Raw genomic sequence first — 57,671 nt, 5'->3', positions numbered from 1 at the left:
CGCAGAGAGTAATACCTTTGCTTTTAACTGGCTGCATGAGCGCAAAGAGACAATTGAAAACGCGTTTGGCCATGCGCTTAAGTGGGAACCTCTGCCAGGTAAAAAATCGTGTCGGATTTCCTGTGCCAGCCCTGCGATTAGCCTTGATGAAGCTAACTGGCCCGAGATGATCGACTGGCTGCTGGTCAACCTGACGGCGTTTGAAAAAGCGCTCGATCCCTTTATCGCCCCACTGAATATGGCGCTCAAAGAGATTTCCAACGCGCCGGATGAGACAGAAGAACCTGAGACAGAGGAAGCCTGATGCTGAGCGAAGACGATTTAGAACAGCAATGCCTGAAATGGTTTGCTGAACAGGGCTGGGAAGTGATGCACGGGCCCGACATTGCGCCGGATGGCGATAATCCGCTACGTGCTTCATTTCATGATGTGTTTCTGCGCCCGGTCATGCTGGAACAGCTACAAAGCATCAACCCCCATCTTCCTGTTGCCGTGCTGGAAGAGGTGATACTGCGTGTCGCCCATGCGCAAAGCCCGGATCTGGTCGTCAGCAACAAAGCATTTCATCATTTGCTGCTCGATGGCGTGCCGGTTGAGTACAAGCGTGAGGATAAAGTCGTTCATGATAAAGCGCTGCTGATGGATTTTAACCACCCAGCCAGTAACCGCTTTATGGTGGTCAACCAGGTTGCCATTCAGGGGACAAAACAGGTACGGCGCCCGGATGTGATTGGCTATATCAACGGCCTGCCCGTGGCGGTAATCGAGCTGAAAAGCCCCATTGATGCCAATGCTGATATCTGGGCCGCATTTAACCAGTTGCAGACCTATAAAAACGAACTCAGCGATCTGTTTATCTGCAACGAAGCGCTGGTGATAAGCGACGGGCAGAATGCACGCATTGGTTCCCTGACCGCAGATGAAGAACGTTTCCTGCCATGGAAAACCATTTCCAATGAAGACGATAAGCCACAATTTGACTGGCAGTTAAAAACCGTCGTTCAGGGCTTTTTTAATCGCGAGTTATTGCTCGACTATATTCGCTACTTTGTTCTGTTTGAAAATGATGGCAAACGACTCATCAAGAAAATAGCCGCTTATCATCAGTTCCACGCCGTGCGTGAAGCCGTCGCAGCTACGATTGTGGCGTCTACTGGCAAACATCTGCCGCTGCGCAGTAACATTACCCCCGGTAGCAAAAAAGCGGGGGTGGTGTGGCACACCCAGGGCTCCGGCAAAAGCATCTCCATGTGTTGCTATGCCGGGAAGCTGCTGCAACAGGCGGAGATGAACAACCCGACCATTGTGGTGGTAACCGACCGGAACGACCTCGACGGGCAGCTCTATGCCACTTTTTGTCAGGCGCAGGACTTACTCAAGCAGACGCCATTACAGGCCAATGACCGCGAGGAATTGCGCGAGTTGCTGAATGCCCGCGAATCTGGCGGCATCATTTTTACCACCGTGCAGAAGTTTGCTCCGCTGGACAGTGAGCAGAGCCATCCAGCGCTCAATCAACGCAGCAATATCGTGGTAATTTCTGATGAAGCACATCGCAGCCAGTACGGCCTGAGCGCCACGCTGGACCGTGAAACCGGCCTTTATAAATATGGCTACGCAAAACATATGCGCGATGCGCTGCCGAATGCCTCGTTTATGGGGTTTACCGGAACGCCAATTGCCTCGGAAGATAAAGATACCCGCGCTGTATTTGGTGATTATGTCTCTATCTACGACATTCAGGATGCCGTGGATGATGGCGCTACGGTGCCTATCTACTATGAATCACGCCTGGCAAAACTCGATCTGAATCATGAGGAGCTTGAAGCGCTTTCGGAGCAGGTCGATGAGTTGGTAGAGGATGAAGAGACAGGTCAGCAAGAGAAAACGAAAGGCGACTGGAGCCGTCTGGAAAAGCTGGTAGGTTCAGCGCCGCGGATTCAGCAGGTCGCTGCTGACCTGGTTCAACATTTTGAAATGCGCAATGCAGCTATGACCGGCAAAGCGATGATTGTCGCCATGAGTCGCGATATTTGCGTCAAGCTTTATGATGCTATCGTGGCAATCCGCCCGGACTGGCACAGCGAGCATGTTGAAAAGGGCGCGATAAAAGTCATTATGACCGGCTCTGCATCGGATAATAATGTTCTCCAGCCGCATATCTATAACAAACAGACCAAAAAGCGCCTTGAATCTCGCTTTAAAGATTTGAACGATCCGCTAAAGCTGGTGATTGTGCGTGATATGTGGTTGACCGGGTTTGATGCCCCTTGTTGTCACACCATGTATATCGACAAACCGATGCGTGGACATAATTTAATGCAGGCGATTGCTCGTGTTAACCGCGTATTTAGGGATAAGCCTGGTGGACTGGTGGTGGACTATATCGGCATTGCGAATGAGCTTAAGCAGGCGCTGAAAACTTATACTGATTCAAAAGGCAAAGGCCAGACGACAGTGGATGCCAGAGAAGCGTTTGCGGTATTGCTGGAAAAAATCGATATCATCCATGGCATGTTTTCCCCCTCAGCAGGAAAACCAGGTTTTAAATACGAGGGCTTCTCTCGCGATCCTTTGGCCTTCTTGCGTGACGCTGTGAACTATATTTTGGGACTGGATGAAGGTAAAAAACGCTACCTTGATGTCTCGCTGGCAATGACTAAAGCATGGTCGCTTTGTAATACACTGGATGAGGCGAAACCACTGCAAGAAGAGTTTGCCTTTCTTTCTGCAATCCGAGTGGCGCTTCTGAAACTGAATCCGGCAGCAAAGTTTAGCCAGTCGGAGAAAAACTCCCTGTTAAGTAAAATTCTTGATAACGCCGTTGTCGCAACCGGTGTAGAGGATTTGTTTGCCTTGATCGGGTTAGATAAACCTAATATTGGCTTGTTGTCCGATGAGTTTCTGGAAGAGGTGCGGGAAATGCCGCAGCGAAACCTGGCGGTAGAACTTCTGGAAAAGCTGCTTAATGACGGAATTCATGCCCGTTCCGGCAATAACGTCGTGCAGCAGAAGAAGTATTCCGACCGTCTGAAAGCAGTGTTGCTCAAATATAATAACCGCGCGATTGAAACGGCACAGGTGATTGAAGAGCTGATTGCGATGGCAAAGTCCTTTCAGGAGGCGATGGCGCGGGATGAGGCGCTGGGGCTCAATCCTGACGAAATTGCGTTTTATGATGCTCTGGCTGAAAACGAAAGTGCTGTACGGGAGCTTGGGGATGATGTCCTTAAGAAACTGGCCGTAGAAGTTACATTGAAATTACGCCAGTCAACAACGGTGGACTGGCAAGTGCGTGAAAGCGTACGAGCCAGACTGCGTATCCTCGTTCGGCAAACGTTGCGTAAGTATAAGTATCCACCAGATAAAACACCTCATGCTGTAGAGTTGATTCTCAAACAAGCTGAGGTCGTCTCTAACAGCTGGACGATTTAGATTTACTTACAAAAGGGGATCCTCGTCCCCTTTTGTATAAGGTGCCTAAAAGGTTCGGATTTAATTAGTTCTCTTCGGACTTCGCGGGACAAATTGAGGGCACAAAAAAGCCCGCAGGGCTTGCGCCGTGCGGGCTCTCAGGACTTCATCGGATGACTCTGGTGATCACCGATGGAGAATTTTGGTGGGCTGGCGTCTCTGTTATTTATTTTTCATCATTATGATTTTAAATATTATTCTTTTCGTTTCCTTTGTTGTGGGTTCAATAAAGGGACCTAAAAGTGACATAAGCACAGATTTTTTTGGAGCTAAACTCTTCGATACTGCAACGCTGAGGAGTTGAACTCGCGAACACATAGCCTTGCTAATCCAGAGTCTGTTTACCATATGTAAGATGGTAAACATTTTACCTCTGTCGAAATCATTTCTAATTCTTTTATAAGGTTTAACAAGGCTTATAAAGTGGAGCAGTATAGAATTTAACAAGGAATAGTTTAACTTACTGATAAATATGGGTTTATTGAAAATCTTGGATAGGGTGGAAAATATAGCACTTTTTGCAAAAATCGTTCTAAGCCTGTGTTGGCTTGTTTTCACAACTATCTTTAACAAGACTGTATGAAAAAAACACCACTCCTTGATCAATTCGTGCTTTTTGAGAGTTGATCGTCATAAGCGATCTGAAGATACTACATCCATCAAAACAACAATGGAGAAATGTATGACAGAAAGAAAAAGATTTATCCGTTTACCCGAAGTACTGGAAAGAACCGGATTTAGTAAAGCTTGGATTTATAGATTGATCAGTCGTGGTCAATTCCCCGCCCCCATAAAAACTGGTGATCGTGCAATCAGGTTCGTAGAAAGTGAGGTTGATGAGTGGATTGACCAAATGATTTATTTATCCAGAAATAAAGTTGCGTGATTTGATATAAATAAAAATAAAATAGGAGTGTTATATGAAAACTCAGATAGAACAGTGTCAGAAAAAGGTTGATATACTTGATTAGTAGCATTTTGATATAATCGTGGAATATTACATTCAGTAAGTGATTGATTGCTTAATATGAAAATAAAAATGAATTTTTTTATAAAGTTATAGATATATTCAGAAATGGTGATAATGAAACACAATGAGCATTAAAATGTTGTGCTATGTTTAGTAAGTATAAGTTGGTTGTTGAAGCTTAAGGTTGATTATCTAACATTTTTGAATATTGGTATGGGAAATGCTTATAATGAAAGAAAACATAAGCTAAAAGCGGCTTATGTTTTTTGAAAAGATAAATATCTCCTGTAATATGCAACAGCGCTATTTTCAGTTGTATTCATTTTTTCTGCTACCTCTTTCCATTTCAAGCCTGATGATCTTAAATTAAACGCGGTGAGACGTTTTTCCTCTGCTTGACTTTCATAATCCTCTCGAGTAATACCATAGTATTTAATAACCGTTGAACGAGATACTCCTGCGGTTTTCGCTAAATCTTTTGCTTTTATCTTTTTTCCATTGATTATCATAATAATATCTCCAATGCTTTTGCTAATCTTATCTTTTCCTTTGTTTTCTTTGATTTCTTACCACGTATTGATTGAATAACAGAAAACTGTTCTTTCGAAAAGTTTTTCCAAGTCCACTTGCATATGCTAGAGCAAATCTGCCTTATTTCATTGTTTAATAAAGGATTGTCTGTGTTGGTATGTTTGTTTAACAGGATGGCTGTTGAGAACATTGCATTATAAAAATCATAATATTCTTTATTCGCTTTATATTTTAGAACATCTCTATATGCTACTACTCTCAAGTCTTCAAATAGATTGACATTACGTCCTAAACCATAAGCCGGGCTTTGCTTTTTATTTTTAGGTGTTATAGTATCGGGGACAAACTCAGCCAAATAATCCAAGTCATATGCCTCGGTCCCCGTCCAAATAGTACGCCACTCCGCTTCGTTTAATGGATTTTTCATTAAAATATCTGCATAGGCTCTGTCAGCATCCAATCTTTCGGTAAATCCACATTGAACAATAGATGCTAATCTTAGTGGCCTCATTCTTGCAGAGTCTATTTTTAATACCGGATTTTTTAAAGCATAGAGCAAATGTGCATGACCATTTCTTGTGTTCTGTATGATTGTATTTGGTCGGGGCAAATCAGCAAAGTCCCACGCGATCGCACCTTTCTCATTATCTATATCGAAAACCAAGCCATTTACAAAAAACCTATTATTAAACCCTATATACTTTTTCAATAATGCTTTTTCTTTCGGAACTCGGTACACTCCATCATTAAAATCATCTGTGCTTAAAGCATACTTCTGTATTTGACTTTTGAATTTATCTATATTATATACATTTTGTTTTAAATACATTTATTTGCCCTTATAGTAAACATTCGTTTTTATTAGTTGTTCGGCTGGATAAAACGGGAGCTTTATTTTTTTCTATTCAAAGAGTATTGGTCTTTATTACTCCACTATGTAATAAATAATGCATTTGTATTTTTTGTCAAGTGACTAAATAACCATATCAGATATTATGGTATATTTGGTTATAAATATCTATCAGGTAGTCATATGACATATGAGTCACCAGTGCTTTACGTTCTGTTTCACTAATAAAAACAACGAAGAAAAATATTTACATATAAGTTCATTAGGGCGAAGACTTATAAAGTAAGCAGAAAAATCCTCTCAACAATATATTAGAGTATTCGTTTTGCCAGATAGCCCGCCATAGAATATTTCCTTCTGTATTGAATATCAGGCTCCAGCTTTCACTAATTGATCGATATTGCAGATCGATAATATATATTTGATAGGTTTTAGCGATTAAAAGGCTTTTATCGATCGTTTTTAATTGTTTATATCGATCGATAGGTTATTTATGATTGGTATTGGCTATCAACATGTATTTTTTCGATCGGTACAAACGATATGACGTAGAGACAAATAAATTGAATTCTATCAACCGATTAATGTTTTTTTTACAGCCCTGAGATACCAACCTATGGGTAGGGCTTTCTTTGACAAAAGGTTTCAACTCATTGGGTAAGTATATGAAATTTCAGATATTGATGTCATTTCTAATGTCTTCTTTTGCTCTGACAGGATGCCAGCAGCTCAACGACAGCGTGAATAAAGTTAATGGCGCAATAAGTTCTTCATTATCATCAGTAGGCAAAGCACTCGGTGAAACAAACACCACTCCAACCATTGGCCCTGCATTATCAGTGTCTGGTCTCGGTGCTATCTGCAAAGACTATGAAGAAAATGCAATGTCAGCAGAAAAAAAATGGACGGGTAAACGGCTCTCGATTACTAACGCGGCTGTTCTTGAAGTTACGAAGGGCAGAAGTGCAAGCGATATGATGACGGGCATGCCCAAAGAGGTACCAAACTATTACCTGCTATTCAAAACAGCAGATACAAACTACTGCGGCGGTATGGTCTGGTTGGATTACTACTCTGGTCTTGATGATGCTGTTCTTACCTATAAGAAAGGTCAGAAAGTCAGCGTCAGCGGGACCATAAACAACTTCGAAGTCCGTGGGTTCGCTACAGTTAACAACGCGGATATGCCGGTTCGTCTTATTGTTCTTCGCAACGGCACTATTAGCCATTAATAAGGGAAAAACACTATGCGGAAAATATTAGTCGCGGCTGGTCTTGCTGCACTGTTATCTGGATGTGGGAACGACGGTATCTATGGCAAATACGTTAACGCCCAATATGGCGTCAGACTTGAGATTCAGAAAGACGTGATCAAGTTTCGAGATGGCGTTTTTACAGTTAAAAGCTGGGATGAAACCCAGAAACCCGTTTATATTGCACGGACTCAAAACAAAGACCTCGGTTCTTGGACTTTTAAAATAGAAAAAGTCAAAGGCGGTGTGGTTTACCAAGGTGCAGTTTTTAAGAAAGATTAGAGGATTAGGAAATGGAAAATAATACCATTCAATGCCCATACTGCCTAAAAGAAAGTCAGAAAGGTGTTCAAGTATGCACTGGATGTCAAGCAACTATACTATACGGTGCTCCTCCGGGATGGTGTGTCTCTTTAATAATATTTGGCACTTTAATAGTGTCGATTTTGATCGGGCTGAGTGCCGGGATAGTTGCATTTAATATAAGTTTGTTTTTCATTGGTATTTTTGGATTTATTATTAGCAAGTTAGCTTTCTCTGAACGAATTTCTTTTAGACGAAGAATGTAAAACTGCCCTGTCTTTCAAGGTGATGGCTCGCAGTGCGAACCATCACCTATATAAAGTTTATTTCCTTCATTGCGTCATCAAGTAATAAATCGGAACCCACTGACATAAAATCCGTCAGCGGGACCCCGCGATCTATTACTTGACGATTTGACCCTGCTGCAAATTTTACGCACAGCTATCAGAAAGACAATATATTATTTATACTATCTTTTATTGCATTTTATTTGTTGTGCAGTGTATTTTTTATGTAGCCGCTATATTGACAAACTTTTTATATCGGTTATTTATTTAAATATAGGTGTAGTTCAGCTTTGTTTTTTCATTTCTCGGAAACTGAGGCAAGGTGTAATAGCGTATCCGCTATTTTACCCCAATCTTCGATTGGCCCCCTCTCACTTCGTTCGGAGGGTTGAAAAGATCTACCCTTCCGCCTATTCCCCTTATCAAAGGGGAGGCGGTAAAATCCGGTAGTTTTACATTGGATATTATAAATATAGGAGAAATAAATATGATGTTTATGTCTGTAGTAATGGTAATACTTTGTATTGTTCTTGGCGGTTTTATGATTAGGAGCTGTATGGGGAAAAAAGACTCTTCAAGCGAAATGAAACAATCAATATCAGATGTTAGAAAAATAATAGATAAAAAAGCACTGATTAAATACAAGAGGAATCATAGGATATGATTGATGATGACATAGAGAAAAAAATTAGTTCAGAAATGAAGTTGGACTTATTAGCACGAGTTTTTTATTTCATAGAGAAAGATAAAGATATACCGTTCCTTGAAATAAATATTGATGAGCAGAATTTATGTTATTTTGTGGCTCGTAGATATATACAAGAAAATAAAGGTGATGATCTTCTGAAAGCGTTGATTGATGAAAATGATGAAGACTATATAAAAGCAATAAGGGATTATATGTTTATGTTTACAGGTGTTTAATATATGGATACAGATAGAAAAAGAGGACGTATAGAATTAAATCACGAAGAACGCAGAGATATATCTATACAGTTTAGAGTAAACAAAGCAGAGTTTGACTATTTAAAAGAACTCGTTGAGGCATCCGGTCTTGAAAGAGGACATTACATTAGAAAAGAGATTTTAAACTCTGAACCAGTGATAAAAAGAAAAATGCCTGAAGTAAATCAGAAAACTTATATACAACTTTCGGCTATAGGAAACAATATAAATCAGGCTGTTAAAAAGTTAAATAGCAATGAGTGTTTTGATAAAAATGAAGTTGATAAGCTTAATTTTAATATAAAGCAAACCAGTAGAAGGATAATAGAGATAAATAAGGATCTTGGATATATATGAAAGGAAACGTAGCTAAGACTGGAAAGTCATTTAAAAATAGAGTTGATTACATATTAAAAGATGATCACAGTTTTATTTGTAGCAATATGTCAGCAGATAAAAATAACGTTAGTGATCTAACTGATGAGTTTAAAACTGTAAGCAGCTTTAGACAAGATATAAAAAAACCAGTGTTTCACGCTTTTTTATCTCTTCCGAAAGGTGATCATTTAACGGATGAAAAATGGCAAGAGATAGCAAAAGACTACTTGAAAAAAATGAATATCGATATAGACAAACATCAATATATTTGTGTGCGTCATAAAGATACAGATCAAGACCATATCCATATAGTAGCCAACCGCATAGGTTTAGACGGTTCTGTATGGTACGGTCAGCACTCAGCATTTAATACAATAGCAGCTTGTGAACGTTTAGAAGTAAAGCACGGCTTAACCATCACACAGGGTCTAAAAGGTCAAAAATCAGACGTATCAGTACCAACAAAGAACGAGATCGAGCAAGCCCTACGCAAAGGTGAGAAACCAGCTCGTATAGTGCTACAGAACGCATTGCATGCAGCTATGACAGACAAGCCAGACTTGCCGACGTTCATAGATAGACTGCAGGCTGTAGGCATCGATCCGGCCTTCAACGTTGCAAGCACTGGCAACATTGCCGGGGTGTCGTTTGGTATCAAAAATGATGAAAAAAATATTTTCTTCAAGGGATCATCTCTTGGTAAAAAATTTAGTTGGAACACTATTAAAGGCAGGGTGAAATATGACAAAAATAGAGATGATGAACTCATTAGAAGATTCGCAGCAAGAAAAACAGATGACGAAAATAGTATTGGACGATCACTTGTTGAACCAAGTGTCAATGACAGTAGAGCCGTTGACGGAATCTATGATGATATTATCGGAATCAGTCAGCACAGCATTAAACCAGACACAACAGACACTAACAAGAGTGAACAACTCATTAGAAGCAACCACAACAGCTTTAAATTCAGCGAAAAATATAATAGACCAACAAGCACTAAAGTTAGAAGAACAACACAAAAAGCTACACAAATACTCGACAGAGTTAAAAAACAATACAATAAAAAATCAATCAAAACTTATACTAAAAGTAGCTTTGATCGTGGGAGCAATACATTTAGCGGCAGTTCTATCCGTAGGATACTTTATCATGCAGAAACAGCCAACGCAGCCACAAATAAATTTAGACTCAAAATCCGTGGCGAAATCAATAGTAGAGCAACTAAGATCGAAGAAATAAGAGATCGTTTAGGTATTAAAAAATCAGTTATTCAGACAAAGAATAAAGAGAAAACTATTTATGAGGAAATAAAGAAAAATCCAGCTTATTTAGCTGAAAATGAAATTAGATTTAAATCGAAGTTGAAATCAAGAATGAATGTTGAGATATTAAAATCATCACAACAAGAAGATGAGCAGATTATTGAACGCAAAATTTTCAAACCAAGATAAAAGAGATATTATTTGATTTTTATGAGTATTAAAGTAGGGAAATGGATTTTAAGTGGCCTATGTCAGACAGCCACTTAATCTGAAATCTAAACATTGGTAGATAATTAAAATCTATACTTCTCAAGAAGAGTTTTATGACGTTCGACTTCTTTTGAATACCATTTGAGACTCCATAGCCAACTGTCCTCTCTGGGTTTACAATCCGTGCATTTATCACAATTTGATTGTTTGAAGCTATTACCAAAATCATAACTGCCAGTATTGTCATATAATTGACTTAATAAATTTCCTGTTCCTTGTGCATGTCCGTGTTTTAAGCAGATTAAGAGATGCATCCCACCGAGAGAGTGCATTCTCAATGATTGGGCAAATATTCCTCCGGGACGGTAGTGGACAAATAAATGCTCACAGTTTTTCATTATATTTGTGGGGTCATAATTGGCAAATCCAATTTTAATAAATTCATAGTGTTCCCCTTGTGGATCATCTGGGTCTATTCCGAGGTTTTTTGCCATACTTAAGAAATATGCTTTTTGTTCTTCAATCGTTAGATCGTAAAAATCTTTATGATCGTCAGCGTTGGCAACGTGTTGTTCTATTTTTGTTAAAACTTCATCGAAATCAGGAAAAGTTGAAAGAATTATCTCTCGATGAGATTGAGTCGCTTTAGGATTTTCTTTAAGTAAAGTGGCAGTAAGAAGATATAATTTTTCGATTTTTTCTAAATCTTGCGATATTACACAGTATGTCATTACTAACAATGCCATTTTTTCATACCAATCATCCAGAAAATCAATCGTTTCCTTAGAACCGCGTGCTTTATGGACTCCCTTGAATATTAATATTGACGCGTAGATCTCTACAAAAAGTTCTGAGAGTATATGATACTGCTCATCCCTCGTCATACGATTACATAAATAAATTATTTTCTGTAATGATAAGCAACAATCCCTATATAATACTTGAGTCTGATTATTGAAAATATAATGCTCTAAAGAGTTTCCTTCAAAATTATTTACTGAGTGATGTATCGCATGAAGTTGGTCAAGTTGAGCCTTGAATTTTGCTCGTCGAGCTTTTCCTAACGCAATTAATCTATGAGTTCGATTTTTTTCCTCACGTGCAAAATTTATTAAATAATAGCATATCTTGAAGTTTTCTTCATATATTTCTCTCCTTACTTTTGTGAATGGAGATATTTGAAATGCTTTCCAGTAATACAACATAGAAATAAACCTGTCTTTAACAGGGACTATAGCTGAAGTGCAAATCTCTGAAGAACGTCTAAAAACAGCATCGTACTCTTTATCTATTAAGAGATTATTTAATTGTTGATGATATGCTTTGTATAATGCTTCACCTATATCTTCTATTTTTTTATTAAGTGATGAAGGGCTAATAACGGGGTATCTGTTAACTGAATCTTTTAATCCTTTAATGTTTAAATATTCCCAACAATCAGTCACTGCATCTAACATCTTCTCTGATAAGGCAATTTTCTTTCTGCTTATAGTATTTTCAATAGGGATGTGAATTTGAATTGTTTCATTTTCATTAGAGGCTGCTACTTTGATTTGTAAATCTTCATTATTTGTTATGGGAAGCCAAAGTATTTTTTCAGATGAAATTTCGACAACAACTAAAATAACGGGTACTTTAAATTCAAAATAGTATCTCAGACGCTCAATCTTGATCGTGAAGGATAGTTTGGTATTGTCATTAATGTATGTAGAATTCTCTTCACCTTTTATCTGGACTTTGAAAACACTCTCTTTCCCAAGAGCTCTGCCATTACCATCTTTGAGTTCAATTTCTCCGTCAATACCAAAATCATTTTGATCTTCTTGACTTCGGAAAATCCAATGGCTTGGTAAGTTGTATTCAAAAATACGTCCGGCTTCAGTTCCAATCTCTCCAGCGTTCATCGGGCACCTCAATCTTGCTCTTCGTATAATTTCCTCTTGTTATATAAGACCATATTCAAGCAATAACATAGCTATGGACCTAAAAGCATTGCTTGAATTTTGAGCCATAACAACGTTGCAAGAGGAAAGCAGAAAACACTTTCTATTGTAAAATTATGTACTGCATAAAAATAAAGCGCAATTGTTGTTGCCATCATCAATCTACTCTCATGCCGCCATAGCTCTACGCTTCTGCGCTTGAACGTAATCACCCCACCACTGCATCAGCTCTGTTCTTTCAGAAAGATACTCGGAACGATTGTAGGCAGCTATGATTTCGTTGTTCTTAGTATGAGCTAAGGCTGATTCAAGCACCTCTGTCCTAAATTTACCACTTTCTTCTGCAGCCGTTCTTGCTATAGAACGCATCCCGTGAGCTACCAGTTCGCCACCGAAGCCCATACGGATAATCGCTGCGTTAGCTGTTTGCTCATGCATATGGTTAAGCGGGGCTTTGATACTTGGGAAAATCCACTCTCTATGACCACTGATTGGTTTGATTAACTCAAGGATGCGCATAGCTTCTTTGCTCAGTGGAATCTTGTGAGGGCGCTTCATCTTCATAAACTCACCGGGGATGTTCCAGAATCGATTATCTTCGCCTATATCACTCCACCGAGCACGGACAGCTTCTCCCGGACGAACCCACGTAAGGAGTTGCCACTCAATTAGAAGACGTGTTTCGAGCCGTATAGAAGCGTTAGATAGAGCAATTAAGAATCGGGGTAAATCATCTGGTGGTAAAGCTGGCATATTTTGCTTCTTGGGTTTGCTGAATCTCTGGCCGAGATTGTCAGCAGGATTAAACTCAATAAGTTCTTCTGTCGCAGCCCAACGGAAAATTTCATTTAGACGTGAAATGATACGGCGTAGGGTTTCCAATACGCCTCGTTGTTCTATGGGGTCAAGGTGCTGTTTTAAGAGCTTGGGACGGATCTCTTTGATAGGAACGTTGCCTAAACCGGGGAAAATATTTCGTTCAAGGCTTCGCCAGATGTCTTCTGCGTGGTCTGGAGAGATACCAGAGGTCTTAACCTTTTCATCTAACCATTTCCTAGCAACCGCTTGTAGCGTGTGTTCAGTGGCATCCTTAAGGGCATTGGCTTTATCGTTGTTGTGAATCTGCGGATCAATACCGTTTGCAAGCAATGACAGGTATTCATCACGTAAAGCCCGTGCCTTGGCAAGTGTGAGATGAGGGTAGGTTCCTAAGCTCATCTTGGTTCGCTTTTTGGTTACTGGCACAGCATACCTGAAATACCAGTTTTTCTTGCCTCCTACAGAGAGAGGGGCGATTCGTAGCATCAGGCCGTCACCATCAAAAAGGTTGATCTCCTTTTCTGCTGGCTTGGTATTTTTGATTTCAGTGTCAGTAAGTTTCTTAGCGATCTTTGCCATTTTAGGACCCTCGATTTTGGGACCCTTTGCGTTGGGTCCCAAAAAGGGTGCCATAACGAGTAGCTTCTAGCAAATCTCAGTAGACTTCTGTAGACGTAAAAAAGCCCGCAAGGCTGGTTCCATGCGGGCTTAGTAGACTTCAGTATACTTCAAACAACTAAAAAGTGGTGGAGCTGGCGGGAGTTGAACCCGCGTCCGAAATTCCTACATCCTCGGTACTACATGCTTAGTCCGGTCTTTACATTCGCCTGGCAGCTGCGGACGGACACGCCACTACCAGACTAGCCTGATTAGTTTTAACGTTTCAACCCCAGGCAGGGCATCCACGCGATCTCTTTTGGGTTTGACCTCTCTTGATCCCCGTCCTAAGAGCGGAGGCTAGGGAGAGAGGGCTCTAAGCAGGTTATTAAGCTGCTAAAGCGTAGTTTTCGTCGTTTGCGACTATTTTTTTGCGGCTTTTTACGAGGCCAACCGCCCCTCGGCATGCACCTTGGGTTTCGCGAATCCCGTCGAATCCAGAATCAGCCCCAAAAGTGTAACGCTAAGTATAACAGAGTTTACCCGTGCGTGACCAGTCCATATCGTTTCGCCTTCTGACTGCTGCATTTTTGGCCTTATCGCTGAGGTCTCCGGTAGTTGCAAAAAGCGAGAAGCCGCTACACAAAGAGTCGTTATGTATAAGCGCATCATGTTAAATACCCCCTGGATTTCCAAGCAAATAAAGAAAATAGAAAACACGATATATTTTTACGTTTATTTAAGAACGGAATGATTAATTCATTTTGGATGATTTTATTTTGCACTAATAACGGGTGTGGACTTTTTTTAAAATTCCAATACTTAGCAATTAATTAAGCGAGGTAGACCACATTTTTTATTCTGCAAGCCCTCTTTTTTTTATCATTTCTTTGCCAAACCGCACCGCGTTGCTTATACATTTTGATAAGGTTTTGTACACATAAACCGCTTCGTTTTGCGTTAAGTCGCTGTTTTTAGTCTTTTTTAAAGGTATTTCATAACGTTTCTGTAAATTAACCCTCCCCGCTGCCGCCCTGTCTGGTAAGGGGTAACCCATAAGTGTCCATTAATGAACACTTGTGCAGGGCTGTGTGCTTCCCCAGTCAGAGGAAATGAAGAATGGCCGTTCAAAATAGTCTTTCGCCTACCGTAGATATACTTAATCAGGATACGGGAAAAGTGATAACCCATTATTCAGAGAACGCAGATCGGGTGGTCAATTTATCCCAGACCAGCATTGTGCGAATAAATGCCTCTCCTGAAACGGTTAATTTTTATGAGCGGCAAGGAAATGACCTGATTGTCCATATGAAAGACGGGACAACGGTACGCTACCAGAACTTTTTCCATCTCGACGCGGAAGGTCAGCACAGCGAACTGATTTTTGAGGATGACAAAGGCGTACACCACGCGTTGTTCCCGTTCGCCTCTGAAGCGGGTCCGGCGGTTGCAGAAGCGATTACACCCACAATGGCTGATACGACGCTTGGCGCGCTCACCGGCGCTGAGGGGCTGACCACGCTGCAGGCGCTGGGCGGCATTGCGGCGATTGGCGGTATCGCCGGTGTGGCGATCGCCGCCAGCAACAGCGGCGGTGGCGGCGGCGGCAACGATGATAACAACAACGGCGGCGGCGATAACGGCGGTGGCGACAATGGTGGCGGTGATAACGGCGGCGGTGACAACGGCGGCGGAGAAACCCCGGACCCGGCAGAAATCGCGCTCGATCCGCTTACCGATGACAACATCTTAAACGGCAGCGAAGTTCTGCAAAATCAGGTGATTAGCGGCACGGTAGATGCCGCTAACGCGGGCCGCACGATTACCGTCACGCTTAACGGTAACACTTACACCGGCGTTGTCGGGGCGGATGGCAGCTGGAGCGTGACGCTGCCCGCCAGCGCGCTGCAGGCGTTGCCGCAGGGGCTCAACACCATCACCGTGACGCTCGTTGACGTCAACGGCAACACGGTAACCCAGACGGCTGATATCAACGTCGATACTGTCGCGCCCACCCTTCAACTCACCCCGTTTACCGACGGCGTGCTCGGCGGTGAACAGGCCGCGACCACCCAGATCCTGCGCGGCTCGACTGGCGTCGCGGAAGAGGGGCAGACGGTCACCATCACGCTGAACGGCAAAACGTACACCGCCACGGTTGGCGCAGACGGCAGCTGGCAGGCCGCCATTCCGTCTGCGGATCTCCTGGCGTTGCAGAACGGGCAGCAGTATGTGCTCAGTGTGAGCATCACCGATCTGGCGGGCAACACCACCACCAACGAAACGCGCTTTACCGTCAACTTTGACCGGCCTGTACTGGCGGTGGATGATTTTACGGGCGATAACGTGCTAAACGGGGCAGAGCTTGCCACCGATCAAATCCTCAGCGGCACCACGCAAAACATCGCGGCGGGCACTGTGGTGACGGTGACGCTGAATGGCCAGAACTATTACGCGACTGTCGGCGGCGATGGCTCCTGGCAGGTGACTATCCCGAGCGGCGATCTCCAGGCGCTGGCCAACGGCAGCGCGACGCTCACTGTTAGCGTGCCCAACGGCACCGGCGCGCCGCTCACCGTTACCGACACGCTGACGGTGGATCGCACCGTTCCGTCCGTCTCTATCGCCATTCTCTCGACCGATGACTATCTCAACGCGGCGGAGGCTACCCAGCCGCTGGAAATCCGCGGTTTTACAACTGTGACCGGCCCTGGTGCGCAGGTGACCGTCACGTTTAACGATAAAACCTACACCGCCGTGCTGGACAGCGCCGGTAACTGGAGCGTGCTGATCCCGCCAGCCGATCTGGCCACGCTGCCGGATGGTCCGCGTACCGTGACGGCGACAGTCACCTCCGGGAGTACTACCGCCACAACAGACCGTGTCATCAACGTTGAAATCAACGATCTGCCCGCGCCCACTATCGTCACGCCGTTTGGTGATGGCGCGCTGAGCGCGGCGGATTTGCAGCAGAACCAGACGCTCAGCGGCAATACGGGCGTGAGCGGCAGCGGCCAGACGGTCACCGTTCAGATTGGCAACCAGACCTACACCACCACCGCAGGCACCGACGGCGGCTGGAGCGTGACTATCCCGGCCTCACAGCTTCAGGCGCTGCCGCCGGGACAGACGCCTATCGTGGTGACCGCAACGGACGGCGCGGGCAACAGCGCCAGCGCCACATCAAGTGTGAACATCGACACCACGCCGCCGGCGCTCTCGCTCTATGCGGTGACCGATGACGGCAAGCTGAACGCGCAGGAACTGACGACCAGTCAGGTGCTTTCCGGCAACAGCTCGGAAGCGGGGCAGACGGTTACCGTCACGCTCAATGGCAAAACGTACACCACCACCACCGGCAGCGACGGCAACTGGCAGGTAACGCTGCCTGCCGCCGATCTCGGTAATCTTTCGCCTGGCGCTAACCCGATTGTGGTCACGACCACCGACGCGGCGGGCAACACCGCCCAGATTACCGATTCGCTGAACGTGAAAACCGCGCTGCCCTCCGTTACCGTCACGCCATTTACCGGCGATAACGCGCTGGATGCGGCGGAGATCAAAACCGCGCAACCGTTACAGGGCAGCGTCACCAACGCCGAGCCGGGCAGCGTGGTTACCGTTGCGATTGGCGCATGGAACACCACGGCGACGGTAGACGCGGCGGGCAACTGGCGCGTGGATGTGCCGGCTGTCGTGCTGCAAGGGCTGGCGAATGGCGATAACAACATTCAGGTGAGCGTCACCGATACCTGGAATCAGACGACGACGATACAAGCACCGATCACGGTCGATACCGCAGCGTCCGGCGTCGCTATCAGCATCATCGCCGATGACGATTTTATTAACCGCACAGAAGCGGATTCACCGCTGACGATTCGCGGCACCAGCGCCGGGCTTCCTGCCAATACCGAAATCACCGTCACGCTCAACGGTATCACCTACACCGCGACGGTCGACGCTAACGGCAACTGGCAGACCACCGTACCGGCGGCCGATTTGCAGGGGCTGGCAGACGGCACTTATGAAGTGACCGCCACCGCGCAGCAGGGCGGCGTCAGCGACAGCCATACGCTGACGGTGATTATCAACAACCTGCCGGATACCACGATCGATCCGCTGTTTACCGATGGCACCTTAAGCCAGGCCGAAGCGGGCGTGGATCAGGTACTGACCGGCTCTACCGGCGTTGCGGGCGCGGGCCAGTCGGTGACGGTCACGCTTAACGGTCAGGCGTATCAGGGGACGGTGGATGCTAACGGTAACTGGTCGGTCACGCTGCCGTCCGGCGCGCTGGATTCCCTTACCGGTAATGATTCGCCGGTACCGCTGCAAATCGTTGTTCGCGACGCCGCTGGCAACAGCCAGACCACGACGACCGATTTTATCGTCGACGTTGATGCGCCGACGCTAACGATCAACCCATTCGCGCAGGATGACGCGCTGAATATCAGCGAAGCGGGCCAGGCGCAGGCGTTCTCCGGCGTCGCCACGGGCGCAGCGCAGGGCGATGCTATCGTCGTCACGCTGAACGGCAAAACGTACAACACCACGGTGACCGGCGCGAACGGCGAATGGTCGGTGAATATTCCGGCGGCGGATCTGCAGGCGCTGCCGAACGGCCAGGCGCAGTTTAGCGTCACGGTGACCGATGCCGCAGGCAACACTTCAACCGCCACGAAGCCGATTACCGTCGCGGTGGATCCGGCGCGCGCGCCGCTGCTGACCATCGATCCGGTGGGCGGTGACGGCGTGATTGACGCTGGCGAACGCGCAAGCGGCGTGACGCTGAGCGGCACCGCCACTAACGTCACCGCGGGGCAGACCGTCACCATCACGCTCGGCAATGACACTTTCACCGGCGTGGTGGATTCCGCCGGGCGCTGGGAAGTTAACCTGCCCGCTGACGCCCTGGCAGGCCTTGCCAACGGCGCTTACACCGTAACAGCAGTCGTGAGCGACGCTGCAGGCAACAGCGCAAGCCTCGATCGCGGCTTTAGCGTCAACACCGATATCAGCGCGCTGACGGTGTCGCCAGTGACCGGCGATAACCGCGTCTCGCTTGATGATATCGCAGGCGGGCTGGTGCTGAGCGGCAGCAGCGTGAACTTCGCGCCGCAAACGACGCTCACTATTACGCTTAACGGCAAGCAATACACGGCCACCACGGGCGCTGACGGCAGCTGGAGCGTTACCGTACCGCGCGCCGACGCGCTGGATATCAGCGACGGTAAAGCGACGCTGACCGTCTCCGGTACAGATGAAAACGGTGCCGTCATCTCCGGTAGCCAGAGCTTTACGATAATCACCACCGACCTGCCGGAAGTCACGCTGAACACGCCGTTTACCGACGGCATTATCAGCGCGGCTGAAGTCAGCGCGGGCGGCGCGCTCAGCGGCACCACTGGCGTGACGGGCGCGGGGCAGAGCGTTACGGTACAGCTTGGCGGTAACATCTATAACGCCGTGGTGGACAGCAGCGGCAACTGGTCGGTCACGCTGCCGCCGTCTGCCCTGCAGGGTCTTACGGAAGGCACCACACCGCTGGTCGTGACCGCGACCGACGCGGTGGGCAACCAGAATACCTCGCAAAGCACGGTGACTGTCGATCTCACCGCACCAGTGCTGACCGTGAACGACATCACGGCCGATAACATCGTTAACGCCACTGAGGCGGCGCAGCCGCTCACCATCAGCGGCAGCGCAACGCCATACGATCCGCAAAATCCGCAAACGGTCGTGGTACAGATCGGCGGCCAGAGCTACAGCGCGCTGGTACAGAGCGATGGCACCTGGAGCGTGACGCTGCCTGCGGGCGCGCTCACCACGCTGCCGGATGGCCCGGTCAGCGTGACGGCGACGGTCAGCGATGCGGCGGGCAATACCTCAAGCGAAAAAGTCTCGCTGACGCTGGATGCGTCGCAGGCCAACGCGCCGCTGGTGGCGGTGAATACCGTCGCGGCCGATAACTTTATCAACGCCACGGAGGCGCAGTCGCCGCTGCAAATTACCGGCACCACGACGCGCGTGGAGCCGGGCCAGACGGTGACCGTTACCCTCAACGGGCAGACCTACACGGGCGAGGTGCAGCCGAACGGCACCTGGAGCGTGACCGTGCCCGCCACGGCGCTGGCGCAAGTGGCTGACGGACAGCAGACCATCGGTGTGACGGTCACCGACGCCTCGGGCAACCAGGCGTTTGTTCAGTACCCGGTGACCTTCGCAGCCCAGCCGGGCTCGCAGCCGCAAGTGACGCTGAACGCCATCGCAGGCGATGACATCATCAACAGCCAGGAGAGCGGGCAGCCGCTCGATATTACCGGTACCTCTACCAACCTTGCGCCGGGCACCATCGTCAGCGTCGTGTTTAACAATGTGACTTATACCGGCACCACCGGTGCCAACGGCCAGTGGAGCGTGACGGTGCCCGCGTCGGCGCTGGCAGGCCTCCAGAATGGCGATTACACCGTGACGGCAACCGCGCGCGACGCGGCGCAGAACACGGCGACCGACAGCAGTTCCGTCACGGTTGATACCACCGCGCCTGCGACGGATATCAACGGGGGCAGCTTCCTGGACGACGCCATTCTGAACGTCAGTGAATCGCTCACCGATCAGACGCTCGGCGGCACCACGACGGCGGGAGCCACCGTTCAACTGGTGGTCGGCACCCAGACCCTGACCACCGTAGCGGGCACTGACGGCACCTGGAGCATCACCATTCCGGCGGCGCAGTTACAGGCGCTGGATAACGGCCCACAGGATCTGACGCTGACCGTCACCACGCCGACCGGCAACACCAGCACGGTGCCGCTGCCGGTCACGGTCGGCAACGATACCGTACCAACGCTCGCGATCGGCACCGTGTTCACCGACGGCCTGATTAACCTGAGCGAAATCCAGAACGGCGGCGTCATCAGCGGCACCTCGACCGGGCTTGCGGAAGGCACGCCGATTGTGGTCACCCTTGGCGATGTCAGGCTGGACGGCACCATTGGCGCAGGCGGCGCATGGCAGATTACCGCGGACGCCGACGAGCTGGACGCGCTGCAAAACGGCCAGTATACGTTGACCGTTACCGCGCAGGATCAATACGGCAACCCGGCGACGGCAGGCGTGGCGGTGGATGTGTTGCGCACGCCGCCGACCGCGGCCGTGCCGGATCTGCTTTTTGGCGACGGAACAGTCAACCAGAGTGAAGCGGCGCTCGGGCAGCAGCTGACCGGTAATACCGGACTGACGGGCGCAGGCCAGACGGTGCAGATAAGCATTGACGGCGGCCAGCCGATTACCGGCACTGTCGATAACAACGGTAACTGGACGGTGTCGCTGACGCCTGCGCAGTTAAGCGCGCTGGCGGATGGCAGTCACACGATTTCTGTCACGGTGTCTGACCGTGCGGGCAACACCGCCACCAGCCCGGAAGCCACCTTTACCGTCTACGCCGATCCGCTCCCGACGCCGTTGGTCACGGAGCCGTTTACCGATGGCATTCTTAATGCTAGTGAAGCGGCGGCTGGCGCTACGCTCAACGGAACGACCGGCCTGCCGGCCGATCGTATTGGCACCGTGATGGTGAGCCTCAATAACGGCGCGATGGTGCAGGCCACCGTCGATGCTGACGGTAACTGGTCGCTGCCGCTGACGCCTGCACAACTCCAGGTACTGCCGGACGGCACCATCCCGATTACCGTGATCGTCACCGATACGGCAGGCAATACCAATACCGGCACCACCAGTTTTGACGCGCGCATTAACGCGGTGCCGGACGCCACCCTCAACACACCGTTTATCGACGGCGCGCTCAATAACGCCGAGGCAGGCGCTGCCCAGACGATCACCGGTAGCACCGGCGTCAGCGGCGCTGGCCAGACGGTAGAGATTGTACTGAACGGCACCACCTACACCGGGACGGTGCTTGAAAATGGCGACTGGTCGGTCCCGCTGCCGCCTTCCGCGTTTACCGGCCTTACCCCTGGCAGCACGCAAAACTTCCAGGTTAACGTGAGCGACGCTTACGGCAATACCGACAGCGCGCCCGGTTCGTTCCAGGTCGAGACCCAGCTGCCGACGCCTGCCGCGACCACGCTGTTTGGCGATAACGCCATTCTGAATATCAGCGAGGCCAACGGGCCGCTGACGCTTACCGGCACCACCGGCGTTACGGGCGATAACCAGTATGTGACGGTCACTATCGACGTTAACGGCACTACCTACGTGGCGAATGTGGACAGCGCAGGCAACTGGTCGTTGCCGCTGCCGGCGGGTGCGCTCTCCGGGCTGACGCCGGGCCAGCATACGCTGACCATCGTGGCGCAGGATAACTTCGGCAACAGCCAGGAGATCGAGGTGCCGTTCCAGGCCGCGCTGACCCCGCCGCAGGTGGCGCTGACCCAGCCGCTGTTCGGTGATGGTTATGTGAATATCGCCGAGGCGGGCGCTGCCAGTACCATTAGCGGCACGCTGACAAGCGATCTCCCGGCGGGCAGCCAGATCTCCGTGACCATCGGCAATCAGACGTTCGGGCCTGACCGCGTCGCCGTCACCGGCAACACCTGGACGCTGAGCCTGACAGCCGCCGACTGGGCAAGCGTGCCAAACGGCCTGCAATCGGTGAGCGTGAGCCTGACGGACGGCGCGGGCAATACCGCGACCACCACCGCGCCGCTCTATGTATCGCTTGCTGCGCCGACGCTCACCATCGACGCGCCGTTTGGCGGCGACGGCCTGAGCGGGGCGGAGAGCCAGCAGACGCAGACCATCACCGGTACGGTCACGAATGTTGAACCGGGGCAGACCATTACCGTTACCCTGGGTGGAAAAACTTTCACCACTACCGTGCAGAACGGCAATACCTGGTCGCTTCAGCTCTCACCAGCACAGCTGGCGACGCTGGCTAACGGCCCCGAGCAGATCACCGCCACCGTCACCGATAAAGCGGGCAACGTGGCGAGCGCTCCTGCGGTAAACGTGGATATCGACACCACGCCGCCTGCGGTGGCCGTCGCCATTAATCCGGTGGCGGGCGATAACATCATCAACGCGGGCGAGCTGGGCGATGCGGTGACAATTTCCGGCACCACGCTGGGCGGCGTCTCGCAGGTGACCGTGCAGATCAACGGCACCGCCGTCGGCACGGCGACCGTTCAGCCGGATGGCAGCTGGTCGCTGGATGTGCCCGCCACACAGTTCCCGAACCAGGGCAATTACACCATCGTTGCGACGACCGATGGCGGCACGCCTGCCACGACCAACGTTACCGTCACGCTCGATACCGTACCGCCGGTGGTGACCGTGGGTACTATTGCGGGTGATAACGTGATTGACGCCTCCGAAGCCAGCCAGCCGCTGGTGCTCAATGGCACCGCCAGCACCTCCGAGGCGGGCCGGCAGGTCACGGTCACCTTTAACGGCGAAACCTACTATGCCGTGGTTGGCGCGGATGGCGCATGGAGCGTCACCGTACCGCAAAGCGCGCTTAACGGGCTTTCCGATGGCACTTACCCGGTGACGGCGACGCTTACCGACGCCGCGGGCAACGTGGATACCGACACCCGCAACATTACGCTGGATACCACCGGGCCGCTGCTGACGGTGGACGCCGCGGGCGTGCCTGCGGTGCTCAACACCGTGAACGCGGCGGGCGGGCTGCTTTTGCAGGGCACCGGCGAGCCGGGCCAGACGGTGACGCTCCGTCTCGGGCCGTTGACCGAAACCGCCACCGTGGATCAGAACGGCAACTGGAAATACACCTTCCCGCAGCTCGATCTCACTACGCTCACCGACGGTGCGCAAGTGATCAACATCTCCTCCACCGACGCGCAGGGCAACACGTCCACCAATAACGTGGCGCTGAACGTGGCGTTGAATAAAGGGTTTGGCGTGCTGGTGGACGATCTGTTCGGCGGCGACGGCATCCTGAACGTGGCGGAATCGCTGGTCACCCAGACGCTGACGGGGCAACTAAGCGGTGACTATCGCGGCGCGACGGTGACGGCGACGCTGGTCGGCACCGATGTCAACATTCCGCTAAACGCGCTGGTGGGCGGCGACGGGCGCATTTCGGTCGACTTCCCGCCAAGCCTCTGGCAGGGCATTGTCGATAACACGCTGCAGGTGCAGCTCAACGTCACCGACGCCTTCGGCAACGTCACGAATAAGATTATCGATATCAACCTGGCGCTGACCGACGTACCGGTGGTAAGCCAGGTGCTGGTGGGCACCGATAACCTGATTAACTTTGCTGAAAGTACGGTTAACCAGACCATCAGCGGCGTCGTCAGCAACGCGGAAAATGTCTCGTCGATTATCGTTAACTTCGCAGGCCAGCGCCTGACGGCGGTAGTGGATGACACCGGACGCTGGACAGCGACGCTGCCCTCAACACTGCTCGGCGCGCTGCCGGATGGCCAGGCCGCGTTGCAGGTGGTGGTCACCGATAACGCGGGTAACGTCAACACCACCGGCGCGACCTTTAACGTCGCCATTAATAACCTGCCGACGATTAATATCGGCTCGCTGTTCGGCGACGGTACGCTGAGTATTCCTGAGCTGTTGCAGGGCACGCTGAGCGGCACCACCACCGGCCTCGCCGGGCAGACGCTGACCATTCAGATTGGCAGTACGCCAGCCTTTACGGCGACGGTCGGCCCGAACGGCGTCTGGAGCGTCAACCTGCCGGAGGCCGTGCAGAGCGCGTTAACAGGAATAGCGACCGGAAACCAGACGGTAACCGTGACCGCCTCTGACGTTAACGGCAACTCGGCCTCGGCGACGGGCTCGCTGACGCTGGATCTGCTGGCACCGGCGCTCTCGTCGCTCTCGGTCTTTGGCGACGGGCTGCTGAATGCCGCCGACGCGCTGGTCAGCCAGACCATTTCAGGCGTCGTCACCAACGCGACGGCAGGCTCCAGCGTCTCCGTAGCGCTGGGCGCGCGCACCTTTACCGGCACGGTGGGCACAGGCGGGCGCTTTACTATCCAGCTTAACCCGACCGATCTCGCCTCGCTGGCGGAGGGCTCGCTGACGCCGCGCGTCACCATCACCACGCCGGACGGCAATACCACGACGATCAACGGAACGCCGGTGGTCGTGGGCATCACCACGCTGCCGACGGTCGCCATCAATACGCTGTTTGGCGGTGACGGCTGGCTGAACGCGGCAGAGGCGAACGCCGGGCAGGTTATCAGCGGCACCAGCAACCTCGCGAGCGGTACGGTCACGCTTAATGTGGGGGGCAGCACCTTCACGGCGGCGATTAGTAACGGTGCCTGGTCGGTGAATGTACCGGCGGCAACGCTGAAAGGCCTCCAGGACGGCACGCTGACGGTCAGCGCCAGCGTTACTGACCCGGTCGGCAACGTGGCGACCGGCTCGCAGATAGTGAATGCGATTGTTCAGGCGCTGCCGCAGGTGGCGGTCAACCCCATCTTTGGGGATGGCATCCTGAGCCTCAGCGATCTGTTAAGCCCGCAGCTTATCAGCGGCACCGCCACTAACCTGGCGGCGGGTAGCGCACTGACGGTCAAACTGGGCGCGCTGACGTTTAACACCACGGTGCGCGCCGACGGCACCTGGCAGGTGTCGGTGCCAACCACCTCTCTGCAGGGGCTGACCGACGGCCCGCTTAACGTCACCGTGACGGCGCGCGACGCGGCAGGTAATACCGCCAGCGGTAGTAACGGGCTGACGGTGAATATCGGCGCGCTGCCGACGCTCGCTATTACCTCGCTGTTTGGCGATAACGGCCTTAACGCCACCGATATCCTGAGCGCCCAGACCATTTCCGGCACCAGCACCAACGCTGTCGGCTCGCAGGTCACGGTGTCGCTTGGCGGTAAAAATTACGTCACCACCGTCGGTAATGACGGTACCTGGCAGCTGTCGGTGCCGAAAACCGACCTCAGCGGGCTGCTCGACGGCACGCTGACGGTGAACGCGAGCGTCACCAACCCGGCGGGCAACAGTGCTAACACCAGCGGCGTGCTGAATGTCATTACCCATTCGCTGCCGACGGTGTCACTGACCTCGCTGTTTGGTAACGATGGCTATCTGAACGTTAGCGAGGCGGGCAGCGGCCAGACGATCAGCGGGAAAATCACCGGCGCGGCGGATGGCGCGACGGTGAAAGTGACGCTTGGCACAAACACCTATAACGCGACGGTGGCGAGCGACGGCACCTGGTCGCTGCCGGTCAGCAGCTCGATTCTGGATGGGCTGTCCAACGGCGCGCTGAAAGTGGGTGTCTCGGTGACGGATAAAGTGGGCAACGTCAACAGCACCAGCAGCGACGTGACGGTGAAACTCACCACGCCGACGCTGACGTTCAACCCGCTGACCAGCCTTAACCCGCTGGCGCTGCTCTCAACAGGCCTGACGCTGCGCGGCGGCTCCGCTAACCTGGCGCCGGGCTCGGTGGTGCATCTGTCACTGCTGAACGGGACGGTCAATACCACGGCCATTACCGACAGCAATGGCAACTGGTCAGCAAACCTCGGCCTGGGGCTGAATATTCTGCAACTGCTGTCGCTCTCCAGCGTGCTGAATATTTATGCCACCGATGTGGCGGGCAATACCGGGTACCTCAACGTCGGGCTCGGCGGGCAGATTATCTCCACCACGCCGCCAGCCACGTTTGCGGCCGCGAGCGTTGAGCATGAAGCCTCGCTGTTCGCGCTGGCTGATGAGACCAGTCAGACCGCGACGACAGCCGACAGCCAGCAGTCTGCGGTGACCGCGAAAATCGCCGCTGTTGGCGCGATCACAGAAACAAACAGTGATAGCGGTTCCACCGTGGCGGACGACAGCAGCAGCGTAGCGGGTGGCTATACTATCGGCGGGGTCAGCATCGATCTCGCCGATGGCACCAGCCAGAGCGGCGAGTCGGTGCAGGGCAGTAGCGGCAGCGACACGATTCACCTCGCCTCGCTTGGCTTTGCGTCGCTCGACGGCGGCGCGGGAACCGACACCCTGGTCATCGATGGCGTCAATCTCAAACTCGACCTGACGGCGTTGAGCGGACAGGTCCAGCACATCGAGATCTTCGATCTCGGTAAGTCCGGCACCAACAGCCTGACGCTGGATCTGCACCAGGCGCTGACCATCACCGACAAGCCGGAAGACGATCTGATCGTCAAAGGCGTGAACGGGGATCAGGTCAATCTGGTGAAAGGCGGCAGCGATATCTGGGAAGTGAGCGGACAGCGCGAAGTGGACGGCGTGCAGTTTGATGTCTGGCATAACAGCTCGCAAACCAACACGTTGGGCGATGTCCTGATCCAGCACGGATTGCACGTCAATATGGTCTAACGCCACGGCGCCTCAGGGAGGAGGCGCCTGCGTCATCTTAACAATATCACCAGCCGCGCAGACGGCGTCATAAGGTGGAACTGGATGTACAACAACACAATGCGCTACAGGCGGCTGGCATTGCTGCTGGCCGCTGCCCTTGTCAGTTTTCCCGCCGTTTCACAGGAGGAATTCGCCTGGCAGACCGCTCCCAGCGAGCAGCTACAGGCGCAGCTTACGATAAAAGAAGCCATACTTCGCGCCTTCGCGCGTAACCCCAAAATCGCACAGGCCGCGGCGCAGATCCGCGTCGGCAAAGCCAATCTGGAAGAGGCGCAAAGCGCCTGGTTTCCGCAAATCTCCTTACAGGGCAATGTCGGGCGAAACCACCGTACCGACTCTTCAGGCTCTCTCAACAGTAATGCCGCAGGTGGCGTGAACCTCAAACAGCTGATTTACGATTTCGGCAAAACCGGCGGCAGTATTGACGAGCAGGAAAATCTCTCCGAAGCCTACCGCTTTCAGCTCTACGACACCCTGAATCAGGTCGGAATGCAGACGCTGCAGGCGTATTTACAGGTGCGCCGCTATCAGAGCCTCGCGGCGGCCGCCGAGCGCAATCTGGAGTCGCTGCGTTCGGTACAGAGCATGGCGGATTTACGCTCTGAGGCCGGGCTCAGTACGCAGTCCGATGTGTTACAGGCGCAAAGCCGCATCGCCGGGATGAACGCCACCCTTGAGCAGTACCGCGCCCAGGCGCGCTCGGCGCAGGCGGCGTTAAGCGTGCTTACTGGCGTGGTGGCCGACACGCTGCCGGATTTGCCGGAGGATCTGTTGCGCCAGCCCATTACGCTGAAATCGCTGCCGTATGAACAGACCAACGCGGTGCGCGCGGCCCAGGCCAAACAGCTCGCCGCCGAACAGCGCATTCGCCAGGCGCAGGCCCAGCACTGGCCGACGGTCTCGGTGCAGGCCGGGCGCACGCGTTACCAGAACGATAATTCCAACTACTGGGATGACCAGGTTCAGCTGGTGGTCGATGCGCCCGTCTATCAGGGCGGCGCGGTGAGCGCCCGCGTGGAGGCGGCCGAAGGCGATCGCGCCAGCGCGCGGGCCGATGTCGAGGCGAGCAAGCTTGATATCAACCAGAAAGCGGCCACCGCCTGGGCCGATCTGACCGGTGCCCAGCAGCGTCAGCAGGCGGGTGAACAGCAGATCGCCAGCGCCGGACACGCGCGCGAGGTGTACCGCGATGAATACCGGCTCAGCAAACGCAGCCTGAACGATCTTCTGAGCATCGAGCAGGACGTTTTCCAGGCCGACACGCTCGCCATTACCGCCCGCTATGACGCGTGGGATGCCGCGGTGCGCTACGCCGCTGCCGTGGATAACCTGCTCGATATGCTTGGCATTGAACGCGCCCGGATGACCGGGGATACCCTGCCGTCGCTCTGAGCGCGGCATTTTAAGGAGTAGCGATGTCCCAGATCCCTGATACCGAAAGCTGGATCCGCGCCATGACGCGCGCGGCGGGGCGCTTCGGACTGCCCGCCGATGCGCCGGCAGTACGCCAGCAGATGCGCTGGTTTGAAAATTTACCGCTGGCACCGCGACTCGACCGCCTCGCGGGGCTGATGGGCTTACAGGTTCGCCTGACGCCGATAAAAACGATGCGCTGGAACAGCCAGACGCTGCCGGTCATCGTACAACTGGAAGAGGGCGGGCTGATGCTGCTGGAAGCCATCGACGCCGACGGCGTGGTGACCTACTGGCTGAGCGAAGGCGGTGACCTGGTGCGCGAAGAGCCGCTGGAGGAGTTGCTCAAGCGCGTCAAACCGGAGGTGGCGCTGCTCGGTATCGCCGCCCGCGGGCGCGACGCGCGCATCGATGATTTCACCCGCCCCTACGAACAGCACTGGTTCTGGCGTCACTTTCGCCATGCCGGACGCAAGCTGGCGGAGATTTCGCTGGCGTCGATTCTCGGCAACGTGCTGGCGCTCGCGGGCATTTTATTCTCAATGCAGGTGTATGACCGCGTGATCCCGGCGGAGTCGTTCCCGACGCTGTGGGTGCTCTTTTTCGGCGTGCTGCTGGCGGCGCTGTTTGAATTTTTTATCCGCCTTGCCCGCACGCATGTCTCCGACATTATGGGCAAGCATATCGATCTCAATGTGTCGTCGCTATTTTATGCCCGCGCGATGGCGATCAAAAACGACGAGCGGCCGAAATCCACCGGATCGTTTATCTCGCAGCTACGTGAAATCGATCAGGTGCGCGAGCTGCTGACCTCCACCACCGTCGGCGCGGCGATGGATATTCCGTTCGTGCTGCTGTTTCTTGGGATCATGGCGCTGGTGGGTGGGCAACTGGTGGCGATCCCGCTTATCGCGATCCCGCTGATTGTGATCCCGGGGCTTCTGATCCAGTGGCCGATGGCGAAACTGGCCAAAGAGGGGATGCGCGAGAGCGCTATCCGCAACGCCGTGCTGGTGGAGTCGATCGAGGGCGTTGAAGATATCAAAGCGCTCCAGGCCGAGCCGTATTTTCAGCGCCAGTGGGAGCACACGCACAGCGTGGGCGCGAACATCGGCATGAAGCAGCGCGTCTGGGGCGCGCGCTTAAGCGGCTGGGCCTCGACGGTGCAGCAGATTACTTACGCGGGCATGCTGGTGTTCGGCAGCTATCTGGTGCTCGACGGGCAAATCACCACCGGGACGCTGGTGGCGTGCAGCCTGCTGTCCTCGCGCACGCTGGCACCGCTGATGCAACTGACAATGGTCTTTTCCCGCTGGCAGCACGCCAAAACCGCCATGAGCGGGCTCAATGAGCTGCTGAAAAAGCCGCTCGATAAAGAAGCGGGCAGCAAGATGGCGCACTGCCCGGTGCTGGCGGGCCACTATCAGTTCCAGGATGTGCAGTATAGTTACGACAAGGAAAAAGGCGATCAGGCGCTGCTGGTGCCGTCGCTTGAGATCAAACCCGGCGAGCGCGTGGCGATCCTCGGCAAAGTGGGGGCCGGGAAATCAACCTTGCTGAAACTGCTCTCCGGCCAGGCGCAGGCGAGCAAAGGCAAAGTGATCATCGACGGCGTCGATCTCGCGCATATCGACCCGATGGACGTGCGCCGCCAGGTGGGGTTTTTGTCGCAGGAGTCGCGGCTCTTTTTCGGCACGCTGCGCCAGAACCTGATGCTGGGACACCCGAACGCCACGGATGCCGAGCTGTTGCAGGCGCTGCGTATCAGCGGCGCGCTCTCCATGGTGCAGCATGACGCCGCAAGCCTCGACCGGCTGATTAACGAAGGCGGGCGCGGGCTTTCCGGCGGGCAGCGCCAGATGGTGCTGCTGAGCCGTCTGCTGGTGCGTAATCCGCAGATTGTGCTGCTCGATGAGCCGACCGCATCGATGGACGAACAGCTGGAAAGCTACGTTATCCGCCAGCTTCACCAGTGGCTGACCGGCCGCACGCTGGTGCTGGTGACGCACCGCCCGGCGCTGCTGTCGCTGGTTGACCGCGTGGTGGTGATGGAAAACGGCAAAGTGGTGGCGGACGGCCCGCGCGACGCGATTTTGCAGGCGGCGCAGCGTAACAGCAATGTCGCCTCGGTGGCGTAAGGAGCATTGATGAGCCAATTAACGATGCAGGAAGAGCTGGCGCGCCAGGGGCGGTTTTATTCGTCGGTTATCTGGCTGACGCTGGCGGCGCTGGTGCTGTTTTTCGTCTGGGCGTGGTTTGCCACGCTCGATGAAGTGACGGTCGGTACCGGCAAAATCACGCCGTCGAGCCGCGCGCAGGTGATTGAGAGCCTGGACGGGGGCATAGTTAACGCGCTGATGGTGCATGAGGGCGACGTGGTGGAGCGCGGACAGATGCTGGCGCGGCTCGACCCGACGCGGTTTCAGTCAAACTACGGCGAGGCGGCGGCGAGAGCGCGGGCGCTGCGCGCGTCCAGCGAGCGGCTGCGCTCGGAGCTGACCGGTGAGCCGCTTCAGTTTAGCGAGGAATCAATGCGCGAACCGGCGCTGGTGGCCCGCGAACGCCAGCTTTATGAATCGCGCCGTCGTAATCTCAACGAGACGCTGGAGAACCTGCAAAAAACCTACAATCTGGTAATGGCGGAGCTGCGCATGACCCAGCCGCTGGTGGCGAAGGGGGCTGCCAGCGAAGTGGAGGTCATTCGTCTGCAACGTCAGGCCGCGGAGCTTAAAGGCAAAATGGATGACGCGCGTAACCAGTTCGCGGTGCGCGCGCGTGAAGAGCAGGTGAAGAATAATGCCGATCTCGACGCGCAGTTGCAGGTGATGGCGGGCAAGGCGGATCAACTCGATCGCGCTACGCTGTTTTCGCCGGTGCGCGGGGTGGTGAAAGATATCCAGGTGACGACGGTGGGCGGCGTGCTCCAGCCCGGCGGCAAGCTGATGGAGATTGTGCCGCTGGAAGATCAACTGCTGGTCGAGACGCGCATCAACCCGCGCGATATCGCCTATATCCGGCCGGGATTACCCGCGACGGTGAAGATCACGGCATACGATTCGTCTATCTATGGCGATCTGAAAGGCGAGGTGGAGATGGTCTCGCCCGACACGCTCCAGGATGAGGTAAAGCGCGATCAGTTTTATTACCGCGTGTATGTGCGCACCAAAAGCGCCGAGCTTAAGAATCGCAACGGCAAGCGTTTCCCGATCCTGCCGGGAATGGTCGCGAATGTGGAGATCAAAACCGGGCAGAAAACGGTGCTCGATTATTTGATTAAGCCGCTTAATAAGGTGAAAGAGGCGTTAAGGGAGCGGTAGGTTGGCGGCCTGATAGTGAGGCGGCGGGTGCGCTATTGAGATGGCGGGTGCGCTACGCTTACCCGCCCTACACGCGTATATAGTGTCATCTTGTAGGGTGGGTAAGCGAAGCGCACCCACCGCGCCCATAAAAAAACCGGCATCCGCCGGTTTTTTTGTCGCCAGGCTTAACGCCCCGCGTTTTTCATAATGCGTGCTTTATCAAGCTGCCATTCGCGCTCTTTCAGGTCGGAGCGCTTATCATGCTGCTTCTTACCTTTCGCCACGCCGATTTTGACTTTGCACCACGCGTTCTTCCAGTACAGCGACAGCGCCACCACGGTATAACCATCGCGGTTAATGCGGCCATACAGATTATCCAGCTCGCGCTGGTTAAGCAGCAGCTTACGCGTGCGGGTCGGGTCGCAAACCACGTGTGTGGACGCCACGTTCAGCGGCTGGAAGTTGGCACCGAACAGATACGCCTCGCCGTCTTTGAGGATAACGTAACTGTCGCCGATGTTGGCTTTCCCCGCGCGCAGGGATTTAACTTCCCAGCCCTGAAGGGCCAGGCCTGCTTCAAACTCTTCTTCGATGAAGTACTCATGGCGGGCGCGCTTGTTGAGCGCAATGGTGGCTGAGCCAGGTTTGTGTGCTTTTTTCTTGGTCATAGTGCCGCTCAGTATAGGTAATCCGGTCGTAAAACGCACCCCTTTCCCGGGGTGGAAAAGGGTTATCTTAGCATGTCTGCCGGCGAGTTTTTGTTTAATGGATGATAAATGTTATTATTTCTAAGTCGTATGACTCACAGGAAATACTATGCCCCAGATTAGTCGTACTGCCCTGGTGCCTTACAGCGCTGAGCAGATGTATAAGTTAGTGAACGATGTAAAATCCTACCCGGAGTTTCTGCCAGGCTGCGTGGGAAGCCGCGTGCTGGAATCGTCGCCGGGCCAGATGACGGCCGCGGTGGAAGTATCGAAAGCTGGCATCAGCAAGACGTTCACCACCCGCAATACGCTGATCAGCAATCAGAGCATTTTGATGCATCTGGTCGATGGCCCCTTCAAAAAACTGATGGGCGGCTGGAAATTTACGCCACTAACCGAAGACGCCTGCCAGATTGAATTCAATCTCGATTTCGAATTCACCAATAAGCTCATCGAACTCGCGTTTGGCCGGGTCTTTAAAGAACTTGCCTCCAGCATGGTGCAGGCGTTCTCGCAGCGCGCCAAAGAGGTTTACAGTGCCGGGTGAGATTCAGGTGGAAGTGGCGTATGCCCTGCCCGAAAAACAGTACCTGCGTAAGGTCAAACTGCCCGAAGGCGCGTCGGTGGAAGAGGCGATTATCGCCTCCGGTCTGCTGGAGCTGCGTAAAGATATCGATCTGAAAAAGAATAAGGTCGGGATCTACAGCCGTCCGGTTAAGCTTGCTGATACGTTAAATGACGGCGACCGCGTGGAGATTTACCGCCCACTGATTGCCGACCCGAAAGAGCTGCGTCGCCAGCGTGCCGAACGCGCGGCGAAAAAGTAAGCGGCGAGCCTCGCAACGCATTACTCAATGTCGCCGTCTGGCTCACGCCATAAAGCGGCCAATAAAAAAGGTGCCTCAGGCACCTTTTTTCGTTTCAGCATCCGCTGCGATTAACGCTTCGCGTCGAGCTTCGGCTTGTTATCCATATTGGTCAACACACCGTTGCTGTTGAAGGTCAGCGTCAGCGTCTGCTGCGTGACATCTTCGTGACCCGGCTGCTGGCGGAAAACGTAGAACCATGTATTGCTGCCGAAGGGATCCGTCATCATCGGCGTGCCCAGCGCGTAAGCAACCTGCTGTTGCGTCATGCCAATACGGACTTTAGCAATGTCGGTAGACGTCAGGTAGTTACCCTGGTTTATGTCGGGGCGGTAAACCACTCGCTCCAGAGTAGAACAGCCTGCGGTCAACATGAGAAGGACCGCTGCGGCAGCAGTCAGCGTTTTACAGCGCATAGTGATTAGATTCCTTTTCGGGCCCGAGCAACACGCGGCTCATACATAATTAGCCGATGATAATAAACCTTCAGTCAGTTTAAAACCTTAAGGCGCTTCACTATGACCGTAGCGGAGGAAAAAAGTTAGCGCAAAAAGCGATTAAAGCACGCCATGCGTTTCTGTTGCTGCTTTTCTGAGCGAAAGCGCGGGGCGCAGAGCCCCGCCGGAGAGAAAATTATGCAGCCAGCAGCTCTTTAGCATTCGCCAGCGTATTGCGCGTCACTTCGCTGCCACCCAGCAGACGGGCCAGCTCCTGCAGGCGCGCTTTTTTATCCAGCGGCTGCATATGGGTTTCGGTCATCGCGCCATCGGTCTCTTTGCTGACAAAGAAGTGGTGATGCCCGCAGCCCGCGACCTGCGGCAGGTGGGTGACGCACATTACCTGAGTGGATTCGCCCAGTTGGCGCAGCAGTTTACCCACCACGGCGGCGGTCGGGCCGCTGATACCTACATCCACTTCATCGAAAATCAGCGCCGGGGTTTCCATCTTACGGGCGGTGATCACCTGAATCGCCAGCGCGATACGAGAAAGCTCGCCGCCGGAGGCCACTTTCGCAAGCGGCTGCAACGGCTGGCCTGGGTTTGTGGAGACGCGGAAATCGATGCGATCCGCGCCTTCCGCCGTCAGGTGATGCTCTTCAAACAGCACGTCGATAGTGAACTGGCCGTGCGGCATCGACAGCGAATGCATACTGTCGGTGATGAGCTGCGTCAGTTCGCGCGCATACACCACGCGGCTTTCATGCAGCGCGTGCGCTACCGCCAGCGCCTGCTGGTGGTGTTTGTTGACCGCCAGGGTCAACGTTTCCAGGCAATCGGCCTGGTCGTCCAGAAGCTGTTGCTCTTCAAGCAGCTTCTGGTGGAACGCGGGCAGCTCTTCCGGGGCGATATGGTGCTTGCGCGCAAGCGTGATTTGACGGGAGATGCGCTGTTCCAGTTCATACAGACGGTTCGGGTCGAGATCCAGGCGTTCGCAGTAGTGACGCAATTCGTCGCTGGCTTCGCTCAGCTGGATGGCGGCCTCTTCAAGCATATTCAGCACGCCCGAGAGTTTGTCATCCATGCCGACAAGATCGGTCACGAGATTACGTGCGCTGTAGAGCTGGCTTTGCAGATTGGCATCTTCCGCGTCGGCCAGCAGGTTTAACGCCTGCTGGCTGGTAGAAAGCAGCTGCCCGCTGTTGGCTAAGCGTTTGTACTCTTCATCGATTTGCTCGAACTCACCCGGCTGCGGGTTGAATTCATTGAGCTCTTTTAACTGGTAATGCAGCAACTCAGCACGCGCGGCGCGCTCCTGGCTTTGCTGCTGATGCAGGGCGAGATCGCGACAGCTTTGATGCCACTGGCGGTAGCTCTGCGCCATCTGCGCCATGAGCTCGCCTTCGCCCGCATAGCCATCCAGCAGGCGTTTCTGATGCTCGGGTTTAAGCAGAAGCTGGTGGGCGTGCTGACCGTGGATTTGAATCAGCAACTGGCCGAGCTCACGTAACTGCGAAAGCGGCACGGCGGTACCGTTGATAAAGCCGCGCGAGCGGCCATCGCTGCTGATAACGCGGCGCAGCAGGCACTCGCTGCCGTCTTCAAGCTGGTTTTCTTCCAGCCAGCGCAGCGCGGCGGGGGTGTCTTTCAGTGCAAAGCGGGCGCAGAGATCCGCGCGGCTGGCACCGGCGCGCACCATATCGCCCTCCGCGCGGCCACCCAGGCACAAACCCAGCGCATCGATCGCAATGGATTTACCGGCGCCGGTTTCGCCGGTGATGGCGGTCATCCCGGCGTTAAAGTCGATTTCCAGTTCACGAACAATAGCGAAATTACTGATGGTTAATTGTGCCAGCATAGCCGCCTTCCTGTATAAACTCACAGAGCTGTAATTGCATACAGTATAAACTGGTTTTATATACAGTAAAGTGGCTGATGCTGGTTTCAGAATAATTTTTTTGACCAACCGAGTTTTGAGCTTAACGTGTTGAAATAGCTGTAATCCTTCGGGTGAATAAGGTTCAGCGGGTAGTCGCAGCGGCGGATAAACACATCTTCGCCTTCCTGGATAGGCAGCGCTATCTGGCTGTCGCAGCTGATTTCAAGATCGCTGCGCATGTTGGAAAAACGCAGGCGAATGGTGCTGCTACTGTTAATCACCAGCGGTCGGGCCGAGAGCGTATGCGGGAACATGGGTACCAGCGTGATGGCGTCGAGCGACGGCGTGAGAATCGGGCCGCCTGCCGAGAGCGAATAGGCGGTGGAGCCGGTGGGCGTTGAGATAATCAGGCCGTCAGAGCGCTGAGAAAATGCGAATTTTTCATCAATATAGACTTCAAATTCAATCATGTGCGCTACTTTTCCGGGGTGTAAAACCACTTCATTAATGGCGGTGCTGATGCGCTTCTGGCAATTTTTCTGGCAGACCTGCGCCTCCAGTAAAAAGCGCTGCTCGCGGATGTAATGGCCTTCAAGCACGTCCGCCAGCTGCTGCTGGGCGTTGTCCGGGTCGAGATCGGTGAGGAAACCGAGATTACCGCGGTTGATGCCGATGACGCTGATATCGTAACGCGCCAGAACGCGCGCGGCACCGAGCATATTGCCGTCCCCGCCGACCACGACCGCCAGATCCGCCTGCTGGCCGATTTCCGCCAGCGTCCCGGTGCGGGCATCCGTGAGTTTTAACTCCTCGGCTATCTGCTGCTCGATAATGACGTCGTAGCCGCAATCTAAGAGCCAGCGCCACAGCATTTCATGCGTCGTCAGCGCGGTAGGGTGGCGGGGATGTCCGACAATACCGATGCAGTTGAAATGGTTATTCATTTTCCTGGTCGTCCTTATAGGCGTGGAAAGGGGGACAATCTGTCTGCTTCCCTTGAAACCCGCAAACTGATCCCCATAATAATCCAGGTTAGCGATACGAATGCATAAACGCGGAGAATTTCATGAGTAGTAAAGAACAGAAAACGCCTGACGGGCAAGCCCCGGAAGAGATCGTCACGGAGCAGCATGAAGAGGTTGAGGCTGTAGAATCTGCCGAATCTGCTGAGCAGGTGGATCCGCGCGATGAAGAGATTGCCCGGTTGCAGTCGGAGTTAACGCAGGCCCAGAACCGCGAGCGCGACACAGTGCTGCGCATGAAAGCGGAGATGGAAAACCTGCGTCGCCGTACCGAGCAGGATATCGAGAAGGCGCATAAATTCGCGCTGGAGAAATTCATCAACGAGCTGCTGCCGGTTATCGACAGCCTCGATCGCGCGCTCGAAGTGGCGAACAAAGAAAACCAGGATATGGCCGCGATGGTGGAAGGGATCGAACTGACCCTGAAATCGATGCTGGACGTGGTGCGTAAGTTCGGCGTGGAAGTGATTGCCGACACCAACGTGCCGCTGGATCCGAACGTGCATCAGGCTATCGCCATGGTGGAATCGGAAGACGTTGCGCCGAACCACGTGCTGGCAGTGATGCAGAAAGGCTATACCCTGAACGGCCGTACCATTCGCGCCGCGATGGTGACCGTCGCGAAAGCGAAGGCGTAAGCCGCGTCGTAATGGACGTAGTAATGAAAAGGCCAGTCATCGACTGGCCTTTTTTAATGGGGTAACGGTTAGTTGCCTTCCACGCTTTCCCGCAGCGGTTTTACCGGCGTAATCCGTACCTGTTTAATCATATTTTCCTGCACATCGAGAATATCGATATCGTACTGGTGCAGACGCAGGCGAATGCCGGCGGAGGGGATCTCCTCCAGCGCTTCGAGGATCATGCCGTTGACGGTGCGGGCTTCTTCTTCCGGTAAGCGCCAGTTGAACGCTTTGTTGAGCTCACGCACGTTGGCGCTGCCTTCGATGATGACCGAGCCGTCGTTTTGCGGTGTGACTTCCTCCGCAAGCGTGGGCGACATCGACGTCGTGAAGTCGCCCACAATCTCTTCAAGAATATCTTCTACCGTCACCAGCCCCTGAATATCGCCATATTCATTAACCACCAGGCCCACTTTCTTTTTATTGCGCTGGAATTTCACCAACTGGACGCTGAGCGGCGTGCCTTCCGGCACGTAATAAATTTCATCGGCGGCGCGCAGCATCACCTCTTTGGTGAACTCTTTTTTCTCGTTCATCTGCCGCCAGGCCTCGCGGATGCGCAGCATGCCGATAGCGTCGTCAAGGGATTCGCGATACAGCACGATGCGTCCGTGCGGCGAGTGGGTCAGCTGGCGGACGATGGATTTCCAGTCGTCGTTAATATCAATGCCGACGATATCGTTACGCGGCACCATGATGTCGCTGACGCTGACTTTTTCGAGATCCAACACGGAGAGCAGCATGTCCTGATTGCGGCGCGAAATCTGCGAGCGCGACTCATGTACGATGGTGCGCAGCTCATCTTTGCTGAGCGCGGCGCTCACCACGTTATCCGCTTTAATGCCGACCATACGCATCAGCACGCGTGTGATCATATTCAGCAGCCAGACCAGCGGCATCATGATGATTTGCAGCGGGCCGAGTAAAAAACTGCTCGGGAAGGCCACTTTCTCCGGGTAGAGCGCCGCGACGGTTTTCGGCAGAACTTCAGCGAAAATCAGCACCACGAACGTCAGCACGCCGGTGGCGATCGCCACGCCCGCGTCGCCATACAGGCGCATACCAACGATAGTGGCAAGCGACGACGCGAGAATATTGACCAGGTTGTTGCCGATTAACACCAGGCTTATCAGCCGGTCGGGCTTGCGCAGCAGGCGTTCTACCCGTTTTGCCGCGCGGTTGCCCTGCTTCGACAGGTGACGCAGGCGGTAACGGTTGAGGGTCATCATCCCGGTTTCGGAGCCGGAGAAGTAGGCGGAGACCACCACCATCACGATAAGCGTTACGATGAGTGTGGTGGTTGAGATATGTTCCAACGTATTGTCCTTTGAAGTTTAGCCAGCGAACTGCTGGATAACCCGGCTGCCGAAGTAGGCCAGCGTCAGCAAGGCGGCGCCTGCGACGTTAAACCACACCACGCGGCGGCCGCGCCAGCCTTCATGATAGTGTCCCCAGAGCAGGATGATATAGACAAACCATGCGACGATGGACAGCACCGCTTTGTCGATATTCTCCATGCTGAACATGTTGTGAAGATAGAACAGACCGGTGCAGAGCGTCAGCGTCAGCAGCACGACGCCCACCTGGGTGATATGGAACATCTTGCGCTCGATACCCATCAGCGGCGGCATGTCGGCGCTGAACACCAGCTTTTTGTTTTTCAGCAGATAGTCTATCCACGCCAGTTGCAGCGCGTAGAGCGCGGCGATAATCAGCGTCGCGTAGGAAAAGAGCGACAGGCCGATGTGCACCATCATGCCGGGCGTGGTTTCCAGATGCGTGATGTATTCGTTCGGCACGAAGGTCGCGAAGGCCAGGTTGATCAGCGCAAACGCGTAAACAATCGGCAACAGCAGCCAGCCGCGGTTTTTCGAGGCCACAATCGTCATCACGGTGCAGATCATCAGGCTGACCAGCGAACCGACGTTCAGCAGGCTGAGATTCTGGCCGCCGCTGCTGTCGTCCGGGAACAGTCGACCTTCCAGCGCCACGGCGTGGCAGACGAGCGCTATCACCGCCGAAATTATCGCAAGACGACGCCACGCGCTGTTCTTGCGAAGCAGGCCGGGAATGATAAGCGCCAGGCTTACCGAGTAGGCGACAAGCGCCAGCAGTGAAAAAACAGGCATATAGGATGTCGGATTAGCCAGAAGAGAAAGAGAAGCAGTATAGCGTTACGCGCCGCCTGCTCCAACCGTTGCATCACAACCAGGGCGGCTTCATGTTATACTGCGCCTCATTCTTACTCGGTGTCGCTGCGGCGGCCTAAAGTTACCCTTGGGCAAGAGATCATGTTTGATAATTTAACTGACCGTTTGTCGCGCACGCTGCGCAATATCAGCGGCCGTGGGCGCCTGACTGAAGACAACATTAAAGAGACGCTGCGCGAAGTGCGCATGGCGCTGCTGGAAGCGGACGTCGCGCTGCCGGTAGTGCGTGACTTCATCAACCGCGTAAAAGAGAAAGCGGTAGGGCATGAAGTTAACAAAAGCCTGACGCCAGGCCAGGAGTTCGTGAAGATTGTTCGTAACGAACTGGTGGCGGCCATGGGCGAAGAAAACCAGAGCCTGAACCTGGCCGCGCAGCCGCCTGCCGTGGTGCTGATGGCGGGCCTGCAGGGTGCCGGTAAAACGACAAGCGTCGGCAAGCTCGGTAAATTCCTGCGCGAAAAGCACAAGAAAAAAGTGCTGGTGGTTTCCGCGGACGTGTATCGCCCGGCGGCGATTAAACAGCTCGAAACGCTGGCGCAGCAGGTCGGCGTCGATTTCTTCCCGTCTGACGTCGCGCAAAAGCCGGTCGACATCGTTAACGCGGCGCTGAAAGAAGCGAAGCTGAAATTCTACGACGTGCTGCTGGTGGATACCGCCGGTCGTCTGCACGTCGACGAAGCGATGATGGACGAAATCAAGCAGGTTCATGCCTTTATCAAACCGGTGGAAACGCTGTTTGTAGTCGATGCGATGACCGGCCAGGACGCCGCCAATACCGCGAAAGCCTTCAACGAAGCGCTGCCGCTGACCGGCGTGGTGCTGACCAAAGTGGATGGCGACGCCCGCGGCGGTGCGGCGCTCTCGATTCGTCACATCACCGGCAAACCGATTAAATTCCTCGGCGTCGGCGAGAAAACCGAAGCGCTGGAGCCGTTCCACCCGGATCGTATCGCGTCGCGTATTCTCGGCATGGGCGATGTGCTGTCGCTTATCGAAGATATCGAGAGCAAAGTCGATCGCGCCCAGGCGGAGAAACTCGCCTCCAAGCTGAAAAAAGGCGACGGCTTCGATCTGAACGATTTCCTTGAGCAGCTCAAGCAGATGAAAAACATGGGCGGCATGGCGAGCCTGATGGGCAAGCTGCCGGGCATGGGACAACTGCCGGACAACGTGAAATCGCAGATGGATGACAAAATCCTGGTGCGTATGGAAGCCATCATTAATTCGATGACGCTGAAAGAGCGCGCGAAGCCAGAAATCATCAAAGGCTCTCGCAAGCGTCGTATCGCGGCAGGCTGCGGGATGCAAGTGCAGGACGTTAACCGCCTTCTGAAACAGTTCGACGACATGCAGCGTATGATGAAGAAGATGAAGAAAGGCGGGATGGCGAAGATGATGCGGAATATGAAAGGGATGATGCCCCCGGGATTCCCTGGCCGCTAAACAGAGAAAAATCAGGCTATCTTATTTGCCATTTTCGCCCCGGGGTGTGCTCGGAATGCTCACGTACTGCGTGTACGCTCCGCTTCCTGCGCGCACGCCGTGACGAAACTGGCTGCAACGATATACGCCTGATTGTTCTCTGTTGCTATATGCAGATTGCTTTTTCCTCAGAAATCAGTAAAATTTTCGGGCTTTTAATATGACGCCGGGCTCCGTTCCTCGATGGGGCCCGGTGTTTTATTCACACAAGAGGATGTTATGGTAACTATTCGTTTAGCACGTCACGGCGCTAAAAAGCGTCCGTTCTACCAGGTTGTCGTTACTGATAGCCGCAATGCACGCAACGGTCGCTTCATTGAGCGCGTTGGTTTCTTCAACCCGATCGCGAACGAGAAAGAAGAAGGCACCCGCCTGGATCTGGATCGTATCGAGCACTGGGTTGGCCAGGGCGCTACCGTTTCCGATCGCGTTTCCGCGCTGATCAAAGCAGCAAAAAAAGCAGCTTAATCTGTCACGGTGGTCATGATGAGCAAGCAAGACGCCGCTAAAGCCCCTGTTAACCCGATTGTTCTCGGGAAAATGGGTTCTTCTTACGGCATTCGTGGTTGGCTCAGAGTGTTTTCCTCCACCGAAGACGCTGAAAGCATTTTTGACTATCAGCCCTGGTTTATCCAGCAGGCGGGTCAGTGGCAGCAAGTACAGCTGGAAAGCTGGAAGCACCACAATCAGGACATGATCATCAAGCTGAAAGGCGTTGACGATCGTGATGCCGCGAATCTGTTGACCAATTGCGAAATTGTCGTGGATTCCTCGCAGTTGCCGGACCTCGAAGAAGGCGACTATTACTGGAAAGACCTTATCGGTTGCCAGGTAGTCACGACGGAAGGGTACAGCCTCGGTAAAGTCATCGACATGATGGAAACCGGGTCGAACGACGTTCTCGTCGTTAAGGCAAACCTGAAAGATGCGTTCGGTATCAAGGAGCGGTTACTTCCGTTCCTCGATGGGCAGGTTATCAAGAAAGTCGATCTCGCTACTCAAACTATTGAAGTAGATTGGGATCCTGGTTTTTAAACCTCCGGACAAACGGTAATAAACGGCGCTATGTGGATTGGCATAATCAGCCTGTTTCCTGAGATGTTCCGCGCGATTACCGATTACGGGGTAACTGGCCGGGCAGTAAAAAATGGCCTGCTGAGCATCGACAGCTGGAGTCCTCGCGACTTCACGCACGACCGGCACCGTACCGTGGACGACAGGCCCTACGGCGGCGGACCGGGGATGCTAATGATGGTGCAACCCTTGCGGGACGCCATTCACGCAGCGAAAGCCGCGGCAGGCGAGGGCGCAAAGGTGATTTACCTTTCACCTCAGGGACGCAAGCTTGATCAAGCGGGCGTCAGTGAGCTGGCGACGAACGAGAAGTTGATTCTGGTTTGTGGCCGCTACGAAGGGATAGATGAGCGCGTAATTCAGACCGAAATTGACGAAGAATGGTCAATCGGCGATTACGTTCTCAGCGGCGGTGAGCTACCCGCCATGACGCTGATTGATTCGGTCGCCAGGTTTATTCCGGGCGTACTCGGTCACGAAGCGTCGGCAACGGAAGATTCCTTTGCCGACGGGTTGCTGGATTGTCCGCACTATACCCGGCCTGAAGTGTTAGAAGGGATGGAAGTACCGCCAGTTTTACTGTCGGGGAACCATGCCGAAATCAGACGCTGGCGCCTGAAGCAGTCGCTGGGCCGTACCTGGCTTAGAAGACCTGAACTTCTGGAAAACCTGGCTCTGACTGAAGAGCAAGCAAAGTTGCTGGCGGAGTTCAAAACTGAACACGCACAACAGCAACATAGACATGATGGGACTGGCGACGCGTAAGCCGCTACCCGAAACATCAGTTTACCCAGGATAAGAGATTAAATTATGAGCAACATTATTAAGCAACTTGAACAAGAGCAGATGAAGCAGGACGTACCTTCCTTCCGTCCGGGTGATACCGTGGAAGTGAAAGTATGGGTTGTTGAAGGTTCCAAAAAACGTCTGCAGGCATTCGAGGGCGTGGTTATCGCTATCCGTAACCGCGGTCTGCACTCTGCATTCACTGTTCGCAAAATCTCCAACGGCGAAGGCGTTGAGCGTGTCTTCCAGACTCACTCTCCGGTAGTTGACAGCATTGCTGTTAAACGTCGTGGTGCTGTACGTAAAGCTAAACTGTACTACCTGCGTGAGCGCACTGGTAAGTCTGCTCGTATCAAAGAGCGTCTTAACTAAGATTCGCTTAAGCGACATCCCATATAAAAAGGGCTGGCCTGCGGGCTGGCCCTTTTTTTGTCACTTTACCGCTTAAACGCAGTGTAAAGAGCAGCTGTTTCCCTTCCCATGCGTTAACCTTTTGCATCCAAATCATTTACAATAAGCCTCCCTTTCTGGAGGTGCAGTGGGCAGCAACATCTTTTATCAGTCCGTGTTTCGTTATCGCGCAGCCATGCTTGCGCTGTTCGCGATCGTGCTGATTGTGGTGGCGCCGCTTATTTCTGTCAGCCTGCAAAAAGACCCGATGAGCGCGATGCCCGGCATGCATCATGAGATGCCGATGGCGGATATGGGCGATATGGCCGATATGCATCAGGACATGCACCACGAGAGGGCTGCCCCTGAACCGATGCCCATGCCGGTCGATCATGCCGAAGCGTGTGGCTACTGCGTTTTGCTGGCGCACGTGCCTGGCCTGTTGCTGGCGCTTGTACTGCTCATCTCCTTTATTCTCCAACGCGTGCGGTTGCCGGTTCCTCGCCCGGTGGCCAGGCACTGGCGTTTTTACCCGCGTCTCTGGCCCGATACCCGCGCGCCGCCGCGCCTGTCTGCTTTTTCCTGCTAAAACCCCCTGCGCCCTGGCGCAGCGATAACACCTGCTTTTGAAAAAGGAAAAGTATGACTTCCTGCACGCCGCGCGCGGCATGGGTAAACCTGCTGCGACGCCTTCATTTCTATATTGGTCTGTTTATCGGGCCGTTTATCTTCATCGCCGCGCTGACGGGCACGCTCTATGTCGCAACCCCGCAGCTGGAAAACTGGATCTATCGCGAGGCGCTGTCCGGCGCTACGTCGGGCACGCCTCTGCCGCTGGCGCAGCAAATCGCGGTGGCGGAGCAACAGACCGGCGGTAAGTTGCGCCTCTCTGCGGTGCGTCCGGCATTAACGCCTGGCGAGACGACGCGGGTGATGTTTGCTGACCCGTCGCTTGGTGAGTCGGAGTCGCGCGCCATATTTATCGATCCGGTGACGCTTGCGGTAAAAGGTGACATGACCGTCTATGGCACCAGCGGCATTCTGCCCCTGCGCCAGTGGATAGACTATATGCACCGCTCGCTGCTGCTTGGCGACGTCGGGCGTGTCTACAGCGAACTGGCGGCCTCATGGATGTGGGTGGCGGCGCTCGGCGGTATCGCGCTCTGGTGCCTGACCCGCCCGAAAAGGCGCATGAAAAACGCGTTTCAGAATACACGCCGCCTGCATACGGGCCTCGGCTGGGCGCTGCTTGCCGGTATGCTGCTGTTTTCCGCAACCGGCCTTACCTGGTCGCAGTGGGCAGGCGCGAACGTCGATAAAATGCGCGCCGCGTTTGGCTGGCTGACGCCGCAGGTCAATACGCAACTGCATGGCGGGGCGCAGGAACACGATCCGCATGCGGAACACCATATGCATCACGGCACGATGGACATGCCAGCGCTGCACATTGATACGCGTCAGTATGACCAGGTGCTACACGCGGCGAGAAACGCCGGTATTGACGCCCGCAGGCTGGAGATTCGTCCGCCGCGCGAGGCGGGGCGCGCCTGGACGGTGACAGAAATCGACCGCGCCTGGCCCACGCAAGTGGATGCCGTGGCAGTGGACGGCGCCACACTCCAGGTTATCGATATCACACGCTTTGCGGATTACCCGCTGATGGCGAAGCTCACACGCTGGGGCGTCGATTTTCATATGGGCATTCTGTTCGGCCTGCCAAACCAGTTGCTGCTTATCACCTTCGGCATCGCGCTGTGCGTGGCAATTGTGCTTGGCTACCGGCTCTGGTGGTTGCGTCGCCCGCAGGGGCCGTTGGTTAGCCCGGCAGCGACGCTGAGCCAGGGCTGGCTAAATCTGCCTGTTGTCTGGCGCGTGGTGACGCTCGCGACAGCTGTGCTGCTGGGGCTGGGGCTGCCGGTCATGGGCATTAGCCTCGTTATAATATTGTTGATGGACTACTGGCGCTGGCGGCAGGGGTGCCGCGAACCGGTCGTTGAGAAAGGGCAATAATAACAGGGCGGGGAAACCCGCCTTTTCTTATTATGGAAAGTAATAATTACACGTTCAGGCCCGGTAACCGCCATTTATTTTCCTATTGTAAAGTTATCGGTACGTTTTATGGATTGAAATCTTTACTACCTGTGATATTGTTAAATCCTCCTCGCAGAGGAAAACTATCGCAACGAGCAAACTTACAGGATCGCCATCATGCAAAAAGACGCGCTGAATAACGTTCATATCGCCGATGAACAGGTATTAATCACTCCGGATCAACTCAAAGCCCAGTTTCCGCTGACCGTTGAACAGGAGGCGCAGATCGCGCGCTCTCGCCAGACCATGTCCGATATTATCGCTGGTCGCGATCCGCGCCTGCTGGTGGTGTGTGGACCTTGCTCGATCCACGATCCAGAAGCCGCGATGGAGTATGCTCGTCGATTTAAAGCCCTGTCTGAACAGGTCAGCGATAGTCTTTACCTTGTCATGCGCGTCTATTTTGAAAAGCCCCGTACCACGGTTGGCTGGAAGGGGCTGATTAACGATCCGCATATGGATGGCTCGTTTGATGTGGAGGCGGGGCTGAAGATCGCGCGCCGCCTGCTGGTGGATCTGGTGAGCCTTGGCCTGCCGCTCGCGACCGAAGCGCTTGATCCGAACAGCCCGCAATACTTAGGCGATCTCTTTAGCTGGTCCGCGATTGGCGCGCGTACCACGGAATCGCAGACGCACCGCGAAATGGCGTCCGGCCTCTCAATGCCGGTTGGCTTTAAAAACGGTACCGACGGCAGCCTTGCGACTGCGATTAACGCGATGCGCGCCGCCGCGATGCCGCACCGTTTTGTCGGCATCAACCAGGCAGGCCAGGTGTGCCTGCTGCAAACGCAGGGCAACCCGGATGGCCACGTGATCCTGCGCGGCGGCAAAGCGCCGAACTACAGCCCGGCGGATGTCGCGCAGTGCGAAAAAGAGATGGCGCAGGCGGGTCTGCGTCCGGCGCTGATGATTGACTGCAGCCACGGCAACTCGAACAAAGACTACCGCCGCCAGCCGGGCGTCGCGGAATCCGCGGTGGCGCAGATTAAAGACGGCAACCGTTCTATTATTGGTCTGATGATTGAAAGCCACCTTCACGAAGGCAATCAGTCTTCCGAACAGCCGCGCAGCGCCATGAAATACGGCGTATCGGTTACCGACGCCTGCATTAGCTGGGAAACCACCGAGGCGCTCCTGCGCGAGCTTCATCAGGATTTGCGAGGGGCGCTGGCGGCGCGCCTGGCGTAAGGGGTTTAACGATGGTGGCTGAACTGACCGCGCTGCGCGATCAAATTGATGAAGTGGATAAGGCGCTGCTGGGGCTGCTGGCGCGCCGTCTGGAGCTGGTGGCGGAAGTGGGTGAAGTAAAAAGCCGCTACGGGCTGCCGATTTATGTGCCGGAGCGCGAGGCCTCTATGCTGGCGTCGCGTCGTCATGAGGCCGAAACGCTCGGCGTGCCGCCGGATCTTATCGAAGATGTGTTGCGGCGCGTGATGCGGGAATCGTACTCCAGCGAGAACGATAAAGGCTTTAAAACGCTTAACCCGGCGCTGCGCCCGGTAGTGATTGTCGGCGGCGGCGGCCAGATGGGCCAGCTGTTTGAAAAAATGCTCACGCTTTCCGGCTACCAGGTGCGCATTCTGGAGCAGCAGGACTGGCCACAGGCGCAGACGCTGTGTGCTGATGCCGGAATGGTGATTGTCAGTGTGCCGGTGCACCTGACCGAAGCGATTATCCGCAAGCTGCCCGCGCTGCCGGAAGATTGCGTGCTGGTCGATTTAACCTCGGTGAAAAACGTACCGCTGCAGGCGATGCTGGAAGCGCATTCCGGCCCGGTACTGGGCCTGCACCCGATGTTCGGGCCGGACAGCGGCAGCCTTGCCAAACAGGTAGTGGTCTACTGCGACGGACGTATGCCGGAGGCGTACCAGTGGTTCCTTGAGCAAATTCAGGTCTGGGGCGCGCGGCTGCACCGCATCAGCGCGGTCGAGCACGATCAAAACATGGCGTTTATCCAGGCGCTGCGCCATTTTGCGACGTTTGCCTACGGTCTGCATCTGGCCGAAGAAAATGTACAGCTGGAGCAACTGCTGGCGCTCTCCTCGCCGATTTACCGGCTGGAACTGGCGATGGTGGGCCGCCTGTTTGCGCAGGACCCGCAGCTCTACGCCGACATTATTATGTCGTCGCCGGGCAATCTGGCGCTCATTAAGCGTTACTACCAGCGGTTTGGCGAGGCGATTGGCCTGCTGGAGCAGGGCGATAAGCGTGCGTTTATCGACAGCTTCCGGAAAGTGGAGCACTGGTTCGGCGATTATGCGAAACGATTCCAGCAGGAGAGCCGCGCGCTGTTGCGCCAGGCAAACGACAGCCGCCAGTAACGCAAAATCCGCTTATACTCAAAAGCCAGCAGGCCAGTTCCGCTGGCTTTTTTTATGGCGAAAAAGGATGAACGAAATGGCGCAACCGCAGCTGTTGTTTGATTACACCGGCCACCTGCCGGAATGCCCGACCTGGGACGCGCAGGAGCAGGCGCTCTACTGGGCCGATATCCTGGAGCAGGAGATCCATCGCTACCAGCCGCAAAGCGGCGAACACCGCGTCTGGCAATTCCCGGAAGAGGTGGGATGCTTCGCGCTGCGTGAGAAGGGCGGCTTTATCGTCGCGCTGCGCAGCGGCATCTGGCTTGCTGACGAGCGGGGCATTCTGGGGCAGAAGATTTGCGATAACCCCAATAACCCGGCGCTGGCGCGCTTTAACGACGGCGGCACCGACCACGACGGACGCTTTTACGCGGGCACTTTCTGGGCTCCCGGTGACTACAAAGGCGCGCTGCTGGTGCGTGTAGACAATGATCTCAGCGCGCATGTTATCCAGAGTGATATTCACGGCGCGAATGGCCTTGCCTTCAGCCCTGACAGACGCTGGATGTATACCTCTGATACGCCGAAAGGCGTGATTTACCGCACGCCGCTTGATGAGCTCGGCGAGCCGGGCAAACGCGAGATTTTTAAAACCTTTGGCGAAGGCGAAGGCATTCCTGATGGCGCGGCGCTGGATGTGGAAGGCTGCTACTGGACGGCGATGTATGACGGTCACCGCATCGCGCGGTTTTCGCCAGACGGCGAGCAGCTTGAGGAGTATCGCCTGCCGGTGCGCTGCCCGACGATGGTCTGTTTTGGCGGCCCGGAGATGAAAACGCTCTATATCACCACCACGCGGGAAAATATGGATCTGGAGGAGCTGGAGAAGTTTCCGCTCTCGGGCGCGCTCTTTACGCTTGAGGTCAGCGTCGCAGGCCTGCCGAAGCCGCGATTTAAAGGATAAAAAAACGGCCGGATCTCCGGCCGTGTCTGGTTATGCCGGGTCGACCGGCACCACGTTTTCGCTCGGGTAACAGCCCAGTACTTTCATCGACCGGGTGATCTCCACAAGCTCTTTCAGCGCCTGCTGCATCGCAGCATCGTGGAGATTCGCCTGAACATCCAGATAGAACATCTCTTCCCACGGGTTGCCGTTAATCGGGCGCGATTCAAGCTTCGTCATAATCAGATTGTGATTACGCAGCACCAGTAACGCCTCTACCAGCGCGCCAGCCTGCTGGCCGGTGGCGATTAACAGCGTGGTTTTCGCCGGCACCTGATCGGATACGTTGATAGCCTTACGGGCCAGCACCACAAAGCGGGTGATGTTCTGCGTCTGGTTGGCGAGATTGCGCTCCAGCACCTGTAAACCGTAGAGCGCGCCGCCTGCTTCGCTGCCGAGCGCGGCGACATACGGAGAGCTGGCGTGCGCCACTTTCTCCATCGCGGCGGCGGTGCTTTCGCAATATTCGATTTTCCAGTTCGGGTAGCGCTTGAGGAACTGGCTGCACTGCTGGAACGGCTGCGGATGGCTGTAGACGGTTTCGATTTTCTCAAGCGTGGTGGAGGTGGAGACCAGCACGCAGTGATCGATAGGCAGCGTCAGCTCGCCGACAATCGACAGGCTGGTGTGTTGCAGCAGATCGTAGACATCGTTAATCGCGCCGGAGCTGGTGTTCTCAATCGGCACGACGGCGTAATCGGCCTGGCCGGTCTCCACCTGATTAAAGATATCGTGAAATTTTGCGCAGCCGCTTTCGATGAAGTGATCGAAATGGCGAGCCGCGTACTGGCGGGCGGCCAGGTGCGAGTAAGAGCCTTTCGGGCCGAGAAACGCGATGCGGGCGGAGTGCGGGTTGGTCTGGTTAAGATGCTGCTGGAGTAGCGCCTGCTGGGTAAGAACGGAGTCTTCGATGATCAGCTGAAAAAGCCGGGTGATGTAGTGCGCGTCGAGATGGTGAGTTTTGCCAAGGCTAATTAACCGCTCCAGTAAATCTCGCTCGCGATCGATATCCCTGACCGGACGATGGGTGGCGAGTTTCGCTTTGCCTACCTCAACCGCCAGCGCCCGGCGTTGCGCCAGCAGGGCGAGTAATTGTTCATCCAGCGCGCTGATTTTATCGCGCAGGGCCAGCAACGGGTTTTCCGCAGTCATAACGCCACCTTGTGTATAGCCATAAAAAAGGCCCCCCGGAGTGGGAGGCCTGTTAGTTCGTCTTCGCTTGCTTTCTGTACGACGACACGCCTCCCGTTCAGGGGAAGGTAAAAAAGAAAGCGAAGAAAAACGCGTGTTGCTTCATGAGAGATTCCTTAATAAGCATACCGGTAAAGTACCCGCACCCTTTTTGTTCTGTCAATAAAAAACGCGCCCGAAGGCGCGTGATAAAAGATGACGATGATGTTTTTACTCTTCTTCTTCGACTTCGGCGAAGTTGGCGTCTTTAACGGAGCCTGTGGTGCGGCGGGCCTCGCCTTTGTGTTGCACCTTGTTCAGTTGCCTTTCCAGCTTGTTAATGAGTTCGTTAATGGCCGTGTACATATCTTCATGTTTGGCGCTGGCGACCAGATGGCCGTTAGGTGTATTGATGGTGGCGTCCGCGACGAACCCCTGGGGTTCTTTAGATAAAATGATATGCGGATTAATCAGATGAGTTTGCCATTTTTCAAGTTTGGCGAGACGGTCGGCGACGTGCTGGCGGATAGCGGGGGTGATTTCCATCTGTTTGCTGGTAATGTTCATTGTCATAAATGTTACCTCTTGTCTTTCCCGTCTTGGTAACTTCAGCATAACCGCCCCAGCGTCAATTTGCGTGATTCAGATCACTTTATTTTGTCACTTTTTGTCAATAAAACGTTTTTGTGAGTCAGGACAGGAAGAGGGCGGATTTCGCTTGTCGGCCTCGTTAAAAGCGGTCATAGTTGATGAGTTAACTCCACCGCCTTCTCTGTTTAAACCTCCATCAAATCCGTTTTTATGCCTCTTTTTTGGTCCGTATACCTTTTTTGAGAGTTCCTCGAAAGGCGCAGCTTCGGCAATAATGCGTCACTCATACCTGCCTAAATGCACGGCTCTTTACGTAAAAAGGATTGTTATGAAAGCCACCTTTCGGCTGACGGCGCTTCGTCGTCTCGCGCTCTGTGTGACGCTCGCCTGTGGCGCTGCGCCTGCCATCGGCGCGTCATTTGATTGTGATAAAGCGGGCACGCCTGTTGAACACGCCATCTGCCAGCAAACATCGCTCGGCGAACTCGACAGCAAAATCAGCGACAGCTACCTGCGCGCCACAAGCAGCATGACCGCACAGGACGCCGCGGCGTTACGCACGGAGCAGCGCGCGTGGCTTAAAACGCGCAACGCCTGTACAGGTAATGCGAGTGAACTTAACGCGTGTCTTATGGCGACCATGAAACCCCGCGCTGAACAGCTTGAGCGTATCGCGCGCCGCGCCACCCACGATTTCGATGCCGCGGTCAGTCTTATCCCTGCTTCACCGGCGACCGCCGCGGATAAGCTGCGCCAGTATCAGACGCCGCTCGCCTCCGCGTGGCTGGTTTATCTTAATCATTTCGTGCCCGCCAGCGGCGTGACGGCGCAGGAGGCCAGTACGCGTCATCAGATGGCGCTGGACGGGCTTAAGGATGATGATTTCGCCTGGTCGGTGATGAAAGATATCGACAGCGACCCGAAAGAGGGCAAAGACCGGGCGGTGCTGACGCTGCTGCGTATGAATATCGAAAGGCTGGATTACGAAAACGATAGCGATCGCCCGTACGTCCACTGCTTTATTTTCCCGGCGCAAGGGCAGGCCGCTTATGAAGCGTTTGGGGCGCTGTATGGTTCATCACGCGATGGCGCAGCGCCAGTTTGTGCCCCTCAGGCTGCAATTTTCAGTACGCCCGCCTGGAAAGCGCTCGACGATGCGTTTTCCGATGCGCTGAGCAAAGCGAGTGAAGGCGCCGGGACGATTCAGCATGCCAGCTATGCGGACTGGCGTATTTTTGAGCTGCACGTGACCGTTAAGCCGGAGGATTACCTCAACCCTTCCGAACCGGCTCAAAAACCGCGGGATTCGGAAAAAGAGATCCGCGAGTGGAAAGACGAAGCGGCCTGGCCAAAAGCGCAGCGTGAAAAAGTGCTGGCGGCGCTTGAGCCTGCGCGTCAGGCAACGGCACAGTGGTTGCAAAAGGATCGCGGCTTTACGCCCGAAAACGCCCGTAAAGCGGCAGAGAACATCGTGCGCGAGTGGGTGGATGACCGCGTTACCTTTATTGACGGATCGACGTGGACCGGTGAGTAACGCCATAAAAAAAGCCAGCCCGCCGGGCTGGCTTTTTACGCTGATGTAAGGATCAGGAGCCGGTGTTATTCGCGGCGATAATTTTCGCCACTTTATCCGCCTGCGCGTTGAGCTGCAGCTCGCGATAGGCGTTTTCCATCAGGCCCAGCCCTTCATGGGTCGCCTTGGTATCCGGATAATCACGCAGCATACCTTCCACACGGTTCACAACGGCCACCCACGCGCCGCGTTTGGTGTAGTATTGCGCAACGGAAAGCTCATATTTTGACAGACGGTCTTTCAGATAGACCAGACGTTTGGTGGCGTCGGTGGCGTACTGGCTCTGCGGGTAACCACGAACCAGCTTCGAGAAGTCGCGGAACGCGTCGCGCGCATGTTGCGGATCGCGGTCGCTGCGATCGACGCCGAAGAAGCCCTGCAGCGCACTGTCATCAAGCGCCATATTGGTCAGGCCGCGCATGTAGATAACGTAGTCGATATTCGGGTGGGTCGGGTTAAGGCGAATAAAGCGGTCAATAGCGGCCTGGGCCAGCGGCAGATCGGCGTTTTTATAATAGGCGTAGATCAGATCCAGCTGTACCTGCTGAGAATATGGGCCAAACGGATAACGGTTATCTAACGCTTCCAGTTGCGTTATTGCCGCTTTCCAGTTACCGTCCTGCAGCTTTTGCTGCGCAGTCGCGTAGATCTCTGAAGGCGGATTATCGGGCACCTCTTCCTTAGAACCGGAGCAGCCCGCCAAAGCCAGGCTCAACGTGGCGGCTGCCACCAGATATTTCATGCGCGTCATGACGTTTTGACTTTCCTCAGATGTTATGCGGGAGTTTCACTGTTCCAGCTCCCGATTAAGACCAGCTACAATAGCACACTATATTAAACGGCAAAGCCGTAAAACCCAACGTTAACGAAGAAGCTGTATATGGCACAACGAGTACAACTCACCGCAACGGTGTCCGAGTCACAACTCGGTCAACGCTTAGATCAGGCTTTGGCCGAATTGTTCCCGGATTATTCACGTTCACGCATAAAAGAATGGATCCTTGACCAGCGCGTGCTGGTAAACGGCCAGATGTGCGATACGCCGAAAGAGAAAGTGTTGGGTGGGGAACGTGTCGCCATCAATGCTGAAATCGAAGAAGAAGCGCGCTTTGAGCCGCAGGATATCCCGCTCGATATCGTTTATGAAGATGACGATATTCTGGTTATCAACAAACCGCGCGATCTGGTGGTTCATCCGGGTGCCGGCAACCCGGACGGCACGGTGCTTAACGCGCTACTGCACTATTATCCGCCTATCGCGGATGTGCCGCGTGCAGGTATCGTGCATCGTCTGGATAAAGACACGACCGGCCTGATGGTTGTCGCGAAAACCGTTCCGGCGCAGACGCGTCTGGTTGAAGCGCTACAGCTGCGTGAAATCACCCGCGAATATGAAGCGGTGGCGATTGGACATATGACGGCGGGCGGTACGGTCAGCGAGCCCATCAGCCGCCACCCGACCAAACGCACCCATATGTCGGTGCATCCGATGGGTAAACCGGCGGTAACGCACTACCGCATCATGGAGCATTTTCGGATTCACACCCGCCTGCGTTTGCGTCTGGAAACCGGCCGTACGCACCAGATCCGCGTACATATGGCGCACATCACCCATCCGCTGGTGGGCGATCAGCTGTACGGCGGCCGTCCGCGTCCGCCGAAAGGCGCGAGTGAAGCATTTATTCAGGCGCTGCGTAAGTTCGATCGCCAGGCGCTGCACGCGACTATGCTGCGTCTTTATCACCCCATCAGCGGTATTCTGATGGAGTGGCATGCGCCTATTCCGCAGGACATGGTTGATCTTATCGACGCGCTGCGCGCTGATTTCGAAGCCCATAAAGACGACGTGGACTGGTTATGAAACTGATTACTCCGCAGTGGCCGCTGCCTTCGGGCGTTGCGGCCTGTAGCTCAACCCGCCACGGCGGCGTCAGCCTGCCGCCTTACGACGCCTTAAATCTGGGCGCGCACTGCGGGGATAATCCTGAACATGTCGAAGAGAACCGTCGCCGCTTTTATCAGGCGGCGAATTTCCCTTCATCGCCCGTCTGGCTTGAGCAGGTTCACGGTAAGGATGTCCTTCATCTTGACGGCGGGCCGTATGCCTCTAAGCGCGCAGATGCCTCTTATACCCGTGAGCGGGGAACGGTCTGCGCGGTGATGACCGCCGACTGCCTGCCGGTGCTGTTTTGCGAGTCGTCCGGCACGGAAGTGGCGGCGGCGCACGCAGGCTGGCGCGGGCTCTGCGAAGGCGTGCTCGAAGAGACCGTCGCCTGTTTTCGCGCGCCGCCCGCCACTATTCAGGCCTGGCTTGGCCCGGCGATTGGCCCGCAGGCTTTTGAAGTTGGTCCGGAAGTGCGCGAGGCGTTTATCGCTAAAGATCCGGCGGCTGCAGCTGCTTTTCGCCCGCACGGCGAGAAATATTTCGCCGATATCTATCTGCTGGCGCGCCAGCGTCTCGCGAAGATGGGCGTGACCGCCGTTTATGGCGGTGAGCGCTGTACGCATAGCGAAAGCCACGATTTTTTCTCGTATCGCCGCGACAGAACGACAGGTCGTATGGCAAGTTTCATTTGGCTGATATAACCTATTGAATCAAGACGATCCGGTACGGATAACTGACGCTCTACATAATTAAGGTCATTAACCTTGAATAATTGAGGGATGACCTCATTTAATCTCCAGTAGCAATTTTGACCTGTTATGGGAGGAGTTATGCGTCTGGATCGTCTTACCAATAAATTCCAGCTTGCTCTTGCCGATGCCCAGTCACTCGCACTGGGGCACGACAACCAGTTTATCGAACCCCTTCACCTCATGAGCGCCCTGCTAAACCAGGAAGGCGGTTCCGTTCGTCCTTTGCTGACATCCGCAGGCGTTAATGCCGGGAAGTTACGCACCGATCTCGACCAGGCGCTGAGCCGCCTGCCGCAGGTGGAAGGCACCGGCGGCGACGTTCAGCCGTCGCAGGATTTGGTGCGGGCACTGAATCTCTGCGACAAGCTGGCGCAGAAACGGGGCGACAATTTTATTTCCTCAGAGCTGTTTGTTCTGGCGGCGCTGGAGTCGCGCGGAACGCTTGCGGATTTACTTAAAGCTGCGGGCGCCACGACCGCGAACGTCACACAAGCGATTGAAAATATGCGCGGAGGCGAAACCGTGAACGATCAGGGGGCCGAAGATCAGCGGCAGGCACTGAAAAAATATACCGTCGATCTGACCGAGCGTGCCGAGCAGGGCAAGCTCGATCCGGTCATTGGCCGCGATGAAGAAATTCGTCGTACGATTCAGGTTCTGCAACGTCGTACCAAAAACAACCCGGTACTGATTGGTGAGCCTGGCGTCGGTAAAACCGCGATAGTCGAAGGGCTGGCGCAGCGTATCGTTAATGGCGAAGTGCCGGAAGGCCTGAAAGGGCGCCGGGTGCTGGCGCTCGATATGGGCGCGCTGGTGGCCGGTGCGAAATACCGCGGCGAATTTGAAGAGCGTCTGAAAGGCGTACTGAACGATCTCTCAAAACAGGAAGGCAACGTCATCCTGTTTATCGATGAGCTGCATACTATGGTCGGCGCGGGTAAAGCCGATGGCGCGATGGATGCGGGCAACATGCTCAAACCGGCGCTGGCGCGCGGTGAGCTGCACTGCGTAGGCGCCACGACGCTTGATGAATATCGCCAGTACATTGAAAAAGACGCCGCGCTGGAGCGCCGTTTCCAGAAAGTGTTTGTCGCCCAGCCGTCGGTGGAAGATACCATTGCGATCCTGCGCGGCCTGAAAGAGCGCTATGAGCTGCATCACCATGTGCAGATAACCGACCCGGCGATTGTCGCAGCGGCGACGCTGTCGCACCGTTATATTGCCGACCGCCAGTTGCCGGATAAAGCCATTGACCTTATCGATGAAGCGGCGTCCAGCATTCGTATGCAGATTGACTCGAAGCCAGAGGAACTTGACCGCCTCGACCGCCGCATTATTCAGCTCAAGCTGGAACAGCAGGCGTTGATGAAAGAGTCTGACGAGGCCAGTAAAAAACGCCTCGATATGCTGAACGATGAGCTGTCGGATAAAGAGCGTCAGTATTCCGAACTGGAAGAAGAGTGGAAAGCGGAAAAAGCCTCACTCTCCGGCACGCAGACCATTAAAGCAGAGCTGGAGCAGGCGAAAATCGCCATCGAGCAGGCGCGCCGCGTGGGTGACCTGGCACGGATGTCTGAACTGCAGTACGGCAAAATTCCGGAGCTTGAGAAACAGCTCGCCGCCGCTACGCAGTCGGAAGGCAAAACGATGCGGCTGCTGCGAAATAAAGTCACTGACGCGGAAATCGCCGAAGTGCTGGCGCGCTGGACCGGTATTCCGGTCTCCCGCATGATGGAGAGCGAGCGCGATAAGCTTCTGCGTATGGAGCAGGATCTGCATCAGCGTGTGATCGGCCAGGATGAGGCGGTCGAAGCGGTGTCGAATGCTATTCGCCGTAGCCGCGCCGGGCTTTCCGATCCGAACCGTCCGATTGGGTCGTTCCTGTTCCTCGGGCCGACCGGGGTGGGGAAAACTGAACTCTGCAAAGCGCTGGCTAACTTTATGTTCGACAGCGACGATGCGATGGTGCGTATCGATATGTCCGAGTTTATGGAGAAACACTCGGTGTCGCGTCTGGTTGGCGCACCTCCGGGATATGTCGGTTATGAAGAGGGCGGTTATCTGACTGAAGCGGTTCGCCGTCGTCCTTATTCCGTCATTCTGCTGGATGAAGTGGAAAAAGCGCACCCTGATGTGTTCAACATTCTTCTGCAGGTGCTGGATGATGGACGTCTGACGGACGGGCAGGGCAGAACGGTCGATTTCCGTAATACCGTGGTCATCATGACGTCTAACCTGGGTTCCGATCTGATTCAGGAGCGTTTCGGCGCGCTGGATTACGCGAGCATGAAAGAGCTGGTGATGGGCGTGGTCGGGCAGAGCTTCCGCCCGGAATTCATCAACCGTATTGATGAAGTGGTGGTATTCCATCCGTTAGGACAGAAACACATTGCCTCTATTGCGCAGATCCAGTTGCAGCGGCTTTATCAGCGTCTGGAAGACCGGGGGTATGCGGTGCATATCTCGGATGACGCGCTGCAGTTGCTTGGTGAGAACGGCTACGACCCGGTTTATGGCGCGCGTCCGTTGAAACGTGCGATTCAGCAGCAGATTGAAAACCCGCTGGCCCAGCAAATCCTCTCCGGTGAGCTGGTGCCCGGTAAAACTATCGAGCTTATCGTGCGCGACAATCATATTGTCGCTGTGCAGTAACTCGCAAAAAATGAAAAACGGGCCCTGCGGGGCTCGTTTTTGTTTATAAACCAGGCAATGATGGTGATTCTTCAGTCTTTGTGCCTGGAAAATGAACGATCGGAATTTTTTTTAAAATTTCCTCTTGTCAGCTGAGAAGAACTCCCTATAATGCGCCTCCACTGACACGGCACAACGGCAAACGAGCCGGCCCGTCAGGCAGACGAAAGCGAAAATAAACGCTTGACTCTG

Annotated in this window: 45 protein-coding genes, 1 other RNA gene and 1 other annotated feature (1 of these 47 running past the window's edge); of the genes, 30 read left to right on the top strand and 16 right to left on the bottom strand. The window is 54.1% G+C overall.

Features of this window, described 5'->3' with window-relative positions:
* The 3 genes from ACUW6V_RS08120 to ACUW6V_RS08110 all read left to right on the top strand — a co-directional run.
* Positions 1 to 304, top strand: partial view of a DUF4268 domain-containing protein gene (locus ACUW6V_RS08120; RefSeq protein WP_454038228.1) — the end only. The gene continues 884 nt to the left of window position 1, outside the view; 304 of the gene's 1,188 nt are visible here — the last part of the coding sequence; its start codon lies off the left edge, out of view; its stop codon occupies positions 302 to 304.
* Entirely contained in the window at positions 304 to 3,435 is a 3,132-nt protein-coding gene (locus ACUW6V_RS08115) for a type I restriction endonuclease subunit R (RefSeq protein WP_454038227.1), read from the top strand. The genes ACUW6V_RS08120 and ACUW6V_RS08115 overlap by 1 nt, the downstream gene beginning before the upstream one ends.
* A 721-nt stretch (positions 3,436 to 4,156) precedes the next feature.
* Complete coding sequence (locus ACUW6V_RS08110) at positions 4,157 to 4,360, top strand: helix-turn-helix transcriptional regulator (protein ID WP_428858500.1); 204 nt, start codon at positions 4,157 to 4,159, stop codon at positions 4,358 to 4,360.
* A 341-nt stretch (positions 4,361 to 4,701) separates the two neighbouring features.
* On the opposite strand, the gene ACUW6V_RS08105 is transcribed toward ACUW6V_RS08110, so the two are convergent.
* Both ACUW6V_RS08105 and ACUW6V_RS08100 read right to left on the bottom strand, forming a co-directional pair.
* A complete protein-coding gene (locus ACUW6V_RS08105; RefSeq protein ID WP_428858501.1) occupies positions 4,702 to 4,953 on the bottom strand; it encodes a plasmid replication protein in 252 nt (83 codons plus the stop codon).
* Positions 4,950 to 5,804, bottom strand: a complete 855-nt coding sequence (locus ACUW6V_RS08100) for a replication initiation protein (protein ID WP_428858502.1) — start codon at positions 5,802 to 5,804, stop codon at positions 4,950 to 4,952. The genes ACUW6V_RS08105 and ACUW6V_RS08100 overlap by 4 nt, the downstream gene beginning before the upstream one ends.
* Positions 5,805 to 6,490: 686 nt before the next feature.
* Here ACUW6V_RS08100 and ACUW6V_RS08095 point away from each other — a divergent pair.
* From ACUW6V_RS08095 to ACUW6V_RS08070, 6 genes are all read left to right on the top strand, one after another.
* Positions 6,491 to 7,057, top strand: a complete 567-nt coding sequence (locus tag ACUW6V_RS08095) for a hypothetical protein (RefSeq protein WP_428858503.1) — start codon at positions 6,491 to 6,493, stop codon at positions 7,055 to 7,057.
* 15 nt (positions 7,058 to 7,072) lie between these two features.
* Positions 7,073 to 7,360: a lipoprotein gene (locus tag ACUW6V_RS08090; protein ID WP_428858504.1), complete on the top strand. Its 288-nt coding sequence runs from the start codon at positions 7,073 to 7,075 to the stop codon at positions 7,358 to 7,360.
* Between the two features lie 11 nt (positions 7,361 to 7,371).
* On the top strand, positions 7,372 to 7,647 hold the full coding sequence (locus ACUW6V_RS08085; RefSeq protein WP_428858505.1) for a hypothetical protein: 276 nt from the start codon (positions 7,372 to 7,374) through the stop codon (positions 7,645 to 7,647).
* 681 nt (positions 7,648 to 8,328) lie between these two features.
* Positions 8,329 to 8,592 carry a hypothetical protein gene (locus ACUW6V_RS08080; RefSeq protein WP_454038226.1) on the top strand — a complete coding sequence of 88 codons (264 nt, stop codon included), beginning with the start codon at positions 8,329 to 8,331 and terminating at the stop codon, positions 8,590 to 8,592.
* Between the two features lie 3 nt (positions 8,593 to 8,595).
* The gene (locus tag ACUW6V_RS08075; RefSeq protein WP_428858507.1) at positions 8,596 to 8,970 is read left to right on the top strand and encodes a plasmid mobilization protein; all 375 of its coding nucleotides are present in this window, start codon (positions 8,596 to 8,598) and stop codon (positions 8,968 to 8,970) included.
* Entirely contained in the window at positions 8,967 to 10,445 is a 1,479-nt protein-coding gene (locus ACUW6V_RS08070; RefSeq protein ID WP_454038225.1) for a relaxase/mobilization nuclease domain-containing protein, read from the top strand. The genes ACUW6V_RS08075 and ACUW6V_RS08070 overlap by 4 nt, the downstream gene beginning before the upstream one ends.
* A 104-nt stretch (positions 10,446 to 10,549) precedes the next feature.
* On the opposite strand, the gene ACUW6V_RS08065 is transcribed toward ACUW6V_RS08070, so the two are convergent.
* From ACUW6V_RS08065 to ACUW6V_RS08050, 4 genes are all read right to left on the bottom strand, one after another.
* A complete protein-coding gene (locus ACUW6V_RS08065; RefSeq protein ID WP_038624629.1) occupies positions 10,550 to 12,370 on the bottom strand; it encodes a DUF4365 domain-containing protein in 1,821 nt (606 codons plus the stop codon).
* A 207-nt stretch (positions 12,371 to 12,577) separates the two neighbouring features.
* Positions 12,578 to 13,807 carry an integrase domain-containing protein gene (locus tag ACUW6V_RS08060; RefSeq protein ID WP_428858510.1) on the bottom strand — a complete coding sequence of 410 codons (1,230 nt, stop codon included), beginning with the start codon at positions 13,805 to 13,807 and terminating at the stop codon, positions 12,578 to 12,580.
* A gap of 165 nt (positions 13,808 to 13,972) precedes the next feature.
* Positions 13,973 to 14,336: a transfer-messenger RNA gene (gene ssrA / locus ACUW6V_RS08055) on the bottom strand.
* Between the two features lie 345 nt (positions 14,337 to 14,681).
* On the bottom strand, positions 14,682 to 14,882 hold the full coding sequence (locus ACUW6V_RS08050) for a hypothetical protein (RefSeq protein ID WP_007850235.1): 201 nt from the start codon (positions 14,880 to 14,882) through the stop codon (positions 14,682 to 14,684).
* A 62-nt stretch (positions 14,883 to 14,944) separates the two neighbouring features.
* Between ACUW6V_RS08050 and ACUW6V_RS08045 the strand changes: the two genes are divergently transcribed.
* The 4 genes from ACUW6V_RS08045 (at position 14,945) to ACUW6V_RS08030 (ending at position 31,905) form a co-directional block, all read left to right on the top strand.
* Complete coding sequence (locus ACUW6V_RS08045) at positions 14,945 to 27,133, top strand: Ig-like domain-containing protein (protein ID WP_454038224.1); 12,189 nt, start codon at positions 14,945 to 14,947, stop codon at positions 27,131 to 27,133.
* A gap of 84 nt (positions 27,134 to 27,217) precedes the next feature.
* Positions 27,218 to 28,567, top strand: a complete 1,350-nt coding sequence (locus ACUW6V_RS08040) for a TolC family outer membrane protein (RefSeq protein WP_050488315.1) — start codon at positions 27,218 to 27,220, stop codon at positions 28,565 to 28,567.
* Between the two features lie 23 nt (positions 28,568 to 28,590).
* Positions 28,591 to 30,726, top strand: a complete 2,136-nt coding sequence (locus tag ACUW6V_RS08035; protein ID WP_015386433.1) for a type I secretion system permease/ATPase — start codon at positions 28,591 to 28,593, stop codon at positions 30,724 to 30,726.
* A 9-nt stretch (positions 30,727 to 30,735) separates the two neighbouring features.
* The gene (locus tag ACUW6V_RS08030; protein WP_007870219.1) at positions 30,736 to 31,905 is read left to right on the top strand and encodes an HlyD family efflux transporter periplasmic adaptor subunit; all 1,170 of its coding nucleotides are present in this window, start codon (positions 30,736 to 30,738) and stop codon (positions 31,903 to 31,905) included.
* A 167-nt stretch (positions 31,906 to 32,072) separates the two neighbouring features.
* On the opposite strand, the gene smpB is transcribed toward ACUW6V_RS08030, so the two are convergent.
* Entirely contained in the window at positions 32,073 to 32,555 is a 483-nt protein-coding gene (gene smpB / locus ACUW6V_RS08025) for an SsrA-binding protein SmpB (RefSeq protein ID WP_004387953.1), read from the bottom strand.
* Positions 32,556 to 32,703: 148 nt separating this feature from the next.
* On the opposite strand from smpB, the gene ACUW6V_RS08020 reads away from it, so the two are divergent.
* Both ACUW6V_RS08020 and ACUW6V_RS08015 read left to right on the top strand, forming a co-directional pair.
* Entirely contained in the window at positions 32,704 to 33,141 is a 438-nt protein-coding gene (locus tag ACUW6V_RS08020; protein ID WP_007763442.1) for a type II toxin-antitoxin system RatA family toxin, read from the top strand.
* The gene (locus tag ACUW6V_RS08015) at positions 33,131 to 33,421 is read left to right on the top strand and encodes an RnfH family protein (RefSeq protein WP_004387955.1); all 291 of its coding nucleotides are present in this window, start codon (positions 33,131 to 33,133) and stop codon (positions 33,419 to 33,421) included. The genes ACUW6V_RS08020 and ACUW6V_RS08015 overlap by 11 nt, the downstream gene beginning before the upstream one ends.
* A gap of 110 nt (positions 33,422 to 33,531) precedes the next feature.
* Here ACUW6V_RS08015 and bamE read toward each other — a convergent pair whose 3' ends face one another.
* From bamE to nadK, 3 genes are all read right to left on the bottom strand, one after another.
* Entirely contained in the window at positions 33,532 to 33,876 is a 345-nt protein-coding gene (bamE, locus tag ACUW6V_RS08010; RefSeq protein WP_004387956.1) for an outer membrane protein assembly factor BamE, read from the bottom strand.
* 217 nt (positions 33,877 to 34,093) lie between these two features.
* On the bottom strand, positions 34,094 to 35,755 hold the full coding sequence (recN, locus tag ACUW6V_RS08005) for a DNA repair protein RecN (protein WP_007896285.1): 1,662 nt from the start codon (positions 35,753 to 35,755) through the stop codon (positions 34,094 to 34,096).
* 86 nt (positions 35,756 to 35,841) lie between these two features.
* Entirely contained in the window at positions 35,842 to 36,720 is an 879-nt protein-coding gene (nadK, locus tag ACUW6V_RS08000; RefSeq protein WP_004387957.1) for an NAD(+) kinase, read from the bottom strand.
* Between the two features lie 122 nt (positions 36,721 to 36,842).
* On the opposite strand from nadK, the gene grpE reads away from it, so the two are divergent.
* The gene (gene grpE, locus ACUW6V_RS07995) at positions 36,843 to 37,436 is read left to right on the top strand and encodes a nucleotide exchange factor GrpE (protein ID WP_004387959.1); all 594 of its coding nucleotides are present in this window, start codon (positions 36,843 to 36,845) and stop codon (positions 37,434 to 37,436) included.
* Positions 37,437 to 37,504: 68 nt separating this feature from the next.
* Here grpE and ACUW6V_RS07990 read toward each other — a convergent pair whose 3' ends face one another.
* Together ACUW6V_RS07990 and ACUW6V_RS07985 are read right to left on the bottom strand one after the other, a co-directional pair.
* On the bottom strand, positions 37,505 to 38,794 hold the full coding sequence (locus ACUW6V_RS07990) for an HlyC/CorC family transporter (RefSeq protein ID WP_038878300.1): 1,290 nt from the start codon (positions 38,792 to 38,794) through the stop codon (positions 37,505 to 37,507).
* A gap of 18 nt (positions 38,795 to 38,812) precedes the next feature.
* The gene (locus ACUW6V_RS07985) at positions 38,813 to 39,607 is read right to left on the bottom strand and encodes a cytochrome C assembly family protein (RefSeq protein WP_007795757.1); all 795 of its coding nucleotides are present in this window, start codon (positions 39,605 to 39,607) and stop codon (positions 38,813 to 38,815) included.
* A 162-nt stretch (positions 39,608 to 39,769) separates the two neighbouring features.
* Here ACUW6V_RS07985 and ffh point away from each other — a divergent pair, with 162 nt between their 5' ends.
* The 10 genes from ffh (at position 39,770) to ACUW6V_RS07935 (ending at position 48,778) form a co-directional block, all read left to right on the top strand.
* Complete coding sequence (gene ffh / locus ACUW6V_RS07980; protein ID WP_454038223.1) at positions 39,770 to 41,131, top strand: signal recognition particle protein; 1,362 nt, start codon at positions 39,770 to 39,772, stop codon at positions 41,129 to 41,131.
* 258 nt (positions 41,132 to 41,389) lie between these two features.
* Entirely contained in the window at positions 41,390 to 41,638 is a 249-nt protein-coding gene (gene rpsP / locus ACUW6V_RS07975; RefSeq protein ID WP_004385557.1) for a 30S ribosomal protein S16, read from the top strand.
* A gap of 18 nt (positions 41,639 to 41,656) precedes the next feature.
* Positions 41,657 to 42,205: a ribosome maturation factor RimM gene (gene rimM / locus ACUW6V_RS07970; protein ID WP_007870198.1), complete on the top strand. Its 549-nt coding sequence runs from the start codon at positions 41,657 to 41,659 to the stop codon at positions 42,203 to 42,205.
* A 30-nt stretch (positions 42,206 to 42,235) separates the two neighbouring features.
* Entirely contained in the window at positions 42,236 to 43,009 is a 774-nt protein-coding gene (trmD, locus tag ACUW6V_RS07965; RefSeq protein ID WP_004385559.1) for a tRNA (guanosine(37)-N1)-methyltransferase TrmD, read from the top strand.
* Between the two features lie 45 nt (positions 43,010 to 43,054).
* Complete coding sequence (gene rplS / locus ACUW6V_RS07960; RefSeq protein ID WP_002914145.1) at positions 43,055 to 43,402, top strand: 50S ribosomal protein L19; 348 nt, start codon at positions 43,055 to 43,057, stop codon at positions 43,400 to 43,402.
* A gap of 166 nt (positions 43,403 to 43,568) precedes the next feature.
* Positions 43,569 to 44,009: a DUF2946 domain-containing protein gene (locus ACUW6V_RS07955; protein WP_325762854.1), complete on the top strand. Its 441-nt coding sequence runs from the start codon at positions 43,569 to 43,571 to the stop codon at positions 44,007 to 44,009.
* A gap of 53 nt (positions 44,010 to 44,062) precedes the next feature.
* Complete coding sequence (locus ACUW6V_RS07950; protein WP_454038222.1) at positions 44,063 to 45,430, top strand: PepSY-associated TM helix domain-containing protein; 1,368 nt, start codon at positions 44,063 to 44,065, stop codon at positions 45,428 to 45,430.
* Between the two features lie 198 nt (positions 45,431 to 45,628).
* Positions 45,629 to 46,699, top strand: a complete 1,071-nt coding sequence (aroF, locus tag ACUW6V_RS07945) for a 3-deoxy-7-phosphoheptulonate synthase AroF (RefSeq protein ID WP_454038221.1) — start codon at positions 45,629 to 45,631, stop codon at positions 46,697 to 46,699.
* A gap of 11 nt (positions 46,700 to 46,710) precedes the next feature.
* Entirely contained in the window at positions 46,711 to 47,832 is a 1,122-nt protein-coding gene (tyrA, locus tag ACUW6V_RS07940) for a bifunctional chorismate mutase/prephenate dehydrogenase (RefSeq protein WP_007896302.1), read from the top strand.
* Between the two features lie 76 nt (positions 47,833 to 47,908).
* Complete coding sequence (locus tag ACUW6V_RS07935; protein WP_411814039.1) at positions 47,909 to 48,778, top strand: SMP-30/gluconolactonase/LRE family protein; 870 nt, start codon at positions 47,909 to 47,911, stop codon at positions 48,776 to 48,778.
* 30 nt (positions 48,779 to 48,808) lie between these two features.
* Here the strand turns inward: ACUW6V_RS07935 and pheA are convergent, their stop codons facing one another.
* From pheA to raiA, 3 genes are all read right to left on the bottom strand, one after another.
* Positions 48,809 to 49,969: a bifunctional chorismate mutase/prephenate dehydratase gene (pheA, locus tag ACUW6V_RS07930; RefSeq protein ID WP_007896306.1), complete on the bottom strand. Its 1,161-nt coding sequence runs from the start codon at positions 49,967 to 49,969 to the stop codon at positions 48,809 to 48,811.
* A 21-nt stretch (positions 49,970 to 49,990) separates the two neighbouring features.
* Positions 49,991 to 50,115: a sequence feature (Phe leader region), on the bottom strand.
* Complete coding sequence (gene pheL / locus ACUW6V_RS07925; protein WP_192961017.1) at positions 50,067 to 50,114, bottom strand: pheA operon leader peptide PheL; 48 nt, start codon at positions 50,112 to 50,114, stop codon at positions 50,067 to 50,069. It overlaps the preceding feature by 48 nt.
* A 103-nt stretch (positions 50,116 to 50,218) precedes the next feature.
* Complete coding sequence (gene raiA / locus ACUW6V_RS07920; RefSeq protein ID WP_004385565.1) at positions 50,219 to 50,560, bottom strand: ribosome-associated translation inhibitor RaiA; 342 nt, start codon at positions 50,558 to 50,560, stop codon at positions 50,219 to 50,221.
* A 346-nt stretch (positions 50,561 to 50,906) separates the two neighbouring features.
* Here raiA and ACUW6V_RS07915 point away from each other — a divergent pair, with 346 nt between their 5' ends.
* A complete protein-coding gene (locus ACUW6V_RS07915; RefSeq protein WP_312600035.1) occupies positions 50,907 to 52,112 on the top strand; it encodes a lysozyme inhibitor LprI family protein in 1,206 nt (401 codons plus the stop codon).
* Positions 52,113 to 52,164: 52 nt separating this feature from the next.
* On the opposite strand, the gene bamD is transcribed toward ACUW6V_RS07915, so the two are convergent.
* Positions 52,165 to 52,902: an outer membrane protein assembly factor BamD gene (bamD, locus tag ACUW6V_RS07910; protein WP_454038220.1), complete on the bottom strand. Its 738-nt coding sequence runs from the start codon at positions 52,900 to 52,902 to the stop codon at positions 52,165 to 52,167.
* Positions 52,903 to 53,031: 129 nt separating this feature from the next.
* Between bamD and rluD the strand changes: the two genes are divergently transcribed.
* From rluD to clpB, 3 genes are all read left to right on the top strand, one after another.
* Entirely contained in the window at positions 53,032 to 54,012 is a 981-nt protein-coding gene (rluD, locus tag ACUW6V_RS07905) for a 23S rRNA pseudouridine(1911/1915/1917) synthase RluD (RefSeq protein ID WP_004385568.1), read from the top strand.
* Positions 54,009 to 54,737, top strand: coding sequence for a purine nucleoside phosphorylase YfiH (gene yfiH, locus ACUW6V_RS07900; protein ID WP_012124007.1), 729 nt, complete (start codon positions 54,009 to 54,011; stop codon positions 54,735 to 54,737). The genes rluD and yfiH overlap by 4 nt, the downstream gene beginning before the upstream one ends.
* A 129-nt stretch (positions 54,738 to 54,866) precedes the next feature.
* The gene (gene clpB / locus ACUW6V_RS07895) at positions 54,867 to 57,440 is read left to right on the top strand and encodes an ATP-dependent chaperone ClpB (protein ID WP_007870142.1); all 2,574 of its coding nucleotides are present in this window, start codon (positions 54,867 to 54,869) and stop codon (positions 57,438 to 57,440) included.
* The last annotated feature ends 231 nt before the right edge of the window (positions 57,441 to 57,671 follow it).

This window comes from Cronobacter sp. 153480017-3 (assembly GCF_053627815.1).
The sequence above is the reverse complement of the archived record's forward strand: the minus strand, read 5'-3'. Positions and strand labels throughout refer to the sequence as shown.

Excerpts from the sequence above, each read along its gene's own strand:
- ACUW6V_RS08115 (WP_454038227.1), top strand. The coding sequence starts at position 304 with ATGCTGAGCGAAGACGATTTAGAACAGCAATGCCTGAAATGGTTTGCT.
- ACUW6V_RS08110 (WP_428858500.1), top strand. The coding sequence starts at position 4,157 with ATGACAGAAAGAAAAAGATTTATCCGTTTACCCGAAGTACTGGAAAGA.
- ACUW6V_RS08105 (WP_428858501.1), bottom strand. The coding sequence starts at position 4,953 with ATGATAATCAATGGAAAAAAGATAAAAGCAAAAGATTTAGCGAAAACC.
- ACUW6V_RS08100 (WP_428858502.1), bottom strand. The coding sequence starts at position 5,804 with ATGTATTTAAAACAAAATGTATATAATATAGATAAATTCAAAAGTCAA.
- ACUW6V_RS08095 (WP_428858503.1), top strand. The coding sequence starts at position 6,491 with ATGAAATTTCAGATATTGATGTCATTTCTAATGTCTTCTTTTGCTCTG.
- ACUW6V_RS08090 (WP_428858504.1), top strand. The coding sequence starts at position 7,073 with ATGCGGAAAATATTAGTCGCGGCTGGTCTTGCTGCACTGTTATCTGGA.
- ACUW6V_RS08085 (WP_428858505.1), top strand. The coding sequence starts at position 7,372 with ATGGAAAATAATACCATTCAATGCCCATACTGCCTAAAAGAAAGTCAG.
- ACUW6V_RS08080 (WP_454038226.1), top strand. The coding sequence starts at position 8,329 with ATGATTGATGATGACATAGAGAAAAAAATTAGTTCAGAAATGAAGTTG.
- ACUW6V_RS08075 (WP_428858507.1), top strand. The coding sequence starts at position 8,596 with ATGGATACAGATAGAAAAAGAGGACGTATAGAATTAAATCACGAAGAA.
- ACUW6V_RS08070 (WP_454038225.1), top strand. The coding sequence starts at position 8,967 with ATGAAAGGAAACGTAGCTAAGACTGGAAAGTCATTTAAAAATAGAGTT.
- ACUW6V_RS08065 (WP_038624629.1), bottom strand. The coding sequence starts at position 12,370 with ATGAACGCTGGAGAGATTGGAACTGAAGCCGGACGTATTTTTGAATAC.
- ACUW6V_RS08060 (WP_428858510.1), bottom strand. The coding sequence starts at position 13,807 with ATGGCAAAGATCGCTAAGAAACTTACTGACACTGAAATCAAAAATACC.
- ACUW6V_RS08050 (WP_007850235.1), bottom strand. The coding sequence starts at position 14,882 with ATGGGTTACCCCTTACCAGACAGGGCGGCAGCGGGGAGGGTTAATTTA.
- ACUW6V_RS08045 (WP_454038224.1), top strand. The coding sequence starts at position 14,945 with ATGGCCGTTCAAAATAGTCTTTCGCCTACCGTAGATATACTTAATCAG.
- ACUW6V_RS08040 (WP_050488315.1), top strand. The coding sequence starts at position 27,218 with ATGTACAACAACACAATGCGCTACAGGCGGCTGGCATTGCTGCTGGCC.
- ACUW6V_RS08035 (WP_015386433.1), top strand. The coding sequence starts at position 28,591 with ATGTCCCAGATCCCTGATACCGAAAGCTGGATCCGCGCCATGACGCGC.
- ACUW6V_RS08030 (WP_007870219.1), top strand. The coding sequence starts at position 30,736 with ATGAGCCAATTAACGATGCAGGAAGAGCTGGCGCGCCAGGGGCGGTTT.
- smpB (WP_004387953.1), bottom strand. The coding sequence starts at position 32,555 with ATGACCAAGAAAAAAGCACACAAACCTGGCTCAGCCACCATTGCGCTC.
- ACUW6V_RS08020 (WP_007763442.1), top strand. The coding sequence starts at position 32,704 with ATGCCCCAGATTAGTCGTACTGCCCTGGTGCCTTACAGCGCTGAGCAG.
- bamE (WP_004387956.1), bottom strand. The coding sequence starts at position 33,876 with ATGCGCTGTAAAACGCTGACTGCTGCCGCAGCGGTCCTTCTCATGTTG.
- recN (WP_007896285.1), bottom strand. The coding sequence starts at position 35,755 with ATGCTGGCACAATTAACCATCAGTAATTTCGCTATTGTTCGTGAACTG.
- nadK (WP_004387957.1), bottom strand. The coding sequence starts at position 36,720 with ATGAATAACCATTTCAACTGCATCGGTATTGTCGGACATCCCCGCCAC.
- grpE (WP_004387959.1), top strand. The coding sequence starts at position 36,843 with ATGAGTAGTAAAGAACAGAAAACGCCTGACGGGCAAGCCCCGGAAGAG.
- ACUW6V_RS07985 (WP_007795757.1), bottom strand. The coding sequence starts at position 39,607 with ATGCCTGTTTTTTCACTGCTGGCGCTTGTCGCCTACTCGGTAAGCCTG.
- ffh (WP_454038223.1), top strand. The coding sequence starts at position 39,770 with ATGTTTGATAATTTAACTGACCGTTTGTCGCGCACGCTGCGCAATATC.
- rpsP (WP_004385557.1), top strand. The coding sequence starts at position 41,390 with ATGGTAACTATTCGTTTAGCACGTCACGGCGCTAAAAAGCGTCCGTTC.
- rimM (WP_007870198.1), top strand. The coding sequence starts at position 41,657 with ATGAGCAAGCAAGACGCCGCTAAAGCCCCTGTTAACCCGATTGTTCTC.
- trmD (WP_004385559.1), top strand. The coding sequence starts at position 42,236 with ATGTGGATTGGCATAATCAGCCTGTTTCCTGAGATGTTCCGCGCGATT.
- rplS (WP_002914145.1), top strand. The coding sequence starts at position 43,055 with ATGAGCAACATTATTAAGCAACTTGAACAAGAGCAGATGAAGCAGGAC.
- ACUW6V_RS07950 (WP_454038222.1), top strand. The coding sequence starts at position 44,063 with ATGACTTCCTGCACGCCGCGCGCGGCATGGGTAAACCTGCTGCGACGC.
- aroF (WP_454038221.1), top strand. The coding sequence starts at position 45,629 with ATGCAAAAAGACGCGCTGAATAACGTTCATATCGCCGATGAACAGGTA.
- tyrA (WP_007896302.1), top strand. The coding sequence starts at position 46,711 with ATGGTGGCTGAACTGACCGCGCTGCGCGATCAAATTGATGAAGTGGAT.
- ACUW6V_RS07935 (WP_411814039.1), top strand. The coding sequence starts at position 47,909 with ATGGCGCAACCGCAGCTGTTGTTTGATTACACCGGCCACCTGCCGGAA.
- pheA (WP_007896306.1), bottom strand. The coding sequence starts at position 49,969 with ATGACTGCGGAAAACCCGTTGCTGGCCCTGCGCGATAAAATCAGCGCG.
- raiA (WP_004385565.1), bottom strand. The coding sequence starts at position 50,560 with ATGACAATGAACATTACCAGCAAACAGATGGAAATCACCCCCGCTATC.
- ACUW6V_RS07915 (WP_312600035.1), top strand. The coding sequence starts at position 50,907 with ATGAAAGCCACCTTTCGGCTGACGGCGCTTCGTCGTCTCGCGCTCTGT.
- bamD (WP_454038220.1), bottom strand. The coding sequence starts at position 52,902 with ATGACGCGCATGAAATATCTGGTGGCAGCCGCCACGTTGAGCCTGGCT.
- rluD (WP_004385568.1), top strand. The coding sequence starts at position 53,032 with ATGGCACAACGAGTACAACTCACCGCAACGGTGTCCGAGTCACAACTC.
- yfiH (WP_012124007.1), top strand. The coding sequence starts at position 54,009 with ATGAAACTGATTACTCCGCAGTGGCCGCTGCCTTCGGGCGTTGCGGCC.
- clpB (WP_007870142.1), top strand. The coding sequence starts at position 54,867 with ATGCGTCTGGATCGTCTTACCAATAAATTCCAGCTTGCTCTTGCCGAT.